54 protein-coding genes and 1 riboswitch are annotated in these 56,356 nt (G+C 72.9%); of the genes, 30 read left to right on the forward strand and 24 right to left on the reverse strand.

From position 1 onward, the window contains the following. The 5 genes from ABZY44_RS16470 to ABZY44_RS16490 all read right to left on the reverse strand — a co-directional run. Positions 1–494, reverse strand: a 494-nt coding sequence (locus ABZY44_RS16470) for a response regulator (RefSeq protein WP_356654238.1), incomplete at its 3' end; no start/stop codon positions are given. Positions 495–705: 211 nt separating this feature from the next. After that, positions 706–1,680, reverse strand: a complete 975-nt coding sequence (locus ABZY44_RS16475; protein ID WP_356654240.1) for an SCO0930 family lipoprotein — start codon at positions 1,678–1,680, stop codon at positions 706–708. Positions 1,681–1,810: 130 nt separating this feature from the next. Continuing rightward, complete coding sequence (locus ABZY44_RS16480; RefSeq protein ID WP_356654362.1) at positions 1,811–2,776, reverse strand: GDSL-type esterase/lipase family protein; 966 nt, start codon at positions 2,774–2,776, stop codon at positions 1,811–1,813. Positions 2,777–2,955: 179 nt separating this feature from the next. Next, positions 2,956–3,783: an SDR family oxidoreductase gene (locus tag ABZY44_RS16485; protein WP_356654242.1), complete on the reverse strand. Its 828-nt coding sequence runs from the start codon at positions 3,781–3,783 to the stop codon at positions 2,956–2,958. After that, positions 3,776–4,906 (reverse strand): LLM class flavin-dependent oxidoreductase, encoded by a 1,131-nt coding sequence (locus ABZY44_RS16490; RefSeq protein WP_356654244.1) that lies wholly within the window; start codon positions 4,904–4,906, stop codon positions 3,776–3,778. The genes ABZY44_RS16485 and ABZY44_RS16490 overlap by 8 nt, the downstream gene beginning before the upstream one ends. A gap of 307 nt (positions 4,907–5,213) precedes the next feature. Here ABZY44_RS16490 and ABZY44_RS16495 point away from each other — a divergent pair, with 307 nt between their 5' ends. Together ABZY44_RS16495 and ABZY44_RS16500 are read left to right on the forward strand one after the other, a co-directional pair. Next, positions 5,214–6,683 carry an amino acid transporter gene (locus ABZY44_RS16495; protein ID WP_356654246.1) on the forward strand — a complete coding sequence of 490 codons (1,470 nt, stop codon included), beginning with the start codon at positions 5,214–5,216 and terminating at the stop codon, positions 6,681–6,683. Positions 6,684–6,693: 10 nt separating this feature from the next. Continuing rightward, complete coding sequence (locus tag ABZY44_RS16500; protein ID WP_356654248.1) at positions 6,694–7,149, forward strand: Lrp/AsnC family transcriptional regulator; 456 nt, start codon at positions 6,694–6,696, stop codon at positions 7,147–7,149. Here the strand turns inward: ABZY44_RS16500 and ABZY44_RS16505 are convergent. Both ABZY44_RS16505 and ABZY44_RS16510 read right to left on the reverse strand, forming a co-directional pair. Further along, positions 7,127–7,543, reverse strand: a complete 417-nt coding sequence (locus ABZY44_RS16505; RefSeq protein WP_356654250.1) for a WhiB family transcriptional regulator — start codon at positions 7,541–7,543, stop codon at positions 7,127–7,129. The genes ABZY44_RS16500 and ABZY44_RS16505 overlap by 23 nt on opposite strands. Before the next feature lie 265 nt (positions 7,544–7,808). Beyond that, positions 7,809–8,516, reverse strand: a complete 708-nt coding sequence (locus ABZY44_RS16510; protein WP_356654252.1) for a GNAT family N-acetyltransferase — start codon at positions 8,514–8,516, stop codon at positions 7,809–7,811. Between the two features lie 348 nt (positions 8,517–8,864). Here ABZY44_RS16510 and ABZY44_RS16515 point away from each other — a divergent pair, with 348 nt between their 5' ends. The 3 genes from ABZY44_RS16515 (at position 8,865) to ABZY44_RS16525 (ending at position 12,128) form a co-directional block, all read left to right on the forward strand. Next, entirely contained in the window at positions 8,865–9,386 is a 522-nt protein-coding gene (locus ABZY44_RS16515) for a hypothetical protein (RefSeq protein WP_356654254.1), read from the forward strand. 177 nt (positions 9,387–9,563) lie between these two features. Beyond that, positions 9,564–10,364 carry a carbon-nitrogen hydrolase family protein gene (locus ABZY44_RS16520; RefSeq protein ID WP_356654256.1) on the forward strand — a complete coding sequence of 267 codons (801 nt, stop codon included), beginning with the start codon at positions 9,564–9,566 and terminating at the stop codon, positions 10,362–10,364. A 66-nt stretch (positions 10,365–10,430) separates the two neighbouring features. Then, entirely contained in the window at positions 10,431–12,128 is a 1,698-nt protein-coding gene (locus tag ABZY44_RS16525; protein WP_356654258.1) for an NAD(P)/FAD-dependent oxidoreductase, read from the forward strand. Positions 12,129–12,197: 69 nt separating this feature from the next. Here ABZY44_RS16525 and ABZY44_RS16530 read toward each other — a convergent pair whose 3' ends face one another. From ABZY44_RS16530 to ABZY44_RS16545, 4 genes are all read right to left on the reverse strand, one after another. Then, positions 12,198–12,821: a hypothetical protein gene (locus tag ABZY44_RS16530; protein ID WP_356654260.1), complete on the reverse strand. Its 624-nt coding sequence runs from the start codon at positions 12,819–12,821 to the stop codon at positions 12,198–12,200. Positions 12,822–12,864: 43 nt separating this feature from the next. Beyond that, entirely contained in the window at positions 12,865–13,515 is a 651-nt protein-coding gene (locus ABZY44_RS16535) for a DUF5995 family protein (RefSeq protein ID WP_356654262.1), read from the reverse strand. A gap of 76 nt (positions 13,516–13,591) precedes the next feature. After that, entirely contained in the window at positions 13,592–15,043 is a 1,452-nt protein-coding gene (locus tag ABZY44_RS16540; protein ID WP_356654264.1) for a solute carrier family 23 protein, read from the reverse strand. Positions 15,044–15,106: 63 nt separating this feature from the next. Next, entirely contained in the window at positions 15,107–16,321 is a 1,215-nt protein-coding gene (locus ABZY44_RS16545) for an MFS transporter (protein WP_356654266.1), read from the reverse strand. 55 nt (positions 16,322–16,376) lie between these two features. Between ABZY44_RS16545 and ABZY44_RS16550 the strand changes: the two genes are divergently transcribed. Then, on the forward strand, positions 16,377–17,579 hold the full coding sequence (locus ABZY44_RS16550) for an ROK family transcriptional regulator (protein ID WP_356654268.1): 1,203 nt from the start codon (positions 16,377–16,379) through the stop codon (positions 17,577–17,579). Positions 17,580–17,689: 110 nt separating this feature from the next. On the opposite strand, the gene ABZY44_RS16555 is transcribed toward ABZY44_RS16550, so the two are convergent. From ABZY44_RS16555 to ABZY44_RS16570, 4 genes are all read right to left on the reverse strand, one after another. After that, complete coding sequence (locus ABZY44_RS16555; protein WP_356654270.1) at positions 17,690–18,343, reverse strand: CorA family divalent cation transporter; 654 nt, start codon at positions 18,341–18,343, stop codon at positions 17,690–17,692. Positions 18,344–18,815: 472 nt separating this feature from the next. Beyond that, entirely contained in the window at positions 18,816–19,583 is a 768-nt protein-coding gene (locus ABZY44_RS16560; protein WP_356654272.1) for an NAD(P)H-binding protein, read from the reverse strand. Positions 19,584–19,644: 61 nt separating this feature from the next. Further along, positions 19,645–20,562, reverse strand: coding sequence for an RNA polymerase sigma-70 factor (locus ABZY44_RS16565; RefSeq protein WP_356654274.1), 918 nt, complete (start codon positions 20,560–20,562; stop codon positions 19,645–19,647). Positions 20,563–20,658: 96 nt separating this feature from the next. Beyond that, positions 20,659–23,055 carry a chitinase C-terminal domain-containing protein gene (locus ABZY44_RS16570; protein ID WP_356654276.1) on the reverse strand — a complete coding sequence of 799 codons (2,397 nt, stop codon included), beginning with the start codon at positions 23,053–23,055 and terminating at the stop codon, positions 20,659–20,661. A gap of 367 nt (positions 23,056–23,422) precedes the next feature. Then, positions 23,423–23,553, forward strand: a riboswitch (FMN riboswitch). Between the two features lie 262 nt (positions 23,554–23,815). On the opposite strand from ABZY44_RS16570, the gene ribD reads away from it, so the two are divergent. The 10 genes from ribD (at position 23,816) to ABZY44_RS16620 (ending at position 32,633) form a co-directional block, all read left to right on the forward strand. Then, positions 23,816–24,919 carry a bifunctional diaminohydroxyphosphoribosylaminopyrimidine deaminase/5-amino-6-(5-phosphoribosylamino)uracil reductase RibD gene (gene ribD, locus ABZY44_RS16575; RefSeq protein WP_356654364.1) on the forward strand — a complete coding sequence of 368 codons (1,104 nt, stop codon included), beginning with the start codon at positions 23,816–23,818 and terminating at the stop codon, positions 24,917–24,919. Beyond that, positions 24,920–25,558, forward strand: a complete 639-nt coding sequence (locus tag ABZY44_RS16580) for a riboflavin synthase (RefSeq protein ID WP_356654278.1) — start codon at positions 24,920–24,922, stop codon at positions 25,556–25,558. It abuts the gene before it with no gap. Beyond that, a complete protein-coding gene (locus ABZY44_RS16585) occupies positions 25,555–26,208 on the forward strand; it encodes a nicotinamide mononucleotide transporter family protein (RefSeq protein ID WP_356654280.1) in 654 nt (217 codons plus the stop codon). Before ABZY44_RS16580 ends, ABZY44_RS16585 begins: the two co-directional genes overlap by 4 nt. Continuing rightward, positions 26,205–27,506: a bifunctional 3,4-dihydroxy-2-butanone-4-phosphate synthase/GTP cyclohydrolase II gene (locus ABZY44_RS16590; RefSeq protein WP_356654282.1), complete on the forward strand. Its 1,302-nt coding sequence runs from the start codon at positions 26,205–26,207 to the stop codon at positions 27,504–27,506. Before ABZY44_RS16585 ends, ABZY44_RS16590 begins: the two co-directional genes overlap by 4 nt. Positions 27,507–27,587: 81 nt before the next feature. Further along, positions 27,588–28,073 carry a 6,7-dimethyl-8-ribityllumazine synthase gene (ribH, locus tag ABZY44_RS16595; RefSeq protein WP_356654284.1) on the forward strand — a complete coding sequence of 162 codons (486 nt, stop codon included), beginning with the start codon at positions 27,588–27,590 and terminating at the stop codon, positions 28,071–28,073. 35 nt (positions 28,074–28,108) lie between these two features. Then, positions 28,109–28,390 (forward strand): phosphoribosyl-ATP diphosphatase, encoded by a 282-nt coding sequence (locus ABZY44_RS16600; protein ID WP_330295321.1) that lies wholly within the window; start codon positions 28,109–28,111, stop codon positions 28,388–28,390. A gap of 111 nt (positions 28,391–28,501) precedes the next feature. Then, positions 28,502–29,350, forward strand: a complete 849-nt coding sequence (hisG, locus tag ABZY44_RS16605) for an ATP phosphoribosyltransferase (protein WP_356654286.1) — start codon at positions 28,502–28,504, stop codon at positions 29,348–29,350. A 94-nt stretch (positions 29,351–29,444) separates the two neighbouring features. Beyond that, positions 29,445–29,909, forward strand: a complete 465-nt coding sequence (locus ABZY44_RS16610; RefSeq protein ID WP_356654288.1) for a PH domain-containing protein — start codon at positions 29,445–29,447, stop codon at positions 29,907–29,909. 202 nt (positions 29,910–30,111) lie between these two features. Further along, on the forward strand, positions 30,112–31,533 hold the full coding sequence (locus tag ABZY44_RS16615; RefSeq protein WP_356654290.1) for a hemolysin family protein: 1,422 nt from the start codon (positions 30,112–30,114) through the stop codon (positions 31,531–31,533). Then, positions 31,530–32,633, forward strand: a complete 1,104-nt coding sequence (locus ABZY44_RS16620; protein WP_356654292.1) for a hemolysin family protein — start codon at positions 31,530–31,532, stop codon at positions 32,631–32,633. The genes ABZY44_RS16615 and ABZY44_RS16620 overlap by 4 nt, the downstream gene beginning before the upstream one ends. 18 nt (positions 32,634–32,651) lie before the next feature. Here the strand turns inward: ABZY44_RS16620 and ABZY44_RS16625 are convergent, their stop codons facing one another. Together ABZY44_RS16625 and ABZY44_RS16630 are read right to left on the reverse strand one after the other, a co-directional pair. Further along, positions 32,652–34,616 carry an AAA family ATPase gene (locus ABZY44_RS16625; protein WP_356654294.1) on the reverse strand — a complete coding sequence of 655 codons (1,965 nt, stop codon included), beginning with the start codon at positions 34,614–34,616 and terminating at the stop codon, positions 32,652–32,654. Between the two features lie 401 nt (positions 34,617–35,017). Continuing rightward, positions 35,018–35,605: a hypothetical protein gene (locus ABZY44_RS16630; RefSeq protein ID WP_356654366.1), complete on the reverse strand. Its 588-nt coding sequence runs from the start codon at positions 35,603–35,605 to the stop codon at positions 35,018–35,020. 209 nt (positions 35,606–35,814) lie between these two features. Here ABZY44_RS16630 and ABZY44_RS16635 point away from each other — a divergent pair, with 209 nt between their 5' ends. The 6 genes from ABZY44_RS16635 to ABZY44_RS16660 all read left to right on the forward strand — a co-directional run bounded on the left by ABZY44_RS16635 (position 35,815) and on the right by ABZY44_RS16660 (position 40,733). Beyond that, positions 35,815–37,215: a peptidase C39 family protein gene (locus ABZY44_RS16635; protein ID WP_356654296.1), complete on the forward strand. Its 1,401-nt coding sequence runs from the start codon at positions 35,815–35,817 to the stop codon at positions 37,213–37,215. Positions 37,216–37,338: 123 nt separating this feature from the next. Continuing rightward, on the forward strand, positions 37,339–37,860 hold the full coding sequence (locus tag ABZY44_RS16640; RefSeq protein WP_356654298.1) for a hypothetical protein: 522 nt from the start codon (positions 37,339–37,341) through the stop codon (positions 37,858–37,860). Positions 37,861–37,964: 104 nt separating this feature from the next. Next, positions 37,965–38,387, forward strand: a complete 423-nt coding sequence (locus tag ABZY44_RS16645; RefSeq protein ID WP_356654300.1) for an SPW repeat protein — start codon at positions 37,965–37,967, stop codon at positions 38,385–38,387. A gap of 134 nt (positions 38,388–38,521) precedes the next feature. Further along, the gene (locus tag ABZY44_RS16650; RefSeq protein ID WP_356654302.1) at positions 38,522–38,674 is read left to right on the forward strand and encodes an SCO1431 family membrane protein; all 153 of its coding nucleotides are present in this window, start codon (positions 38,522–38,524) and stop codon (positions 38,672–38,674) included. Between the two features lie 55 nt (positions 38,675–38,729). Further along, positions 38,730–39,416: a TetR/AcrR family transcriptional regulator gene (locus ABZY44_RS16655; protein ID WP_356654304.1), complete on the forward strand. Its 687-nt coding sequence runs from the start codon at positions 38,730–38,732 to the stop codon at positions 39,414–39,416. A 144-nt stretch (positions 39,417–39,560) separates the two neighbouring features. Beyond that, a complete protein-coding gene (locus ABZY44_RS16660) occupies positions 39,561–40,733 on the forward strand; it encodes an acyl-CoA dehydrogenase family protein (RefSeq protein WP_356654306.1) in 1,173 nt (390 codons plus the stop codon). A 191-nt stretch (positions 40,734–40,924) separates the two neighbouring features. On the opposite strand, the gene ABZY44_RS16665 is transcribed toward ABZY44_RS16660, so the two are convergent. Then, the gene (locus ABZY44_RS16665; RefSeq protein ID WP_356654308.1) at positions 40,925–41,140 is read right to left on the reverse strand and encodes a hypothetical protein; all 216 of its coding nucleotides are present in this window, start codon (positions 41,138–41,140) and stop codon (positions 40,925–40,927) included. Between the two features lie 286 nt (positions 41,141–41,426). Between ABZY44_RS16665 and ABZY44_RS16670 the strand changes: the two genes are divergently transcribed. Beyond that, positions 41,427–42,563: a hypothetical protein gene (locus ABZY44_RS16670; RefSeq protein WP_356654310.1), complete on the forward strand. Its 1,137-nt coding sequence runs from the start codon at positions 41,427–41,429 to the stop codon at positions 42,561–42,563. A gap of 90 nt (positions 42,564–42,653) precedes the next feature. Next, positions 42,654–43,757, forward strand: a complete 1,104-nt coding sequence (locus ABZY44_RS16675) for a phosphotransferase family protein (RefSeq protein ID WP_356654312.1) — start codon at positions 42,654–42,656, stop codon at positions 43,755–43,757. A gap of 106 nt (positions 43,758–43,863) precedes the next feature. On the opposite strand, the gene ABZY44_RS16680 is transcribed toward ABZY44_RS16675, so the two are convergent. Beyond that, complete coding sequence (locus ABZY44_RS16680) at positions 43,864–44,310, reverse strand: hypothetical protein (protein ID WP_356654314.1); 447 nt, start codon at positions 44,308–44,310, stop codon at positions 43,864–43,866. A 229-nt stretch (positions 44,311–44,539) separates the two neighbouring features. Between ABZY44_RS16680 and ABZY44_RS16685 the strand changes: the two genes are divergently transcribed. The 4 genes from ABZY44_RS16685 (at position 44,540) to fxsA (ending at position 48,646) form a co-directional block, all read left to right on the forward strand. After that, complete coding sequence (locus tag ABZY44_RS16685) at positions 44,540–44,980, forward strand: Lrp/AsnC family transcriptional regulator (protein WP_356654368.1); 441 nt, start codon at positions 44,540–44,542, stop codon at positions 44,978–44,980. Between the two features lie 149 nt (positions 44,981–45,129). Beyond that, positions 45,130–46,782: an amidohydrolase gene (locus tag ABZY44_RS16690; protein WP_356654316.1), complete on the forward strand. Its 1,653-nt coding sequence runs from the start codon at positions 45,130–45,132 to the stop codon at positions 46,780–46,782. A gap of 333 nt (positions 46,783–47,115) precedes the next feature. After that, positions 47,116–47,886, forward strand: coding sequence for a polyprenol monophosphomannose synthase (locus ABZY44_RS16695; RefSeq protein ID WP_356654318.1), 771 nt, complete (start codon positions 47,116–47,118; stop codon positions 47,884–47,886). Positions 47,887–48,043: 157 nt separating this feature from the next. Next, positions 48,044–48,646: an FxsA family membrane protein gene (fxsA, locus tag ABZY44_RS16700; protein WP_356654320.1), complete on the forward strand. Its 603-nt coding sequence runs from the start codon at positions 48,044–48,046 to the stop codon at positions 48,644–48,646. A 97-nt stretch (positions 48,647–48,743) separates the two neighbouring features. Here fxsA and ABZY44_RS16705 read toward each other — a convergent pair whose 3' ends face one another. The 3 genes from ABZY44_RS16705 to ABZY44_RS16715 all read right to left on the reverse strand — a co-directional run bounded on the left by ABZY44_RS16705 (position 48,744) and on the right by ABZY44_RS16715 (position 51,675). Then, positions 48,744–49,118 carry an RNA polymerase-binding protein RbpA gene (locus ABZY44_RS16705; protein WP_007262928.1) on the reverse strand — a complete coding sequence of 125 codons (375 nt, stop codon included), beginning with the start codon at positions 49,116–49,118 and terminating at the stop codon, positions 48,744–48,746. A gap of 342 nt (positions 49,119–49,460) precedes the next feature. Then, positions 49,461–50,837 carry an MFS transporter gene (locus tag ABZY44_RS16710; RefSeq protein ID WP_356654322.1) on the reverse strand — a complete coding sequence of 459 codons (1,377 nt, stop codon included), beginning with the start codon at positions 50,835–50,837 and terminating at the stop codon, positions 49,461–49,463. Positions 50,838–50,904: 67 nt separating this feature from the next. Continuing rightward, positions 50,905–51,675, reverse strand: coding sequence for a glycerophosphodiester phosphodiesterase (locus ABZY44_RS16715; RefSeq protein ID WP_356654324.1), 771 nt, complete (start codon positions 51,673–51,675; stop codon positions 50,905–50,907). Positions 51,676–51,938: 263 nt separating this feature from the next. On the opposite strand from ABZY44_RS16715, the gene ABZY44_RS16720 reads away from it, so the two are divergent. Continuing rightward, positions 51,939–53,441 (forward strand): PLP-dependent aminotransferase family protein, encoded by a 1,503-nt coding sequence (locus tag ABZY44_RS16720; RefSeq protein ID WP_356654326.1) that lies wholly within the window; start codon positions 51,939–51,941, stop codon positions 53,439–53,441. Between the two features lie 34 nt (positions 53,442–53,475). Here ABZY44_RS16720 and ABZY44_RS16725 read toward each other — a convergent pair whose 3' ends face one another. Both ABZY44_RS16725 and ABZY44_RS16730 read right to left on the reverse strand, forming a co-directional pair. Continuing rightward, on the reverse strand, positions 53,476–55,158 hold the full coding sequence (locus tag ABZY44_RS16725) for a hypothetical protein (RefSeq protein WP_356654328.1): 1,683 nt from the start codon (positions 55,156–55,158) through the stop codon (positions 53,476–53,478). 50 nt (positions 55,159–55,208) lie between these two features. Continuing rightward, positions 55,209–55,403: a hypothetical protein gene (locus tag ABZY44_RS16730; RefSeq protein ID WP_008743136.1), complete on the reverse strand. Its 195-nt coding sequence runs from the start codon at positions 55,401–55,403 to the stop codon at positions 55,209–55,211. 279 nt (positions 55,404–55,682) lie between these two features. On the opposite strand from ABZY44_RS16730, the gene ABZY44_RS16735 reads away from it, so the two are divergent. Then, a complete protein-coding gene (locus ABZY44_RS16735) occupies positions 55,683–56,108 on the forward strand; it encodes an ankyrin repeat domain-containing protein (RefSeq protein ID WP_356654330.1) in 426 nt (141 codons plus the stop codon). The last annotated feature ends 248 nt before the right edge of the window (positions 56,109–56,356 follow it).

Genomic DNA, 56,356 nt, shown 5'->3' on the forward strand with positions numbered 1-56,356 from the left:
CGGAAGGGCCTCGCGGACGGCGAACGCGATCGGCTCGGTGGTGAACACCACGGCGCCGGGGGGCGAGACCAGCGCCCGGCGCAGCCCGAGGTGGGACGCAGCCGCGCGACCTGCGCGCAGGCCCGCCGCACGGCCTCGGCCAGCCGCTCCGGGCGCACGGGCTTCAGTACGTAGTCCACGGCCTTGAGGTCGAAGGCCTGTACGGCGAACCCCTCGTGGGCGGTGACGAACACGATCAGCGGCGGCCGCGCGAACCCGGCCAGCAGACGGGCGATGTCCAGCCCGGTCAGCCCGGCCATGTGGATGTCGAGGAAGACCACGTCGATGCCGTCGGGCCCCTCGGGACCGCTCTCCAGCGCCCGGGTGATCCTGCGCAGCGCCTCGGTGGCGTCCGAGGCGCCCTCGGCGCTGCGCACCCGGGGGTCGGAGCGCAACAGGTAGAGGAGCTCCTCGAGGAGGGGCTTCTCGTCGTCGACGGCCAGTACGCGCAGCATGGGGGCGAGTCTAGGTTCCGCTCCGCCGCGGGGAAAAGGTGCGCGGCCCCTGCCCGGGGGGAGGAGAGGCAGAGGCCGCGCGGTCAGGCGGTCAGGGGGTGACGTGCCGTCCGGCGGCGCCGCGCGGGGCGGCCCGGCACCGGACGCGGCGGGGCAGGACGGCCCGTCACAGGACGGGACGCCGCCGCACGGGGGCGCCGCCGCACGGGGTCTACTGGCCGGTGAGGAGCTTGCCGTCGGGGGCGACGGCGTACCAGGTGCCTCCGACGCCCTGGCCGTTGATGTCGCCGGCCTTCTTGTCGCCGGTGAAGGTGTAGACGGGCCAGCAGTTCACCGTCTGCTGCTTCTTGCCGTCAGGCCGGTTCAGCACCAGGTAGTTCTTCTCGATGATGCCCTTGGCGGCGGCCTGGTCCACCGGGGGCACGACCGGCCACTTGGCCACGCAGTCGCCCTCGCACTTGGAGACCATGGGCCAGGCGGTGTCGGGCTTGAACCGGTAGACCGTCATCCCGTTGCCGTCGACGATGTGGTCGCCGAGCTTGGGGTCCTTGGCCACGGTCAACGCCTCCGCGGCCGGGTTCGCGGCGGGGGCCGCGGCGGCCGGCTTCGCGGCCTTCTTCCCGTCGGGCGCGGCCGCGAACCAGGTGCCGCCGACGCCCTGCCCGTTGGTGTCGCCCGCCGCGGTGTCCTTGGCGTACCTGTACACGGGCCAGCCCGCCACGGTCAGCTGCTTGCTGCCGTCGGTACGGACCACCTCGCCCAGCAGTGCCGGGTCGGTGCCCGCGGAGGCGGTCGCGTCGCCGGCCGCGACCACCGGCCAGGTCTTCTCGCAGTCCCCGTCGCAGTTCGACTTGGAGGGTTTCGCGGTGTCCTTGTCGAAGCGGTACAGGGTGAAGCCGGCGCTGTCGGTGAGGACCGGGCCGAGCTGGTCGTTCTGCGCGACGGCCAGCTGCCCGGCGGGCTTGGCGGAAGTGTCCGAGGCGGAGCCGTAGCCCGAGCCCGAGCCCGAGCCGTACGCGTAGCCGTCGCCGCCCGCGGACGGGCTCGCGGGGGCTACCGCCCCGGCGGGCTTGGTGGTGTCGCCCGCGGTGTCGCCCCCGCCGCAGGCGGTCGCGGTGAGGGCGACGGCGACCGCCACGGCCGCCAGGGTGGTTCCGCGCTTGATGCCCATCTTGATCTCTCCCACGTGTGTGTCCCTGCCTCCACCGCCGCGTCCGTCCGTCCGTACGTGCGGTGGCGGGTGCGTCGGCAACTGTGCGCAGGACACGCCTCGTCGGAGCCGCTGAGTTCAACTCCTCCGGTGTGGGCTGTTTCACTCACCCCGCACCGAACCCGGCCCGCCGCACGGCCGTGGCCACAGCGAGGCCGAGCGTGCGGTGTCCGGAGTCGTTGGGGTGCAGACCGTCCGCCAGGTGCTCGGGTCCCAGCAGGTCCCGTCCGGGCAGCAGGGCCAGCCGCTCGTCCCCGGCGGCGATCCGGTCCCGGGTGGCGCGCTCCATCGCGTCGCGCAGGGCGCCCAGGGTGGCGCCCAGCTTGTTCGGGGTGCGCTCGGCGTCGGGCCGCAGCAGCGGGGAGAGGATCAGCAGAGGTGTCCGGGGGTGGCCCTGGCGGACCAGCTCGATGAACGCGCGGGTGGTCTCGTACAGGAGCGGGGCCGAAAACGGCACCCGGGACCAGCAGTTGGTGCCGAAGGCGAGCGTGAGGAAGTCGGCGGGGAGCCCCGCGAGCTGCTCGGCGGTGGCCAGTTCCCCGCGGGCGGCGCCCGCGTAGCCCAGGTTGACCGTGTCCCAGCCGAGCGCCCGCCCGGCGACCGCCGGCCAGCCGTGCGCGGGCCGGGTGGACCACCAGCCCTCGGTGATGGAGTCACCGTGCACCACCCAGCGCGGGGCGGGCGGCGCGGGCGCGATCCGGCCGCCGATCCCGCGCACGCCGAGGATCAGCGGGGACTGCGCCTCGGGCGGATGGACGGTGAACGGGCCGGGGCCGCCCGGCAGCTCGATGCGGACGACGGCTTCCGCCGCCGGCTCGGTGTACAGCTCGCGCACCACGCCGTGCCGGTCCCAGAGGGCGAAGCCGTGCGCGAGGTCGCGCAGGGCGTCGGTGGGTCCCGGCAGGGTCGCCCGGTAGCGGATCTCCACCGCCCGCGCGTCCTGGACGGTGAACTCCAGGCGCACCCCGATGGGCAGGGTGGCCCGCTCGCCGGTGTCCCAGGGCAGCCGCATGGTGTCGGCGGGGTCGGCCCGCACGGGGCGTCCCTCGTCGCGCCAGGCCACGCCGCGCAGGAAGGGGGCCGGGTCCTGCCACGGCTCTGGGTCCTGCCGGGGCTCGGGGTCCGGTCCCGGCTCGGGGTCCGGTCCCGGCTCGGGGTCCGGTCCCGGCGCGGGTGCCCGGCCGGGGCCGGCGGGTCCGGCGGTGTCGGCGGCATCGGGGATGCCGGTGGCGTCCTGGGCTCTGCGCGTGCTCACTGCTCGCCTCCGGTCGTCGGATACGGGAACTTCACGCCTACCCCGCCGTCCACCACCAACGTCTGCCCGGTGACGTACGAGGACTGCGGCGAGGCCAGGAAGTACAGCGCGGCGGCGATGTCCGCGGTCTCGGCGACCCGCCCGAGCGGGGCGTTCGCCGCGTTGCGCCGCCGTCCTTCGCCGCCCAGCAGGGCGGCGACCCGAGGCGTCCACACCACGCCCGGTGCCACCGCGTTGACCCGTACCCCGCGCGGGCCCAGTTCGACCGCCGCGGAGCGCACCAATGACATCAGTCCGGCCTTCGCGGCCCCGTACGCGGCGTGCAGCGGAGCGGCCGTGAGGCCGGAAACGGAGGCGACGAAGACCAGCGGGCCGCCGCCGCCGGCCGCGACGGCCTCGCCGCCGTACTGGACGGCCAGCCAGGCGTGGCGCAGTACCAGGTCGAAGTGCCAGTCCCAGCCGGCGTCGTCCAGCTCGGGCAGGGCCGCGTACCGGGCCATCCCGACGATGTCGACCACCCCGCCGACCGGGCGGCCGCCGAGCAGCAGAGGTGCCTCCGCGAAGAGCTCCCGGACGGGGCCGCGGCGCGTGACGTCGGCGGCGTACGGGATCCCCCCGGTCTCGGCGGCCACCGCCCGGGCCCGGGCCTCGTCGACGTCCACGCACACCACCCGGGCGCCGCCCGCGGCCAGCGCGTGCGCGGTCTGGCGGCCGATGCCGTTGCCCGCGCCGAGCAGGACGAATCCGCGGCCGTCCAGGCGGTGCAGCGCGCCGTAGTCGGGGACCGGGGAGGTGTCGGGGGAGGTGTCGGGGGGCTCAGTCACCGGCCGGCTCCCGCCGCGGGCGGTAGCGGGCCAGCTCGGGGATGACCTCCCGGCCCAGGATCTCCAGCGTCCGCAGGATCTCCCGGTGCTCGAGGTATCCCCACTGGACGTAGCAGATGAGCTGGTCGACGCCGAGGTCCGCGTACCGTTTGGCCTTGGCGACGATCGTCTCCGCGTCCCCGATGAGGATCATGTCCCCGTCGCTGAACTCCCGTACGGGTACGTTCCCTTCGAGGATCGGCGTGAGCAGCGGGAAGGCCCCCTCGCGCTCCTCGGGGCCCAGGTGCGGCAGCTCCCACTCCAGGGTGAACCGCGCGAGGTTCTCGTACCACCAGGCCACCGACTCCCACACGTGGGCGCCGGGCTCGGTGCGCGGCGCGGTCGCGTGGACGAGGGTGTAGGCGGCGACCCGGTCGGTCGTGACGTCGGTGAGCGGGCGCGGGGCGGCGGCGGCCGTCCGGTACGCGGCCACCTGGCGGGCCATCGCCTCCAGCGGCTGCATGATCGAGAAGGAGAGCAGGCCGAGGCCGTGCGCCCCGGCGACCTCGGCCGAGCCGGGGGAGGTCGCCGCCATCCAGACGGGCGGGTGGGGATCCTGCACCGGCTTGGGGGTGACCATGCGGCGCGGGAAGCGGAAGCGGTCCGACGCGTAGGCGAAGTACTCCTCCCGCCACATCGCGGTCACGATCTCGACGGCCTCCCGCCAGTCGTCCCGGGACTTCTCCCGGTCCACCCCGAAAGCCGCCTGCTCCATGGGCGTGGAGCGGCCGGTGCCCCATTCCACCCGGCCGCCGGAGAGCACGTCGACGGTGGCCACCTTCTCCGCGATGCGCTGGGGCGGGGTGAAGGCGAAGGGGGTCAGGGTGACGCCGAAGCCGAGCCTGATCCGCTCGGTGAGCCCGGCCAGGTGTCCGAGGAGGACCTCGGGGGCCGGGCAGTGCGAGCGGCCCTCGCGGAAGTGGTGCTCGACCGCCCAGACGGTGCGAAACCCCATCCGGTCGGCGAGCCGGATCTGCTCGACCGCCTCCCGGTAGGCGCGCTGCTCGGCGGCCCGCTGGCCGTGCGGATGGGCTCCCTGCCAGGGCCGCGGCACGTCGATCTCGTAGAGCACGTCCAGATCCATGGCGGCACGCTGCGACAGATCTGACGAAGTGTCAATGAAGGAGGTCGCGGAGGGCTGCGCAGCGATCGATCATCCCTACGCAACAAAGGGCCATCCAGGACAGATCCGCGCAACGATCGTCCGTCAATGTGCAAGGATGGTGCATTACGGGCGGTATCACTCAGCTCGTAGGCTCACTCGCTGTACGTGGAGTGGCGAGGACCGCCTGCTCGGCGGTCCCCCATGCCCAGGCCTTCGGCCTGCTCCTGCTCCGGATCGCCGCGGTCGACGCCTCACACCTCACCCGCAGTGACAAAGGAGTCCCCTCGTGCTCGATCACGGCCAGGCGCCACCGCTCACCTCCGAGCCCCGCAAGCCTGCCCACCCCCTGCTCCGCCGCAAGCCGGTCGAGCAGCTCGTCGCCGAGGGCGGCCAGGGTGAGGGCGGCTCGCTGCGCCGCTCGCTCACCATGTGGCAGCTGACCATGATCAGCATCGGCGCCACCCTGGGCACCGGGATCTTCGTCGTCCTCGGCACCGCGGCCCCCAAGGCCGGCCCCGCCGTGACGATCTCCTTCGTCATCGCGGGCCTGACCGCCCTGTTCTCGGCGCTCTCCTACGCGGAGCTGGCCGGATCGGTCCCGGTCTCCGGGTCCTCGTACTCGTACTCCTACGCCACCATGGGCGAGCTCATCGCCTGGATCTGCGGCTGGTGCCTGGTCCTGGAGTACGGCGTGTCCGTCGCGGCGGTCGCCGTCGGCTGGGGCGAGTACCTCAACGAACTGCTCGACGGCACCATAGGCATCACGATCCCCGACGCGGTCTCGCACCCGGCGGGCGACGGCGGTTTCATCAACCTGCCCGCCCTGGTCGTCGTCCTGCTCGCCATGGTCTTCCTGATGCGCGGCGCCAAGGAGAGCGCCCGGATCAACTCGATCATGGTCGGCGTCAAGATCGTCACCCTGCTGCTCTTCATCGGCATCGGCTTCATGGGGATCAAGGCCGGCAACTACGCCCCCCTCGCGCCGCTCGGCATCACCGGCATCAGCGCCGGCGCCGCCACCCTCTTCTTCTCGTACATCGGCTTCGACGCCGCCTCCACCGCCGGTGAAGAGGCCAAGAACCCCAAGCGCGACCTGCCCCGCGCGATCATGCTCTCCCTGCTGATCGTCACCGTGCTGTACGTCCTCGTCGCGTTCGTCGCCGTGGGCGCCATGCCGTGGCAGGACTTCGAGGGCACCGAGGCCGCGCTCGCGCAGATCATGACCGACGTCTCCGGCCACACCTTCTGGGGCGTCGTCCTCGCCGCCGGCGCCGTCGTCGCCATCGCGTCCGTCGTCTTCGCCGTGCTCTACGGCCAGACCCGCATCCTCTTCGCCATGTCCCGCGACGGCCTCGTCCCCAAGGTGTTCGCCAAGGTCGACGCGAAGAGCGGCGCCCCCCGCGCCAACGTGGTGATCGTCTCCCTCTTCTGCGGAGTCCTCGCCGCCTTCATCCCGCTGGGCAAGCTCGCCGACGCCACCAGCATCGGCACCCTCTTCGCCTTCGGTCTCGTCAACGTCGCCGTCGTCATCCTGCGCCGCACCCGGCCGGACATGCCGCGCACCTTCAAGGTGGCACTGTTCCCCGTCACGCCGATCCTCGGCCTGATCGCGTGCGCCTACATGATGTTCAGCCTGGACACCGCCACGTGGATCGTCTTCGGTGGCTGGATGGCCGTTGGCCTCGTGTTCTACTTCCTGTACGGCATCCGCCGCTCCCGACTGGCCACAGAAGAACCGGCCGCAGCAGAGAAGTGATCCACGCGCAGTGCGACTGAACGATCTCGACGAACGCATCGTGCACGCCCTCGCCGAGGACGCCCGCCGCTCCTACGCGGACATCGGCTCCGAGGTCGGGCTCTCCGCCCCCGCCGTGAAACGGCGCGTCGACCGGCTGCGCGCCGAGGGAGCCATCACCGGCTTCACCGTCCGCGTCGACCCGGCCTCCATGGGCTGGGAGACCGAGGGCTTCATCGAGATCTACTGCCGCCACAACACCTCGCCCGACGACATCCGGCGAGGGCTGGAGCGCTACCCCGAGGTGGTGTCCGCGTCGACCGTCACCGGCGACGCGGACGCCCTCGTCCAGATCTTCGCCTCCGACATGCGCCACTTCGAGCGGGTTCTGGAACGGATCGCGGGGGAGCCCTTCGTGGAACGCACCAAGTCGGTGCTCGTCCTCTCCCCGCTGCTCCGCCGCTTCACCTCGGGCGCCCCGGCGTAGCGGACCTGTCCGGCCCGGTCGGCCCGCCCGGACCCTTGGGGCCGGCCGCGGCGCTCCTCCTGGCGCGGGAGGGCCGGGGCAGCGCCCGGCGCTCCTCCTCGGTCTTGCCGCCCCACACCCCGAACGGCTCGCGCGTGCGCAGGGCGTGCTCCAGGCACGCCTCGCGCACCGGGCACGCGGCGCAGACGCGCTTCGCGGCCGCGTCGCGCTCCTCCCGGTCCTCGCCCCGCTCACCGGCGGGATGGAAGAACCGCGTCGAGCCCAGTCCGCGGCAGGCCGCCTGCGACTGCCACTCCCAGTGGTGGACGGCGGAGCCGGGCAGCCGGGTCACGTCGGTCATGGGTATCCGGGAGGACGCGGCCGTCGTGGCGGTACTGGAGGCGCTGCGGGACATGGCGGTTCCTTTCGCGAATGCGGTCGCCGGATGCTTTCCCCGCGTCTGACCGCACCGCGCCGGGCCAAACCCCCGTCGGCGAAACCCCTTCCTCCGCACGCCGTTGCCCCCGGCCACCCCGGCCACCCCGGCCACCCCGGCCACCCCGGCCACCCCGGCCACCCCGGCCACCCCGGCCACCCCGGCCACCCCGGCTCCTCCCGCCGGGTCGCCCCTCACCCGGCCGCGGCGACGGGCGCCACGACGGCCGCACCGCCGGTCCGCGTCAGTCCCTCGTGCCAGGAGTGCGGAGCCCGATGAAGAGCGGCTCGCGGCGCAGGGTGAACCCCATGGCCTCGTAGAGCCCGATCGCCGAGGTGTTCTGCGCGGCCGCGTGCAGGAAGGGACTGTCCCCCCGCTCCTCCACGGCATTCACCACCGCGCGGATCAGCCGCCCGGCCAGCCCCTTGCCGCGGTGGTCGGGGTGCGTGCACACCGCGCTGATCTCCGACCAGCCCGGCGGGCGCATCCGCTCGCCCGCCATCGCGACGAGCCTCCCGCCGCTGCGGATGCCGAGGTACGTGCCCAGCTCGACGGTGCGCTCCGAGAAGGGGCCGGGCTTGGCCAGTGCCACCAGCTCCAGCATCTCCGGCACGTCGTCGGCGCCCAGCCGGACCGCCTCCGGCTCCTCCTCGCCCCGCACCGGCCGGCCGTCCAGCTGCACGCCCGGCAGCGACAGCAGGGTCTGCCAGCCGGCGGGCGGGGTCAGCAGCCCCGTCACCCAGACCTCCCGGCCGGGCCCGGTGAGCGCGGCCAGATCGGCCCAGGCCTGCGGGTCCTCGGGGTCGCAGAGCGCGGCGAACGGGGACACGGACCCCGGATAGCGGGCGGCGAGCCCGGCGGGCCCGGTCTCGGCGAAGCCCCGGTGCGGGCCGTCGAGCGCCGCCCAGACGGGATTGTCGAGGACGGAACCGGGCCGGGACTGGGCGGACATGGGCGGATCTTCCTTCTTCCGGCGCGGGCACTCTTGACGGCCCCGATCGGTGGTACGAGACTGCGCTCGTCAGCCTAACGGGAGCCGCGGACACGAGGGGGACCCGGTGGATCAGCTCACGACGCCACCCGCTCCCCTCCGCCGCTCCTGGCTCACCCGCCGCCTGCACATCGATCTCCTGCGCGTCTGCAGCGCCTCCGCCCCGGCCGCCTGAGGCCCGCCGGGCACGCGCCCTCGGCTCCGTACGCCGACGGCCCCGTACGCCCTCGGCCCCCTTGGGCACTGGGCCCGGCCCGTACGAACGCGGCAGACGCACGTCCACGCACACAGACAGCAGGAGAGGCCACCATGTCCCACACCCCTGTCCAGATCCCGGCGCAGCTCCCGGCCAAGACCCTGTCGCAGCCCCGGCCGACGTGCGGGCCCCGGCCCCGGACCCGTCCCGACGCGCCGTCCGCCGCCGACCTCGCCGACCTCGCCGAGTCCCCGCACCACGACGGGCCCCACGCCCGGCCCGCGGGGTCCCTGCGCGGGCGGATCGGGTCCGGGTTCTCACCCGTCCCGCACCGGTACCGCCTCTATCTCGCCGCCGACGACTGTCCGAGCTGCCTCGGGGTCGCCGCAGCGCTCGCCCGCCTCGGCCTCCGGGGCGCCGTCGCCGTGACCGTCCTGCGCCCGGGCCGCGACACGGCGGGACACGACGCGCTCCGCCGCGCCTACGAGGCCGCCGGACACCGCGACGGAGGTACGCTCACCGTTCCCGCCCTCTGCGACGGCTGGAGCGGGCGGGTGGTCTCCAACCACACCCCCGACATCCTCGAGGACCTGCGCCGCCTCAGCGCGCACCCGGCCTTCCACGAGGCCTCGTGAACCCCTGGGAACGGCCCGTCGGACCACCCGGCAGGTCCCCGCGCAACGAATCGCCGCCGCCGCCCCGCAACGCGCAACGAATCGATGCGCGGAGCGCAACGCTCACGGCTTGTCCCGGTCGAACGCGCGAACGTACCGTTTGAGGACCCCCACCCCTTCTGCCCCAGAGGTACGCCCATGCCCCCGCTGCGCACCGCCCTCCTCCAGAGCTCCGGACGGCTCGGCGACACCGCCGACAACCTGAAGGCGCTCGACGAGGCCGCGGCGCGTGCCGCGGGGGCGCAGGCCGGGCTCCTCGTGACCTCGGAGATGTTCCTGACCGGCTACGCGCTGGAGATCGAGGACGTCGCCCGGCTCGCCGAGCCGGCGGACGGCTCGTCCGCCCGCGCCATCGGCGAGATCGCCCGCCGCCACGGGGTGGCCGTGCTCTACGGCTACCCCGAGCGCGAGGGGGAGACCGTGTACAACGCGGCGCAGCTCATCGGCCCCGACGGCGCCCGGCTCGCGAACTACCGCAAGACCCACCTCTTCGGCTGCTTCGAACAGGACGCCTTCACCCCCGGCGACGCCCCCGTCGTCCAGGCGGACCTGAACGGCCTCCGCATCGGCATCATGATCTGCTACGACGTGGAGTTCCCCGAGAACGTCCGGGCGCACGCGCTCGCCGGCACCGACCTCCTCCTGGTGCCGACCGCGCAGATGCACCCGTTCCAGTTCGTCGCCGAACAGGTCGTCCCCGTACGGGCCTTCGAGAACCAGATGTACATCGCGTACGTCAACCGCACCGGCCCGGAAGGCGAGTTCGAGTTCGTCGGCCTCAGCTGCCTGGCGAGCCCCGACGGGGTCACCCGGACCCGCGCCGGACGCGGCGAGGAGCTCGTGTTCGGCGAGGCCGACCCCGAGCTGCTGCGCGCCTCGCGCGAGACGAACCCGTACCTGCGCGACCGGCGGCCCGGTCTGTACGCCTCCCTCGTCTGACCGCGGTCCCGCCCGCCGCCCGCCTGCCCCTCCCCCCTGCCCCACCCCGCTAGGAGTCCGTACCCCATGACGTCCACGGTGCCCACCACCGCCGTCCCGCACAGCGACGGCCAGCCCCCGATCACCATGTTCGGGCCGGACTTCCCGTACGCGTACGACGACTTCCTCTCCCACCCGGCGGGCCTGGGCCAGATTCCGGCGACCGAGCACGGCACCGAGGTCGCCGTCATCGGCGGCGGCCTGTCCGGCATCATCTCCGCCTACGAGCTGATGAAGATGGGCCTCAAGCCCGTCGTCTACGAGGCCGACCAGATCGGCGGCCGGCTGCGCACGGTGGGCTTCGAGGGCACCGGCACGGACGAACTGACGGCCGAGATGGGCGCGATGCGCTTCCCGCCGTCCTCCACGGCGCTCCAGCACTACATCGACCTCGTGGGCCTGGTCACCGAGCCCTTCCCGAACCCGCTCTCCCCGGCCACCCCCTCCACGGTGGTGGACCTCAAGGGCGAGTCGCACTACGCCGAGACCATCGCGGACCTCCCGCAGATCTACCGCGACGTCGCCGCCGCGTGGAACGACTGCCTCGACGAGGGCGCCGACTTCTCCGACATGAACACCGCGATGCGCGAGCGGGACGTCCCGCGCATCCGCGAGATCTGGGCGAAGCTGGTCGAGAAGCTCGACAACCAGACCTTCTACGGGTTCCTCTGCGAGTCCGAGGCCTTCAAGTCCTTCCGCAAGCGCGAGATCTTCGGCCAGGTCGGCTTCGGCACGGGCGGCTGGGACACCGACTTCCCGAACTCGATCCTGGAGATCCTGCGCGTCGTCTACACCGAGGCGGACGACCACCACCAGGGCATCGTGGGCGGCTCGCAACAGCTCCCGCTGCGCATGTGGGACCGTGAGCCGGAGAAGATCGTCCACTGGGCGCAGGGCACCTCGCTCTCCTCCCTGCACGGCGGCACCCCCCGCCCGGCGGTGACGCGCCTGCACCGCACCGCGGGCAACCGCATCACGGTCACGGACGCCTCGGGCGACATCCGCACGTACCGCGCGGCGATCTTCACCGCCCAGTCGTGGCTGCTCCTGTCCAAGATCGCGTGCGACGACTCGCTCTTCCCGATCGACCACTGGACGGCGATGGAGCGCACCCACTACATGGAGTCGTCCAAGCTGTTCATCCCCGTCGACCGCCCGTTCTGGCTGGACAAGGACGAGGAGACGGGCCGCGACGTCATGTCGATGACCCTGACCGACCGCATGACCCGCGGCACGTACCTCCTGGACAACGGCCCGGACAAGCCCGCCGTCATCTGCCTCTCGTACACGTGGTGCGACGACAGCCTGAAGTGGCTGCCGCTGTCCGCGAACGAGCGGATGGAGGTCATGCTGAAGTCCCTCGGCGAGATCTACCCGAAGGTCGACATCCGCCGCCACGTCATCGGCAACCCGGTGACCGTGTCGTGGGAGAACGAGCCGTACTTCATGGGCGCGTTCAAGGCCAACCTGCCGGGTCACTACCGCTACCAGCGGCGCCTGTTCACGCACTTCATGCAGGACCGCCTCCCCGAGGACAAGCGCGGCATCTTCCTCGCGGGCGACGACATCTCCTGGACGGCCGGCTGGGCGGAGGGCGCCGTCCAGACGGCGCTGAACGCCGTCTGGGGCGTCATGCACCACTTCGGCGGCTCCACGGACGCCACCAACCCGGGCCCGGGCGACGTCTACGACGACATCGCCCCGGTCGAACTCCCGGAGGACTGACCTCCCCGGCCCCGCCGGCCCCCCGATCCGGGCCGTCTTCGCGTGCGCGAGCGCGGAGGCGGCCCGTTCTCATGCCTCCAGGCGGCGCGTCCAGATCAGGTGCTCGCGCCGGCGGAAGGCGGCGCGCACCTCGGTGCGCTCCCGTACGTCCGGCAGCCGCGGCGGCCTCCGGTCCAGCCCGAGGCCGCACCGCGCGCACAGGGTGTGGACCCCGTACCCGTCGCGGTCCCATTCCACCGTCCCCCGGTCGGCCGCGCACAGGGGACACGCGCCGTCCCGCCCCTGGCGGCCGTCGGCGCCCGGCCGGAGCCGCATCACCGCGGGCATCACCTCGACGAGCCGGCCCTCGGGGTGGAGCTCGGGGTTCGGCCACCGCAGCCCCCGCGACGGCTCGCGCGGCTCGGGCCTGCGCACCCCGGCCCGCTTCTGCGCCCGCCTCCCGACCTGCCACACGGCGAACGCCTCCCGCCACAGCAGCCGTGCCTCGTGCAGTTCCTCCACCGCCCGCACCAACGACCCGGGATCCTCGTCCAGGTCGCGCGGAATCCCGGCGCTGCGGCACAGATGGTGGTACGTGGCGTAGAAGCCGTACGGGCTGAACTCCGTCAGGCAGGTGCGCAGCGCGGACAGCCGGCGGTAGGGCGCCCGCGTGGTGTCGTGCACCCTGAGCCGGTGCGTGGCGAAGCTGGTCACCGCCCCAGGCTAGGCAGTCGGACGCCCGGGCCGCACCGGCGTTTCACCCCGTCGGCGTCAGCAGGCAGCGGCCCACCAGGCCGACGCCCGCGTCGAGGGAGTCGGTGAACTCCTCCGCCAGGTCGGGGGAGCGGCGCAGGGACCACAGGAGGCGGGACGCCGCCCACGCGCCCGACCGGGCCCGGTCCAGGCTCCACGCGCCGAGCAGGTGCGTCAGCGGATCCGCGACCTCCAGCAGGTCCGGCCCCGGCATCAGGTCCTCCCGGATCTGTTCCTCCAGGGAGACCAGCGTGTCCCCGACCCGGTCGAAGTCCGCTTCGAGCGCGTCAGGCTCGCAGTCCAGGGACCGGCACGTGGCGACCACCGCCAGCGCCAGGTCGTGGCCGATGTGCGCGTTGATCCCGGCGAGCGCGTGCTGCAGCGGCCGGATCCCCGGATGGCGGCGGTACTGGAGCAGCGGCCGCCAGCACGCCGGTGCCCGCTCCGCCTCCACCGCCGTCAGGTAGCGCTCGGCGAAGCGGACGCTGAGCGTCTCCGCCCGGCGCGGCGACGGGAACGCCCCGCGGGAGATCCGTTCGTGCAGCGTCTGCGTGACCGTGAGGTACACCCGGTTGAAGACGGCGACGCCGTCCCGCTCGGGGAGCCGCTCGTCCAGGGCGCGCATCCGCGCCAGCACCGCTTCCATGGGGGCCATGGGAGGCAGCGTCGCAGCCGCGGGCCGGGATCAGGGGAACTTGGCCGTGCGCTTCGCCGGTTCGGGCGAAACTACGTCAACCGCGCTTGTCCCCGGGGTTCCCGGCGCCGTCCGCCGCGCTCCCGCCGCCCGCCGCGTCCGGCGCCTCGTCGCCCGCCGCTCCGTCGTACGCGGAGGTCCCCGAGTCCAGCAGGGGTCCCTGCTCCTTCATGTGCGCCGGCGCGAAGTACCGCAGCGTGTGGTAGCCGGTGATGACGACGATGGTGCCGAGCGCGATCCCGCCCAGCTCGAAGCTGTCGGTGATGGCCAGCTTGACGCCGCCCACGCCGATGATGATGCCCGCAGCGGCCGGCACCAGGTTCAGCGGATTGCGCAGGTCCACCCCGCCGCTGATCCAGATCTGCGCGCCGAGCAGGCCGATCATGCCGTACAGGATGACGGTGATCCCGCCCAGCACCCCGCCGGGGATCGCGGCGACGACCGCGCCGAACTTCGGGCACAGGCCGAAGAGGAGCGCGAAGCCGGCGGCCGCCCAGTAGGCCGCGGTGGAGTACACCCTGGTCGCCGCCATGACACCGATGTTCTCGGAGTACGTGGTGTTCGGCGGGCCGCCCAGCCCCGTGGACAGCATCGACGCGGCGCCGTCGGCGGCGATGGCCGTGCCGAGCTTGTCGTCGAGCGGGTCGCCGGTCATCTCCCCGACGGCCTTGATGTGTCCCGCGTTCTCCGCGATCAGCGCGATGACGACGGGCAGCGCGATCAGGATCGCGGACCACTCGAACTGCGGCGCGTGGAAGCCCGGCAGGCCGACCCAGTCGGCCTGGGCGACCCCGGACAGGTCGAGCCGCCAGTGGTCGACGGCCTCCGGCCCGCCCGTCGTGGAGTGGATCTTTCCGAAGACCAGGTCGAAGACCCAGGAGACGGCGTACCCGAAGACCAGGCCGAGGAAGATCGCGATGCGCGACCAGAAGCCCCGCAGGCCCACCACGGCGAGGCCGGTGACCAGCATGGTCAGCAGCGCCGTCCACTGGTCCTGCGGCCAGTACGTGGACGCCGTCACCGGCGCGAGGTTGAAGCCGATCAGCATCACGACCGCGCCCGTCACCACCGGCGGCATCGCCGCGTGGATGATCCGCGCCCCGAACCGCTGCACGGCCACACCGGCCAGGAACAGCGCCCCGCCGACCACGAAGACCGCGCCCGTGACGACCGCGCTGTCCCCGCCGCCCGCCCGGATCGCCGCCGCGACGCCCACGAACGACAGCGAGCAGCCCAGGTAGGAAGGGATCCGGCCGCGCGTCGCGAGCAGGAAGATCACGGTGGCGACACCGGACATCATGATGGCGAGGTTCGGGTCCAGTCCCATCAGGACCGGCGCGACGAAACTCGCCCCGAACATCGCCACGACGTGCTGGGCGCCCAGTCCGGCGGTCCGCGGCCACGTCAGCCGCTCGTCCGGCCGCACCACCGCGCCGGGAGCGGGCGTCCGCCCGTCTCCGTGCAGGGTCCAGCGCACGCCGAAGCCCATGTTCCACCACTTCCGTCGGTCGGTCCGGTCACGCTACGAGGCCGGGGGCGGCCAGGCGACACTTTACGGCCGCACGGCGGCGGGTTCGTCCCGGTCCGCGTCCGAGGCCCCCGCCGCCACCGGCCGCTGCCGCAGCACGGTCGCCCCCAGGATCAGGGCGAACGCCAGCAGCGTGACCAGCCCGAACGACACCACCAGCGAGGTCGCGTCGGCCACGGCGCCGATCGCCGACGGGGCGATGAGTCCCGACGTGTACGTGATCGTCGCGACGCCGGCGATGGCCTGCGCCGGGGCGGGCCCGCTGCGCGCGGCCGCCGCGAAGGCCAGCGGGACCACCACCGCGATGCCCAGCCCGATCAGCCCGAAACCGGCCAGGGCCCCGGCCGGATGCCGGACCGTCACCACGAGCAGCCCGCCCGCGGTGGCCAGTACGCCGCCCGCACGGACCGTCCGTACCGCCCCGAACCGGTCCACGACCCGGTCCCCGGCCAGCCGGGCCAGGGCCATGGTGAGGGCGAAGGCGGTGGTGGAGGCGGCGGCGAGGCCCGCGTCCGTGTCGAGCACGTCCCGCAGGTACACCGCGGACCAGTCCATGCTCGCACCCTCCGCGAAGACCGCGCAGAAGCCGATCCCCCCGATGAACAGCGCGGACCTGGGGGGCAGCGCGAAGTGCGGCGGAGCCTCCCCGCCGGTGTCGGTGCGCAGGTCCAGGACGCCCCGTACGGCGACCAGCCCGGCCGCGGTCAGCGCGAGCGCGGCGATCAGGTGGTGGAGACGGGCATCGGCGCCGGTGTGCGCGGCGAGGGTGCCCACGGCCGAGCCCAGCAGGGCGCCCACGCTCCACATGCCGTGCAGCGAGGACATGATGGAGCGTTTCAGCCGGTTCTCGGTCTCCACGCCCAGGGCGTTCATCGCGACGTCCGCCATGCCGGCGGTGGCCCCGTAGACGAAGAGCGCGAAGCAGAGCGTGACGAGGTTGGGGGCCAGGCTCGGGAGGGCGAGGGAGAGCGTCCACAGGGCCAGCAGCACCCGCAGGGCGGTGCGGGCGCCCAGCCGGTGGTTGATCCGCCCGGCGAGCGGCATCGCCAGCGCGGCGCCGAGGGCGGGGAAGGCGAGGGCCAGTCCCAGGGTGCCCGCGCTGAGGTGGGCGTGGTCCTGGATCCACGGGATGCGGGTGGCGAAGGAGCCGGTGACCGCGCCGTGGGCGCAGAAGACGGCGGCGATGGCGAAGCGGGCGTGGCGCAGCCGCGCCGGACTGTGGTCGGTTTCCCCGGTCATGACCCGTAAACTATCAGGGACCCTGCCTGATAGTTAATCCCCGGGAGCTCATAGGATGGGCGCCGTGACCCCTGCCAAGGCCCTGACCGCCGCCGCCCCCGCACCGGGTACCGCCGCCGCGGCCGCCCTCGTCATCGGCCCGTCCCCGGCCTCCCCGAGCACCGCGCGCGCCATCAACGACCGGCTCGCCCTGCGCCTGCTCCAGGACGAGGGCCCGCTGACGGCCACCCAGCTCAAGAAGCTGACGGGCCTGTCCCGCCCCTCCGTCGCGGACCTGGTGGAACGGCTCACCGAGGCCGGCCTGATCGAGGTCGTCGGCGAATCCGGCGAGCAGCGGCGCGGGCCCAACGCCCGGCTGTACGGGATCGTCGCGCGGCGGGCCTACCTCGCGGCGCTCGACGTACGGACGGACAGCGCGACCGCGGTGGTCACCGACCTGCTCGGCAAGCCGGTGGCCGAGGCGGCGCTGCCCGTCGACGCGGTGGAGGAGGCCGTCGACCGCCTCGAGGAACTCGCCCGTGAGGCCGGCGCGGACCGGCTCCACACCGTGGTGATCGGCGCACCCGGCCTGGTCTCGCCGGGCAGCGGACAACTCGGCGACACCACGCGACTGCCCGGCTGGCACCGGGACCTGGTGGCCGCGCTGCGGCGGCGGCTGCCCGCGACCGTCGTGGTGGAGAACGAGACCAACCTGGCGGCGCTCGCCGAACAGCGGGTCGGCGCGGCCCGGGACGTGGACTCCTTCGTGCTGCTGTGGCTCGGCGCGGGGGTCGGCGCGGCCGTGGTCCTGGACGGACGGCTCCGCCGTGGCGCCTCCGGCGGAGCCGGCGAGATCGGCTTCCTGCCCGTGCCCGGCACCGGCGCACTGCCGTCGGCCACCGACTGCTCGGGCGGCTTCCACGCCCTCGCGGGCCGCACCGCCGTCATCGCGCTGGCGGCCGGACACGGCTACCACGGTCCGGTGGAGGAAGCCGTCGCGGGCGCCGCCGGGGAGCCCTTCCTCGAGGCCCTCGCCGAGCGGCTCTCCCTCGGAGCCGCGGCCGTGACGGCCGTTCTGGATCCGGGCTGCGTGGTCCTCGGCGGCGAACTCGGCCGGGCGGGCGGACCGGGCCTCGCCGCCCGGGTCGCCGCCCGGCTGGCCACCCTGACCCCCGTCCCCACCGAAGTCCGCGCCACCGCCCTCGGCGGCCCGGCCATCCTCGCCGGCGCGCGCCTCGCCGCCCGCGAAGCCGCCCAGGCGGACCTGTTCGCCCCCTGAGTCCCACGGCCCCCCGGACCTGTTCGCCCCCCGGTCCCCACCGGGCCGGACGGCGCCGTCCGTCGGCCGTCCGTCGGCCGACCGACGGCGCCGTCACGCTCGTACTCGCCCTATCGGTCGTCGAGTTCTTCTTCGTCGTGCAGCATCCGCCAGATGCGGGTGCGGTGCAGTACGTACAGCGCGATGACCAGGAACACCACCTGGAGGCCCACGGCGAGCAGCCAGAAGACGGCGCCGCTTTCCAACTCGTCCGTCAGGTAGGCGAAGTTCATGCCGAAGAACCCCGTCAGGAAGGTGAGCGGCAGAAAAATGGTCGACACGATCGCCAACCGGTTGATCACGCCGTTCTGGTCGCCGGACACCAAGGAGGAGTAGGTGGTCAAGGCCCGCCGGGCGGCCTCCTGGAGCGACTCGATGTCGGTCAGCACCAGCCGCAGAGTCCGCTGGTACTCGCGGGCGAGCCGCTCGCGCTCCACCGGGAAATTGCGGCTCATCACCCTGCGCGTCACCGCCTCGTCCGCCGCCTGCTGGTAGGGGAGGAGCGTGTGGTGCAGGAGGGCCGCCGTCCGGCGCAGCCGCGCCAGGCGGTAGAGCTGTTCCGGCTGCCGCTGCCGGAACATCTCGTCCTCCAGGTCCTCCACCTCCAGGAGGGACCGGCCGGCGGACCGGCGATAGGTCTCCAAGGCCTCGTCCAGCAGCAGGAACGACGTGGACACGGCGTCGGGGGGTCTCTCGTGCGGGAACCGGGCGATGAGACTCTCCACGAGTGCCGCCGCCCCCCGGCCCCCGGTGCACCGTGACCAGGTACCGCTCGGTGACCAGGGCGTGGACGTGGACGACCCGGCCCGCTTCGATCGCGGGAACGATGAACGCGGCGCTGCCCCCGAGGAACTCGGCCCGAGGGGCTTCCCCCTCCCGGCCGAGCCACGCCAGGTCATCGGCCTCGAGGCCGAGCAGGTGGGCGACCTGCTGGTCGCCGGGCGAGGCCTCCTCGGGCAGTTCCATGTCCACGAACAGGAAACGGGACTCCGCGAGACGCTCACGTGCCTCCGACGCGGGGGTGCGCGTCACGATGCCCTCGGGCATCGACACCACCGATACGATCATCGCCCCTCACCGTGGATCATGCCGTGACCCACGGGTATGACTGCGGGTCAGATGTGACGATATCTCACAAACTGTCCCTTATCGGGTACGGGGGAGCGTGCGGACTGCCTCCGGCCGGTCCGGGCGGCCTCAGCCCGCGTCCTCCCTGTCCCGTGCGGCCCGGGCTGCCAGGAAATCGGCGAAAGTGCCCTGGCCGACCGCGTCGGACGGGGCCAGATGGCCGCCGCGGCGAAAGGCCGCGTACGCCTTTCCCGCCAGGGGCATCGCGAACACCGTCCGTCGCCGCCCCGTCGCCGCGAGGTACGCCCGGCCCAGGTCCACCAAGGGGTGGATTTCCGGGCCGCCCATGTCCGGGACCCGGCCCGCCGGGGTCGGGACGGCGAGCTCCGCCATCCGGTCGGCGACCTCCTCCACGGCGATCGGCTGTACCCGGACCCCCTTCGGCAGCGGCAGCGGCACCACCGGCACCTTCGCCAGCGCGTCCACCGCCATCGCCACCAGGTCGTGGAACTGCGTCGTCCGCAGGATCGTCACGCCCAGCCCCGACGCCTCCAGCATCCGCTCGACCTGGTGCTTCACCTTGTAGTAGCCGAACGGGACCACATCCACCCCTACGATCGAGATGTAGACGATGTTCGTGACCGTCCCGGCCCGCCGGGCCGCTTCGATCAGGTGCCCGGCCGCCACGTCGTCACCGCCGCGCGGGGTGCTCGCGCAGTGCACGACCACCTCGGCGCCCGCCATGGCGGCGTCCAGTCCGCTGCCCGTCAGCAGATCGACCGGGTACTCCGCGGCCCGCCGGCTCAGGACGCGTACGTCGTGGCCGCCCGCCCGCAGCCGGCCGACGACCAGGGCGCCGAGATGTCCGGTGCCCCCGGTGACGAGGATGGTGCTCATGGTGTCCGTTCCTTCCCTCGGGCGGTGCGTGCGGCGCGAGAAGCGCGTGCACGCGATGCGATCACCAGCTGGGACCGGACAGCCCTCCGGAATGTGACAGCTGACGCCGGACGAATTCCAGCTTCTCCGGGTTCATCACCACCCGCGCCTCGCCGACCAGCCCGTCCTCGAAGTCCAGCTGGAGGACTCCCATCCCTCCGATGACCACGGCCGGCTCCCCGTTGACCTCCGCGAAGGAGACCGCGAGGTCGACGGGGTGCTTCCGCAGCACGCCCAGCAGGAACCGCGCCACGTTGTTGCGGCCCTGGACCGGTCGCCGCGCCGCGCTGACCAGGCCGCCGCCGTCGGACACGTACCGGGCGTCGGCGGCCAGCAGTTCCTCCAGCCGGGCCAGGTCCCCGCTGCGCGCGGCTTCGAGGAAGCCCGCCACCAGGCCCTGCCACTGCGCCGGGTCCGGCCGGAAGCGGCGCTCGGGGGCCTTGCCCGCGCTCACCCGTCCCGCCGCCCGCCGGTAGAGCTGGCGGCAGTTGGCCTCGGTGAGGTCGAGGAGCCCGGCGATCTCCCGGTGGCCGTACGCGAAGGCCTCGCGCAGGACGTACACCGCGCGTTCCGTGGGAGTGAGCCGCTCCAGCAGCACCAGCAGGGCCATCGACACGCTGTCGCGCTGCTCCGCCGACTCCAGCGGGCCGAGCGCGCCCTGCCCGGTGAGGACCGGCTCGGGCAGCCAGGGGCCCGCGTACGCCTCGCGCCGGGCGCGGGCCGAGTCGAGCTGGTTGAGGCACAGGCGGGTGACGACCTTGGCGAGCCAGGCTCCGAGGTGCTCGATGGAACCGCGGTCGGCGGAGCTCCAGCGCAGGTAGGCCTCCTGCACGGTGTCCTCGGCCTCCGAGGCCGAACCGAGCATGCGGTAGGCGATGGCGAACATCCGCGGCCGGTGTTCCTCGAAGTCCGCCACGGAGGCGGTGCCCTGTGCGATCACGGCACAAGGCTACGAAGTCGCCGTACGCGAAAGCGCGAGGACCCGGTGGCCGCCGGGCCACCGGGTCCTCGTCTCCTTCACCAGCCGCCTACCGGGTCAGCAGGCGCCCTGGTCCTTCCAGACACCCCAGTCGCCGGTGGTGCCGGGCTCTTCGTTCTGCGTCCACCACTGGGCCTTCCAGTGGTGGCCCTTGTGGGAGACGAGCGACCCGCCCGGGTACACGTTGCCCGCGACGTAGGCCGGGTTGGCGCAGGTGCCGCCCGGGGGAGTCGTGGGAGGCGTGGTCGGCGGGGTGGTCGGGGGGGTGGTCGGCGGCGTCGTGGGAGGCGTCGTGGGCGGGGTGGTCGGGGGAGTGGTCGGCGGCTGCGTCGCACCGCCCGGCTCCACCACCGTCGTACCGCGGGCCAGGTCGCCGGCGATGCCGTACGTCCTGCCGCCGAAGGTCACCGTCCAGTTGGACGGGGTCGAGGTCGGCAGGTAGTAGACGAAGTCCAGCTGGACCGAGGCGCCGGGGGCCAGTGACTGCCAGGCCGGCAGCTTCAGGGAGACCCGGTTGTAGTCGCCCTTCAGGCCGCCCACGTTGCTGCCCGTGTGGTCGCTGCGGATGACCGTGGTGTTCCAGCCGGACTGGTCCTTGGCGTTGCCCGGCGCGGAGGAGGAGTAGTCGAACTGGAACTCCGTACCGCCGGGCAGGGTCGCCGTGGTGTTGTTGGTGATCGTCAGCTTGGGGCTGATCGGGTAGTTGGAGTCGCCGAGGGGGAAGGCGCCGAAGCCGGCGTCGACCTTGATGGCTTCGGTCGGCATCGTGACGCCCGCACGCTTGGCGCCGTACGGGGCGGCCGCCTTGAACTTGTCGTACATCGCGGTCGTCAGGGTGTCGCCCATCTCGTACTGGCCCTTGGCCGCGTTGTACGCGTAGTCGCCGGCGAGCTCCCAGACCATCGTGCCGCCGATGCCCTTGTCGACCACCCAGTCGGCCTTTGCGTTGACGGACTGCTCGTCCTCGGTGGAGAGGAAGACCTTCTTCTGGGCGTTCCACAGCCACGGCGCCACCAGGGTGGAGTCGTACTTGCGGACGTAGGTGCCGGTCAGCGTGGTGTTCGCCGGGAAGCCGTACTGGGTGACGTAGTCGCCGACGACCCCCTTCTCCAGGTTCTTCGCGTGCCACATCGGGTTGGACCCGGCCGGGGACTCGACGCCGTTGGTGTCGAGGTCGTGCCACAGGTTGTCGATACCGACCGCGCCGTCACCGCACTTGGTCAGACCCGCGCCGGCCGGGCAGTTGGTGGCCGGGGCCTTGCCCCACAGGCCGTCCGTGCCGCCCTGCACGTTCTTGAAGCCGCGGGTGTAGTAGGGCAGGCCCATGTTGATGCGGCCGGCCGGCATGGAGCCGCGGAAGTAGTGGTAGGCCCAGTCCGTGTTCAGGTAGCCGATGCCGCCGTACTGGGACGTGGAGTAGACCCCGGCCGCGGCGAGTTCGCCGTCCTTGCCGTCGTCGAAGAGCTGGGCGTTCGGACCGACGAACTCGTTCCAGGCGCCGTGCAGGTCGTAGGACATGACGTTGACGTAGTCCAGGTACTTCTGCATCTGGAACGTCTCCATGCCCCGCAGCAGGTAGCCGGAGGAGGGGGCGGCGACCGAGAGCAGGTAGTGCTTGCCGTCGGTGGCGCCCGCACGGTCGAGCTTCTCGCGCAGCGACTTCATCAGGGCCGCGTAGCCCTTGACGAGTCCGGCCCGGCGGGCGTTGGACAGCTGCCAGTCCAGCGGGTTGCCCGCGTCCTTCATCGTGGTCGGGTACTCGTAGTCGATGTCGACGCCGTTGAACCCGTAGGTGCGGATGAACTCGACCGAGGAGTCCGCGAAGGTGTCGATGCCGGCTTGGTTGACCGAGCCGTCGGCGTTGGTGGCCATCGAGTAGAAGCCGCCGGAGGCGACGCGGTTGCCGTCGTCGCCGAAGTAGCCGCCGGTCTCCGCCCAGCCGCCGACCGAGATCAGCGTCTTGACGTTCGGGTACTGCTTCTTGAATTTGTTCAGCAGGTTGAAATTGCCCTTGTACGGGAGGGCGGGGTCCATCTCGGCGCCCGCGACGCCCGGCCAGGTCATCCCGGTGGCGGAGTTCTTCGCGCCGTCGGCGCCGACCGAGATCTTGTTGTTGCCGTCGACGTGGGCGAAGGCGTAGTTCAGGTGGGTGACCTTGGACCACGGGATGTTGTGGGGCAGGTAGGCCGGCGTGCCGTCCTTGCCCGTGCGCCAGCCGGTGAAGTAGCCGATGACGCGCCGCTGGTGGTCGGTGCCCATCTTCTCGCGACCCTCGGTGTCGTAGACCGAGCAGTACGGGACGTTCACGCCCGGCGTCTTGTACAGACCGTCGGGGCGACAGGACTCGTTGTCGGCGGCGTGCGAGACGCCTGCCGAGAGGCCCGCGACCAACAGTCCGGCGATTGCGGCGCCGGACGTCAGGAGCATCGCTCTCGTGCGTGCGGGGGACAGCATGGTGCCTCCTGGGGAGGGGAGGATGGCAGGACACAACAGGCCGATAAGTGGTGCGTGTTGGCCCGCGACGTGCGCACATCTGACGGGCTGTCTCCCGGGGAAGATGAAGGGAACGTTAAGAGGACTAGACCAACCCGTCAATAGGTCTGGACCAAAGTGGAGCCCGCTGCGAGGCGGCTCGGTCGCGGGCCGGCCCGGAATCGGGCAGGGCCGGGGCAGCCCCCGAGGCGCCTGCGCGGGGCGCGGAGGGAGGGGCCGGACGGAGCAACGGCGACGCCGGAGAGTGACCGCACGTGTGACCTAGGCCACATTGACTCACCCGCATGGCTGCCGATCACCCGTGGCACACTGGCTCTAGTACCAGTAGCAGCGCACTCCGGGGTCGGTGTAATTCCGAACCGGCGGTTATAGTCCGCGACCCGTCCGCAGCCAGCGGCCGGTTGACCAGGTGAAATTCCTGGACCGACGGTTAAAGTCCGGATGGGAGGCAGTGCGCGGCGGGCCAGTCACCGGTACGCCGCCGTCGGCGGTCCATCGACGCATCCCTCGGGACGCGCGTCCGAGTGGACCGTGTTCCCGGCCTCGGCGTCCCCGCGTGTGCTACCCGCTTCATCTGTCGTATCCCGACAGGCCCCGGAGTCCGTGCCCGATGAGGCAGGAGGACCCGGTGGCGACACACGCCGACGCGCACGACAGCGGCAAGCCCGTGCACGGCACGGACGGACCGGCGGCCGACACGTCCGCCCGTGACGCTTCCGCCATGGCCAGGGCCGTCGAGCTCGCAGCCCGCGGAACCGGCTCCACCAGCCCCAACCCCGTCGTCGGCTGCGTGATCACCGACGCGTCCGGCACCGTCGTGGGCGAGGGCTGGCACGAGCGGGCCGGCGGCCCGCACGCCGAGGTCCACGCCCTGCGCGCCGCGGGCCCCGCCGCCCGCGGCGGCACCGCCTACGTCACCCTCGAACCCTGCAACCACACCGGCCGTACGGGGCCCTGCGCGCAGGCGCTCGTCGAGGCCGGCGTCACCCGCGTCCTCTACGCCGTCTCCGACCCGAACCCGCAGGCCAGCGGCGGGGCCGCGACCCTGCGCGCCGCCGGGGTCACCCCCGCGGCCGGACTGCTGGCCTCCGAGGCCGAGGAGGGCAACGCCGCCTGGCTGACCTCGGTGCGGCTCGGCCGCCCGTACGTCCTGTGGAAGTACGCCGCGACCCTCGACGGCCGCGTCGCCGCCGCGGACGGCACCAGCCGCTGGATCAGCTGCCCCGAATCCCGCGACGACGTCCACCGGCTGCGCGCCGAGGCCGACGCCGTCGTCGTCGGCTCGGGCACCCTGCGCGCCGACGACCCGCACCTCGCGGTGCGCGGAGCCGCCGGCCTCCGCGCCGACCAGCCGCTGCGGGTGGTCCTCGACACCCACGCCACCGTCCGGTCCACCGCCCGGGTGCTGGACGACGCCGCGCCCACCTTGATCGCCGTCGCCGAGGACGCCGACACCCGCCACCTGGCCGGAGTGGAGCTGACCCGGCTCCCGTACGACAAGTACGGGCTCTCCGTGGACGCCCTGCTCCTGGAACTCCACCGGCGCGGGGTCCGCTCCGTGCTCCTCGAAGGCGGCCCGACCCTGGCCGGGGCCTTCGTCGCCGCGGGCGTGGTCGACAAGGTCGTCGGCTACCTCGCCCCCGTCCTCCTCGGCGCCGGCCCGAACGCCCTCGCCGACGCAGGCATCGGCACCCTCACCGAGGCGCTGCGGCTCCGGATCACCGAGACCGTCCGCATCGGCACCGACATCCGGGTCACCGCCGTCCCCGCCGTCCGGTCCGCCCCCACCGTCCTCACCTCCCACACTGCCCTCAAGGAGCACTGAGTGTTCACCGGAATCGTCGAAGAACTGGGCGAAGTCACCGCAGTCGAGGAACTTCCCGAGGCCTCCCGCTTCCGCCTGCGCGGCCCCCTCGTCACCGAGGGCGCCAAGCACGGCGACTCCATCGCGGTCAACGGCGTCTGCCTGACCGTCGTGGAGTGCGCCGGGGGCGAGTTCACCGCCGACGTCATGCAGGAGACCCTCAACCGCTCCAGCCTCGGCGCCCTGGGCAACGGTTCCCGCGTCAACCTCGAGCGCCCGATGGCGCTGGGCGGACGCCTCGGCGGACACCTGGTCCAGGGCCACGTGGACGGCACCGGCGCGATCCTCTCCCGCACCCCCTCGGAGCACTGGGAGCTCGTCAAGGTCGCGCTCCCGGCGAACCTCTCCCGCTACGTCGTGGAGAAGGGCTCCATCACCGTCGACGGCGTCAGCCTGACCGTGGTCGAGGCCGCGGCCGACTGGTTCACCATCAGCCTCATCCCCACCACCCTCGCGCTGACCACGCTCGGCATCAAGCAGCCCGGCGACCCGGTCAACCTCGAGGTCGACGTCCTCGCCAAGTACGTGGAGCGCCTGCTCGCCGCCGGCACGACCCCCCAGGCCGGGAACGTGCCGCACACCGAAGGGACAGCCCAGTGAGCGCTCTGACCTGGCTCAACACCGAGGCCTTCGCCGTCTTCGGCCAGAAGGTCATCTGGTCCGACATGATCGGCAACCTGATGGGCCTGGGCGCCCTCGCGCTCGGCTGGCGCCGCTCCCTGTGGACCTGGCCCGCCCAGCTCCTCTCCGGCCTGATCCTCGTCGGCGCCTACGCCTCCGCCCACCTCGCCGGCGGCGTCGGCAAGCAGCTCCTGGTCATCGGCGTCGCCGTATGGGGCTGGCGGGCCTGGCAGCTCGGCAGCCGCAAGGCCCAGGACGGAACCATCGCCGTCCGCACCGCCACCTGGAAGGAGCGCGGCCTCCTGCTGGCCGGCGCGGCCGCCGGAACCCTGGCCGTGGGCGGGCTGTTCACCCTCGTCCCGAGCCTGTCGTGGAGCCCGTGGGCCGACGCCTACATCTTCGTCGGGACCATCGTCGCGATGGTCGCCCAGGCCCGCGGCCTGGTCGAGTTCTGGTTCGCCTGGCTCCTCGTCGACCTGGTCGGCGTCCCCCTCGCCTTCAACAGCGGCCTGGCCTTCTCCGGCCTCGTCTACGTCGTGTACTTCGCCCTCGTCCTCTGGGGCGCCTACGACTGGTACCAGCGCGCGCGCACCACCCCCGCCCCGGCCCTGGAAGGAGCAACGGCATGACCCCGAACCCCGTCCTGAAGCCCGTGCCCGACGAGACCGACCACGAGCCCTTCCGGCTCGACCCCGTCGAGCAGGCCATCCGCGACATCGCGGCCGGGCGCCCGGTCGTCGTCGTGGACGACGAGGACCGCGAGAACGAGGGCGACCTCGTCATCGCGGCCGAGAAGGCCACCCCCGAGATCATCGCGTTCATGATGAGCGAGTGCCGCGGCCTGATCTGCGCGCCGATGGAGGGCCCCGAGCTGGAACGGCTCGAACTCCCGCAGATGGTCCAGCACAACACCGAGTCGATGCAGACCGCCTTCACCGTCTCGGTCGACGCGAGCGCCGCCCACGGCGTCACCACCGGCATCTCGGCCGCCGACCGCGCCACCACCCTGCGGCTCCTCGCCGACGGAGTCAGCGGCCCCGCCGACTTCGTCCGCCCCGGCCACGTCTTCCCGCTGCGCGCCAAGCCCGGCGGCGTGCTGGTCCGCAACGGCCACACCGAGGCCGCCGTCGACCTCGCCCGCCTCGCGGGCCTGCGCCCGGCCGGCGCCATCGTGGAGATCGCCGGCGAGGACGGCGTCATGCTGCGGCTGCCCGAGCTGATCCCCTTCGCCCGCAAGCACGGCCTGACGATCATCTCCATCGAGGACCTGATCGCCTACCGCCGCTCCGCCGAACCCACCGTGCGCCGCGAGGCCCAGGTCAACCTGCCGACCGCCTTCGGACAGTTCACGGCCTACGGATACCGCTCCACCGTCGACGGCGTCGAGCACGTCGCCCTCGTCCACGGCGAGATCGGCGACGGCGAGGACGTCCTGGTCCGGATGCACTCCGAGTGCCTGACCGGCGACATCTTCCAGTCCCAGCGCTGCGACTGCGGCCCCCAGCTGCACACCGCCATGCAGCGCGTCCAGGCCGCGGGCCGCGGCGTGATCGTCTACCTGCGCGGCCACGAGGGCCGAGGCATCGGACTGCTGTCCAAGATGCGCGCCTACGAGCTCCAGGAACGCGGCCGCGACACCCTCGACGCCAACCTGGAGCTGGGCCTGCCCGCCGACGCCCGCGACTACGCGGCCGGCGCCCAGATGCTCGCCGACCTCGGCGTCCACAGCGTCAGGCTGCTGACCAACAACCCCGACAAGGCGGAAGCCCTCGTCCTGCACGGCATCAAGGTTTCCGACCGGGAGCCGATGCCCATGGAGGCGGGCGAGCACAACCTGCGCTACCTGCGCACCAAGCGGGACCGGATGGGCCACGACCTGCCCTGGCTGGACGCGGCCCAGACCACGTCCGCCTGCGGCAACCAGTAGCCACCGGCCTTACCCCACCGGACACACTTCCCCACCAGACACACTTTCCCGCCAGACAACGGAACACCGAGGAGCAGAGCTGTGAGCGGCAAGGGCGCACCCGAACTGAGCGTGAAGAACTGCGGAGACCTGCGAGTCGCCGTGATCGCGGCCCAGTGGCACGAGAAGGTCATGGACGGCCTGGTGGACGGCGCCCTGCGGGCCCTGCACGAGCTGGGGATCGACGAGCCCACCGTGCTGCGCGTCCCGGGCAGCTTCGAGCTGCCGGTCGTGGCGAAGGTACTGGCCGGTCGCGGCTACGATGCCGTCGTCGCCCTCGGCGTGGTCATCCGCGGCGGCACCCCGCACTTCGACTACGTCTGCCAGGGCGTCACCCAGGGCCTGGTGCAGGTATCGATCGACACCGGAGTCCCCATCGGCTTCGGCGTACTGACCTGCGACAACGACGAGCAGGCGCTGGACCGCGCCGGACTCGAGGGGTCGAACGAGGACAAGGGGCACGAAGCGGTCACCGCCGCCGTCTCCACCGCCATGACGCTGCGGACCGTCAGCGAACCCTGGCGCTAGCCGGCACCCGCACACCCCGTATTCTGAGGACCATCATGGCCAACGAACCCTCCAAGAGCTTCGAAGAGCTCTTCACCGAGCTCCAGCTCAAGGCCGCCAACGGCGACCCCAGCACCTCCCGCACCGCCGAACTCGTCGGCAAGGGCGTCCATGCCATCGGCAAGAAGGTCGTCGAGGAGGCCGCCGAGGTCTGGATGGCCGCCGAGTACGAGAGCAAGGAAGCCGCCGCCGAGGAGATCTCCCAGCTGCTCTACCACGTCCAGGTGATGATGGTGGCGCGCGGGATCTCCCTCGACGACGTCTACGCGCACCTCTAGGCCGCAGCAGATCCGCGCGGGCCCCGGCGCACCGCGCCGGGGCGTCCTCGCACCGGTCACCGCACCGAGTACCAGCACCCCCGTTCGCACCTACGCACCAAAGGAAGCCCCATGCTGCGCATCGCCGTCCCCAACAAGGGTTCTCTCTCCGGACCGGCGTCGGCGATGCTCCATGAGGCCGGCTACCGGATGCGCAAGGAGTCCAAGGAGCTCGTGGTCGTCGACCCCGGCAACGAGGTGGAGTTCTTCTACCTCCGCCCCAAGGACATCGCGATCTACGTGTCCTCCGGCAAGCTGGACATCGGCATCACCGGCCGCGACCTGCTGCTCGACTCCGGCGCCAGCGCCGAGGAGATCCTGCCGCTCAACTTCGGCCGCTCCACCTTCCGCTACGCCACGATCCCGGGCACCGCGAAGGGTCCCGAGGACTTCCACGGGATGACCATCGCGACCTCTTACGAGGGAATCGTCGCCAAGCACCTCGCCGACAAGGGCATCGAGGCCTCCGTCGTCCACCTCGACGGCGCGGTCGAGACCGCGATCCAGCTCGGCGTCGCCCAGATCATCGCCGACGTCGTCGAGACCGGCACCAGCCTGCGCAACGCCGGCCTGGAGGTCATCGGCGAGCCGATCATGACCTCCGAGGCCGTCGTCATCCGCGGCAGCGGAACCGACCCCGAGGACCCGCGGGCCCAGCAGTTCCTGCGCCGCCTCCAGGGCGTCCTGGTCGCGCGCAGCTACGTGATGATGGACTACGACTGCCGTGCCGAGCACCTGGAGCGCGCCGTCGCCCTCACCCCGGGCCTGGAGTCGCCGACCGTCTCCCCGCTGCACAACGAGGGCTGGGTCGCCGTCCGCGCGATGGTCCCCGCCAAGGAGGCCCAGCGGATCATGGACGACCTCTACGAGCTCGGCGCCCGCGCGATCCTCACCACCTCGATCCACGCCTGCCGCCTCTGACGCGTGCGCCGGCCCCCGATCCGACGCCGGCGCACCCCGTGACTCGCACCACAGGCACCGTCCGGCACTATCCGAAGTCCGAAGGCATACGAACATGGCCGACGCCACCGCCCAGCCCGTACCGCCCGCCCTCCCGGTCACCTTCCGGCCGACCCGTACCCGGGCCGTCCTGCTGGGCGTCGGCGCGGCCATGTTCGCCACGATCACGACGATCGCGCTGATCCTCGAAACCCTGCACCCCGGTGAGCGGATCGCCTTCGTCTTCACCGCGGTCCTGCTCTCCTCCGTCCTCGTCCTGCTCAGCCGCCCCAAGGTGGTCGCCGACGAGGCCGGGGTGACGGTCGTCAACCTCACCACCACCCGCCGCCTGGAGTGGGCGCAGATCCTGCGCGTCAACCTCCGCCCGGGCGACGCCTGGGTGTTCCTCGACCTCAGCGACGGCACCAGCCTGCCCGCCCTCGGCATCCAGCCGGGGGTCGCCAAGGACCAGGCGATCGCCGACGCCCGCGCCCTGCGGGCCCTCGCCGAGACCCGCGGAACCGGCTCGAAGAACCACTGAGCCCGGCCGACCTCGTCGCTGCGTCCCATTGCGGCGGCGATCTCAGTGACTACCCTGGTGTGGGGGCGCGACGACGCGCCCTCCCACCGGCCCCGGACCTCGTGGCCCGTGGGCACCTGCGACTCGAGGAGTGACTCCCTCCAGCAATGGACGGATCGTCCGGTAGTACCCGCGCCGCCCTCCCCACGTGGGCGGCGGCATCATGACCATCCCGCTACTCCTGCTCATGGCGGCCTTCGCCCTGATCCTCGCCAACGGCTTCTTCGTGGCGGCCGAATTCGGCCTCGTCACGGTGGAGAGACCCGAGGCCGAACGCGCCGCCGCCGAAGGTGACCGCCGTGCCCGCACGGTCGTCGAAGCCCTGCGGGAGCTGTCCTTCCAGCTCTCGGGCACCCAGCTCGGCATCACCATCACCTCCCTGGTGGTGGGCATGCTCGCCGAGCCCGCCCTCGCCGCCCTGCTGGCCGGTCCGCTGTCCGCGACCGGTCTTCCCGAGGGCGTCGTCCCCGGCGCCTCCGTCGTCATCGGCATGCTGCTCGCCTCCGCCGTCCAGATGATCGTCGGCGAGCTCGTACCGAAGAACTGGGCGGTCTCCCGGCCGCTCCAGGTGGCCCGCTTCGTCGCCGGCCCGCAGCACGCCTTCTCCCGGGCCTTCCGGCCGGTCATCGCGGCCCTCAACGCCATCGCCAACCGCCTCGTGCGCGCGCTCGGCGTGGAGCCCACCGAGGAGATGGCCACCGCCCGCACCCCCGGCGAACTGGTCTCCCTGGTCCGCCATTCGGCCCAGGCCGGCGCCCTCGAACAGGACACCGCCGACCTCTTCGTACGGACCCTCTCGCTGGGCGAGCTCACGGCCCAGCTGGTCATGACGCCCCGCGTCAGGGTCAGCGCCCTCCAGCACACGGCCACCGCCGCCGACGTGCTCAACCTGACCCGCGCCACCGGGCTCTCACGCTTCCCGGTCTACCGCGAGCGCATCGACGAGATCACCGGGGTCGTCCACCTCAAGGACGCCCTCGCCGTGGCCGAGTCCGAGCGCGCCCGCACCAGCGTCAGCCGCATCTGCGTCGCCCCGCTGCGGGTGCCCGGCTCCCTGCCGGTGCAGCCGCTGCTGGAACGGCTGCGCAGCGAGCAGCCCATGGCCGTGGTCGTCGACGAGTACGGCGGCACCGCCGGCGTCGTCACCCTGGAGGACATCGTGGAGGAGCTCGTCGGCGAGGTCCGCGACGAGCACGACCTCGCGGAGGACGACCATCCGGAACTGGCCGCCGTACCCGCCGAGGACGGCCGCCCCTCCTGGGAGGCCGACGGCAGCTGCCGCGTGCAGACCTTGCGCCGGATAGGCCTCGAGGTCCCCGAAGGCCCGTACGAGACCGTCGCCGGCCTCGTCGCCGATCTGCTCGGCCGGATCCCCGCCCCCGGGGACCGCGCCGAACTGCCCGGCTGGAAGCTCTCCGTCCGCCAGGTCGGCCGCTACCGCGCCGAGCGGGTCCGGCTGGTGCGCACCGCGCCGCTGGGCTCCGGCCAGCCGGACCCGGGCGTGCCGCACGCCGGCGTACCGGCCCCGGGCGGGTTCGACGCACTGCCCGCCCCCGCACAGCTCCAGTCGGTGGGTGGCCGGTGAACGCGCTCCAACTCCTCTTCGCCCTGCTCCTCGTCCTGGCCAACGGCTTCTTCGTCGGCGCCGAGTTCGCACTCGTCTCCGTCCGGCGCAGCCAGATCGAGCCCCTCGCGGCCCGCTCCAAGCGGGCCCGCCAGGTGCTCCACGGACTGGAGAACCTGCCGCGCATGATGGCCGCCGCACAGTTCGGCATCACCATGTGCTCCCTCACCCTCGGCGCGGTCGCCGAGCCGACGGTGGCCCGGCTGCTGGAGCCCGTCTTCCACGCCGCCCACGTGCCCGAAGGCCTGATCCACCCCCTCGGCTACGCGCTCGCGCTCGCCGCCGTGGTCTTCCTGCACCTGGTCATCGGCGAGATGGTCCCCAAGAACCTCGCCATGGCGGCCCCCGAGAGGACCGCGCTGTGGTTCAGCCCCGGCCTGGTCGCCTTCGCCCGTGTCTGCGGGCCGGTCACCACCGCCCTCGGAGCCTGCGCCAAGCTGGTCCTGAGGCTCTTCAAGGTCGAGCCCAAGGACGAGGTCGAGGCCGTCTACACCTCCGCCCAGCTCGGCCGGCTCGTCGAGGACTCCCGGCAGGCCGGACTCCTGGAGCCCGGCGAACAGGAGCGCCTGGAAGACGCGCTGGAGCTGGGCAGCCGCCCGGTCACCGACGTCCTCCTCGCCCCCGACGGGCTGGTCACGGTCGGGCCGTCCGTCACCCCGCGCCAGATCGAGCAGCTGACGGTCCGCACCGGGTACTCCCGCTTCCCCGTCCGCGCCGACAGCGGCGCCTTCATGGGCTACCTGCACGTGAAGGACGTACTGGACCTGGAGGACCGGGAGCGGGCCGTGCCCCAGCGCGTCTGGCGCCGGATGACCACCGTGTGCTCCACCCTCCCGCTCGACGACGCCCTCAGCGTCATGCGCCGGGACGCCACCCACCTCGCCCAGGTCGCCGACCCGGCCGGACGGGTGCTCGGCCTGGTCGCCATGGAAGACGTACTGGAGACCCTGGTCGGAGAGGTGCGCGACCCCGCGCACCGCACGGCTCCGGCCGCCCGGCGAGCCGCCCCGGCGCCGTCGGCCGCACCGGCCTCCGTCGCACAGGACGCCCTGGCCCGCTGACCGGCCGGAGCCCCGCCCCTACAACGGCGGGGGCTCCGGCCGTTCCTGGGGACCCCGGCCCGACAGGACCTCGCCGTAGGCCTGCATCAGGTCCGCCAGCCGCAGCGTCGACAGGTCCTCCCGGGACGGATCGCCGGCGAAGCCCGACAGCCGCAGGTCCCGGTACGCGCAGCTCTTCTCGTACAGGGTGCGCAGGAAGCGGCCGTTGCCGAGCTCGTCGATCCAGCCCTGCTCCACCACGTGCCCGCTGATGCTGCGCAGCTCCTCCAGCGCCTCCGCGTCCCACAGGTCGCCGTTGGCGTCCGCCAGCACCCCGCCGATCGCCGTCAGCTCCAGCGGCCGGTAACTCGGGAAGTCGACCCGGGTGGTGAACCGCGAGGACAGCCCCGGATTGGTGGCCAGCAGGCGGTCCATGCCCGCCGGATAGCCCGCCAGGATCACCACCAGGTGGTCGCGGTTGTCCTCCGCCCGCTTCAGCAGAACCTGCAGGGCCTCGTCGCCGTACGCGTCACCCTTGCTGTAACCGGAGTTGGAGAGGCTGTACGCCTCGTCCACGAACAGCACCCCGCCGATAGCCGAGTCGATCAGCTCGTTCGCCTTCACGGCGGTCTGCCCGAGGAACTCGCCGACCAGGTCCGCGCGCCCCGCCTCCACCAGGTGGTCGCCGCCGAGCAGCCCCAGCGCGTAGAACACCCGGCCCAGGATCCGCGCGACCGTGGTCTTGCCCGTACCCGAGGGCCCCGAGAAGACGAAGTGCCGTTTCGGCGGCTGTACCGGCAGCCCCTGAACCGCCCGCAGCCTGGCCATGTGCAGTTGCGCGGAGAGGGCCTTCACCTGCCGTTTGACCGGCTCCAGGCCCACCATCCGCTCCAGCTCCTCGAGCGCCTCGGCCAGCGCCGCCGGATCCGCGGGACCGGGCGGCAGCCCCGCCGGGCCGGGCTGGGCCGGCAGCGCCACCTTGCGCCGCGCCCCGCCGGGTCCGCCGGGTCCCCCCGGGCCGGGCCCCGAGGGCGGGCCCCCGGCGCCGTGCCGGGGCTCGGAGGGCTCCGGCGAGGACAGCTGGTCCGGCTCCGCCTGCCCGTCCGCCGCGAGGTCCTGGACCGGGCCCGCGCCCCCCAGCGCCACCGCCGCCAGGTCCCCGCCGGAGGGGGACGGGCCGTGCCCGCCGAGCCCCTCGTAGCCCGTGTTCCCCGCGTACCCGGCGAGTCCGTCGGCGTCCTCGCCGTCCTCGATCGCCGTCAGCCGGGCCGCCGTGTCCATGAACGCCGGGTCCGCCCGGTGCACCGCCCGGTACAGCGGCAGGGCCGCCGCGCTGCGTCCGGTCCCCTCGTGCGCCCGCGCGAGCCAGTACCGCAGTTCCTTGCGCTGTGGCTGCTCGCTGCGGCAGCGCATCAGCGAGGCCGACAGCAGCGGCTCCGCCTGCCCGTACATCTCGAGGCGCACCCGGGCCATCCCGCCGAACAGACCCGCCTCGATGCCCAGCAGCGGATCGTCCACCAGGGAGTCCGTGTGCCGCACCAACTGCTCCCAGTCCTTGACCAGGTACGCGCGGCAGGCGTGCAGGAAGCGGACCTGCGGATCGGTGTCCACGGGCGGCAGTGCGGCCAGCGCCCGGTCCAGCTCCGGCACGTGCCGACCGTCCAGCCAGTGCGAGGCGTGCGCCAGCAGCAGGTCCCGGCGGCTCTCCAGCACCGGTTGCACCCACCAGCCCAGCCAGTACCAGGAGTTCAGCGTCCGCCGGTGGCGGTCCCGTTGCTCCCCGAAGCGGTCCCGGTGGGCGTACATGCGCAGTAACGCGTCGGTGGTGTCGACCCGTAACGCGTGCAGGCCGAGCCAGGCGTCGGCCATCGTGGGATCCAGGCGTACGGCCGTCCGGAACTCCTCCTCGGCCTGGGGGTAGGCGCCCATCGTGCAGGCGTCCACCCCTCGCAGCCAGGCGAGTTCGGCCGGGGCGTGTGCGCTGCCCACCGCGGCGAAATCCATCAGGTCCCCCACAAGCCTGTCCCCGTGGTGCGCGGCAACCCCCGTGACGCACACGTGAGTTGTTCCTGCGCCGATGAAATCAGGGGTGCATCGTACCTGCGGTTACGCCCCTTACGTAGGGTGCGGCGGAGATGGTTGGGGTGCGAGCCCCTGGGGCGCATCGTGACACAGGGTGAAGAGGTGGTGGCTCTCCGGTGCGTGCCGCGGGGGCGCGAAGGCCCGCCGAGGAGCGGATCGCGGAGGGATCCGGGGCGGAACGAAGCCCCCGGTCACGGGGGAACGATCGGGGGCTTCGCGTCCGAGGCGGCCGGTGAGGGCCGCTCGTTCAGAACGTAAGGCCGGCCCGGTCCTCGGGTCAAGGAGGTGGGGAAGGCCTCCGGACCACGGCTTTCCGAGCCTCCTCAGGCCTGGGGGAGCCCGTCACCCTCGGTGAGGGAAGGGGCGGGTGCGGGGGTCTCGGCAGTCCCGGAAGACCACTCGTATCCCGTACCGCTCTGCCGTACCAGCGTGTCCGCGAAGGGGCGCGAAGGGTCATCCGAGAAGTGCGCGAGCTCCGCGCGCTCCCATCCGTCCCAGAAGTCGGAGAGTTCACGCCCGTCCCGGTCGCGTCCGCGCCCCCAGGACTTCGCGTGCGGCATTTCCATCCACAGCAGCCGCGCCAGCCACGGGCGCAGTGCCCGGCGCCCGGCGCCGACCCCCTCGACGAGCAGCACGGACGCCGGCTCCAGCTGCCGCTCCGGCCCGAAGTCCCGTGCGACCCAGTCGTACGGTGCCCAGTGCGCGGGCCGTCCCGCGGCCAGCGGCTCCAGCACCTGGACGCGCAGCCGCCGGTCCCAGCCGAAGAGTTCCTCGTGGGTGGCCACGTCGTCCAGGTGCAGCACGGGCGCACCGCCCAGCGCCTCGGCGAGCCGCCCCGCGAAGGTGGTCTTGCCGGAACCGGCGTGCCCGTCGATGCCGATCAGGCGCACCGGCCCGAGGGAGGGCGGCAGGGCGGCGAGCTCGCGCGCGAGCGACCGAAGGGGATGAAGGGGCGGAAGTGACGGCTGAAGCTCCACTCGCCCAGCGTAGGGGCTCCGGCGGCGGGCCCGGCCCGGCGCCCGCGTCACCCCGACACGGCCCCGTGGCTTCGGCGTCCGGCACGCGGGAACTGGAAGGGTGGAGCCGTCGACCACCGCAGCTACCCCTGGGGGCCACGCCGATGTCCGCACCCACACCACGCCGTGCCCTGCTGGCCGTCGTCCTCGCGGCCGCCACCGCGGCCACCGTCCCCGGCGGCCGGGCCGGGGCCGGCCCGGAGCCCGCGCCCGGCGCCGGCCCGGCAACGGATCCGCCGGCGGTGGCCGCACCCGCCGGCGCGGCCACCGCCAGGACGGTGGACAACCGGTTCTGGTACTCGTACGCGCACTGGCGGGCCGGGACGCACCAGGGCACCACGCCCGTCGGCGGCGCCCGCCCCGGCCTGGAGATCAGGACCCCGGCCGGCCGCAGCGAGTACGCCGACCCGCACACCGGGAAGAGGAGCACCTGGGAGTACGCCGTCTGGACCTCCCCGGTGCACGCCTCCACCGTGCCCGCCACCGAGGCCGTCGCCTCCTGGAACGCCCGCACCCCGGCCGGAACCTGGATCCAGATCGAACTGCGCGGCACCTACACGGACGGCACGGCCAGCCCCTGGTACGTGATGGGCCGCTGGGCCTCCGGCGACGGCGACATCCGGCGCACCTCCATCGACGGCCAGACCGACGGCAAGACCACCGTCTGGACCGACACCGTGGCCGTGGACGCCCGCGCGAGCGGGCTGCGGATCAAGGACTGGCGGCTGCGCCTGACCCTGTACCGCAAGCCGGGCGCCGAGCGCGGCCCGACGGTGTGGCTGGCGGGCGCCATGGCCTCCGGACTCCCGGACCGCTTCACCGTCCCGGCCTCCGTCCCCTCCGGCGTGGCCCACGAGCTGGAGGTGCCGCGGTACTCGCAGGAGGTCCACGTGGGCCGGTACCCCGAGTACGACAACGGCGGCGAGGCCTGGTGCAGCCCCACCTCCTCCCAGATGATCATCGAGTTCTGGGGCCGCAGGGCCAGCGCCAAGTCCCTGGCCTGGGTCAAGAAGGGCTATGCCGACCCCCAGGTCTGCCACGCCGCCCGCTCCACCTACGACGCCGCGTACAAGGGCTGCGGAAACTGGCCCTTCAACGCCGCCTACGCCGCCACCTACCGGCAGATGGCCGGCGTCGTCACCCGGCTCGGCTCCCTCACCGACCTGGAGACCCTGGTCCGGGCCGGCATCCCGGTCATCACCTCGCAGTCCTTCACCCCCGAGGAACTCACGGGCGCGGGCTACGGCACGGCCGGCCACCTGATGACCGTCATCGGCTTCACCGCGGCCGGCGACGTGATCGCCAACGACCCCAACTCGGCCGACAACGCGTCCGTGCGCCGCGTCTACCGGCGCCGCGAATGGGAGAACGCCTGGCTGCGCACCAAGCGCAAGGGCGCGGCGGGCAAGGTCGTCTCCGGCACGGGCGGTGTCTGCTACCTCTACGGCCCCGCCCGCCCGAACGCGGGCCAGCTCGCCGCGTTGCGGGCGGTGGGTGTCCTGTAGGAACCCGGTGAAGCCCCGTCCGCGACGGGCGAGGAGCCCTCGCCGCCAGGAGGCGACCCGTCCCGGTCGGCCCCGGGCGGCGCAGGCCGCGCGGGCTCCGGCGCCGGGGCGCATGGTGGAGGGGTGACCCCCGACGCCCCCAGGGGTGCCGTCCGCGCGGCGGGACGCTCGAAGCTCTTCTGGACCGGCATCGTCCTCATGGTCCTGGGTTTCTCCGCGCTCTGCGCGCTCACCCTCGTCACCGTGTCGGCGCAGGCGCCACCCGGAGAGGTGACGGTGGTGTCCACCGTCACCGCGCCCCCTCCTGACGCGCCCGCCGCCTCCGAGGAGGCCTCGCCGAGCCTTTCGGCGCATCCCACCCGGTCCGGTGGGGCCGACGCGGCCCCGACGGCGCGACCGCCGCGACCGACCGGCGTGCCGCCGGCCGGCGTCGTGACCGAGACGCGGACCGTGACGGTGGGGCCGACGGTGACGGTGACCGAGAAGATGATCGAGAGGGTGACGACGACAGCCCAGGAAGGCGGGGGAGGCAAGGTCGAGTGGGCGCTCGCCGGCGCCGCGTTGCTGACGGCCCTGTCCGGCGCGACCAGCACCGCCGCCGGGGTGCGCAAGGACCGTCGACGGGCGCAGCCCCGCAGGCGGTAGCCGGGCGCAACCCGCGAAAATCCCGTTGACCCGAATGCGTGAAAAGGGAAGATAAGGGAATAAAGGTCACATAAAGGCTTCGCGCTTCACAAGGAGGCGGCCCCATGACCACCCACAGCATCGAACACCACCCCGACCTCGCCGAGATGCGCACCCGGTTCGAGCGCGTCACCAGCACCCCGGGCGCCCAGGCCGTCGAGGCGCTGGCGCTGATCACGGGTCTCTACCTGGCGGCCTCGCCGTGGATCGTGGGATTCAGCGGACTGAGCGCGCTGGCGGTCAACAACCTGATCGCCGGTCTGGCGTACTGCCTGTGCATGAGCGGGCTCGGCTCCGCCTACGAGCGCACCCACGCCATGGCCTGGACGGCGGTCGCCCTCGGAGCCTGGACGATCGTCGCGCCGTGGGTCATCGCCGGAAACGTCGACACGACCCGCACCGTGGTGAGCAACGTCATCGCCGGCGGCGTCGCCCTCTGCCTCGCCCTGGCCATGGCGGCCATGGCCGGCCGCAGCCGCGCCACCTGACCGTGCCCGCACGGCCGCCTGCCGTGCCCGCGCCCCTCACGCCCCCGGCCCGCCCCGCGGCCGGGGGCGTGAGCCATGCCACCCGTGACCATCGTCCTATCGCGAGGGGTGCCACCGCTGTCACATTGGACGGCATGACCGCACACAGCGCAGCCCCGACCTCCCGTGCCCGCCACCTGGTCCGCACCGGCGGCCCCGAGGACGGCTCCTCCTGGCTGGAGCACGTGCTCGGCTGGACCCTGGTCGTCGTCGTGGCCATGTTCGTCACCCAGGTCGGCTGGCTCTGATCAGCCGTCTGCGATACTGCGGGCATCCTGAGGCGGTTCGAGGCTAGGGCTGAATTTGAACAATAGTCAACAGCGCGGAGCGACCGGGCGCTCGCAGGTTCGGCGGGCCGAACTCATCGCGATCGGCCGCAAGTTGTTCGCCGACACCTCGTACGACGCACTCTCCATGGACGACATAGCCAAGCACGCCGGCGTCGCCAAGGGCCTCATCTACTACTACTTCAAGAGCAAACGCGGCTACTACCTGGCCATCGTCGAGGACTCCGTCGCCGGGCTCGTCGCCCGCGCCGGCGCCGCCGACGACGTCCCCGACGCCGAGCGGGTGCGCCGCACGATCGACGGCTACCTCCACTACGCCGAGCACCACCAGGCCGCCTACCGCACCATCGTCACGGGCGGGGTCGGCTCCGACGCCGAGGTCCTCGCCCTCCGCGACGCCGTCCGCGAGGAACTCGTCGCGGCCATCGCCGAAGGCGCGTACGGCCGCCGCACGATCCCGCCGGTCGCCCGGCTGGCGCTGGTCGGCTGGCTGTCGGGGGTGGAGGGCGGCACGCTCGACTGGATCGGCTCGGCCGAGGTGCCCGGACGTCCCGACCGCGCCGAGGTCGGCGCCCTGCTGGTCCGTATGCTGCGCGCGACGCTCGCGGTCATCGAGGAACTCGTTCCCGGGTGCCCGGCCCCGCCCGCGGCCCGGAGCGGTCTCACGGGCGGTGATCCCCTACCCGTGACGGGAAGCCCCTGATCGGGCATACTCAACCGCCGCAGCCACTTGAACAGGACCTTCTCGCGATCCGGGAGGGCACTATCGGCTGTGAGCCCCGAGACCCGGCGACGCGTACCACCCTCACGCGCCGCCCCGTGCTTGACGAATGAGGAGAGCGCCGCCATGATCGACCGCGCGCCGCACCAGGTGGACCGGCAGCTGCCCACCGAGGAGTCCCGCGACCTGCTCGCGCTCGTCCGCGAGATCGCCCAGCGGGAGATCCGGCCCCAGGCCGCAGACGAAGAGGACGCGGGCCGCTTTCCGCGCGAGGTCTTCCGACTGCTCTCCGAGGCCGGGCTGCTCGGTCTTCCGTACGCCGGCGAGTCCGGCGGCGGCGACCAGCCCTACGAGGTCTACCTCCAGGTCCTGGAGGAGCTGGCCGCGGCCCGCCTGACCGTCGGGCTCGGCGTCAGCGTCCATTCGCTCGCCTGCCACGGCCTGGCCGGCTACGGAACCAAGGAGCAGCAGGGCGCCCACCTGCCCGCGATGCTCGGCGGCGGCCTCCTCGGCGCGTACTGCCTCTCCGAGCCGGGAGCCGGCTCCGACGCGGCCTCGCTCACCACCAAGGCGGTCCGGGACGGCGACGACTGGATCATCGACGGCACCAAGGCCTGGATCACCCACGGCGGGGTCGCCGACTTCTACACCGTCCTGGCCCGCACGGGCGCGGACGGCCCGAAGGGCATCACGGCCTTCCTGGTCCCGGGTGACGCGGCGGGCCTCACCGCGGCGGTCCCGGAGAAGAAGATGGGCATGAAGGGCTCGCCCACCGCCCAGCTCCACTTCGACGGCGTGCGGGTCCCCGACAGCCGCCGCATCGGCGAGGAGGGCCAGGGCTTCACCATCGCCCTCGCCGCCCTGGACGCGGGCCGCCTCGGCATCGCCGCCTGCGCGATCGGCGTGGCGCAGGCCGCCCTGGACGAGGCCCTGGGCTACGCCCTGGACCGCAAGCAGTTCGGACACCCGATCGCCGACTTCCAGGGCCTGCGGTTCATGCTGGCCGACATGGCGACGAAGATCGAGGCGGGCCGCGCGCTGTACCTGGCTGCGGCGCGGCTGCGGGACGCGGGCAAGCCGTTCTCCCGCCAGGCGGCGATGGCCAAGCTCTTCTGCACCGACGCGGCGATGGCCGTCACGACGGACGCGGTGCAGGTGCTCGGCGGCTACGGCTACACGGCGGACTTCCCCGTCGAGCGCCTGATGCGCGAGGCCAAGGTCCTCCAGATCGTGGAGGGCACGAACCAGATCCAGCGCATGGTGATCGCCCGCCACCTGGCGGGCCCGGAATCCCGCTGAACCGCTCCGGTCGGAGCGCCGCGCCGGTCCTTCGTCCGCGCGACCGGGCGGCGGTCCGGGTGCGTGACGGCCGCGCGTGCCCACGCGCCGCGTCCGACGGCTCGTCCGCCCGCTGAGGTGTTCGGCCGCTGATCGGTCCGCCCGCTGACGGGTCCGGCCCACGGCGGCGGCCCGCGCGCGCCGCGGGGCGGTCAGGCGCCGAAGAGGGGGCCGCTCGGCCAGATGGGCGAGGACGTGATCGTGGACCACTCCGGATCGCGCCGCCCGGGCACGGTCCGGCCGTCCTCGGCCCAACGGGTGAGCAGTGCGCTGTAGATGGGCGGGTCGGCCGTGAGCTGAACCGATTCTTCGTTTCCTGCTGCCGGTGCCCGTCGGCGGCGCCCCACCTTCGGCGTGGAAGTCTCCATCGTGGTCATGCCGGGCCAACGCGGCACCGGACCCACGGGTAACCCCGCCCATCCGTTCGACAGGCCCCCCGCTTGCCCCTCACCGCCGGCTACGGCGGCCTCCGCCGGGGGCACCCGGTCCGTGGGCCGCCCCGCCGGTACCCGCCGCACACCGTGCCTTGCCGGTACCTGCCGCACACCGTGCCTTCCTGACAGTTCATGCCACGACTCTGGCCCGCGCCACTAAATCTGACGTACCGTCATTTCCGCCCAGGTGCCACCCGTACACCGCCCCGGAGGTTTCGTCATGCCCGCCGACCGCCCCATATCGCTCGACGAGTACCCCATCCACCAGGCCCCGTTGTCGATGAAGCACCTCGTCACCGGCGACCGCAACGCCTACGACCGCTGCATCTTCCACGTCTTCGACCACGCCGGCCGCGCCGTACTCATCGTCGGCCTCGGGGTCTATCCCAACACCGGGGTCATCGACGCCTACGCCACCCTGCGCGTCGGTGACGAACTCCTCGCCGTCCGCGCCTCCGACGCCCTGAGCGACGACCGGATGAACCTCTCCGTCGGCCCGCTCCGGATCACCGTCGACGCACCCCTCAAGCGCATCGGGCTCACCTGCGCCGCCGACCCGGACGACCCCGACGGACTCTCGTACGACATCAGCTGGACCGCCGAGTTCCCCGCCGTCTGGGAGCCCCACCACACGCAGCGCCGCGGCGACCGCCTCATCCTCGAAGGCCGCCGCTTCGTCCAGGCGGGTCACGTCACCGGCACCATCCGAGCCAAGGGCGAGGAGCACGTCCTCGACGCCGCCGGGTGGACCGCCACCCGCGACCGCAGCTGGGGCGTGCGCCCGATCCCCGGGGAGGACGGCGCCCGCGCCGCCGAGGAGCACCGGCCCGAGGGCTTCCACTGGCTCTGGATCCCCGTCCGGTTCGAGGACCGCTTCCTGATGGTCATCGCCCAGGAGGACGCCGACGGCCTGCGCAACCTCAGCGAAGCCGTCGAGGTCTTCCCCGAGGACAGCGGCCGTCACGACGTACAACTCGGCTGGCCGCACACCGACATCCGCTACCGGCCCGGAACCCGCCACCCGGTGAGCGCCGTCGTGCACCTCACCGACCCGGCCGGCCGCAAGCCCCTCGAACTCGGCGTGGAGATCCTGAACTCCTCCCCGCTCGCGGTCGGCGCCGGCTACCCGCCCGCGTCCGACTGGCAGCACGGCACCTGGATGGGCCGCGGCTGGACCGATCGCCGCGCGTACGACCTCTCGGACCCCTCCGCCCACCCGATGGCCGCCTTCGGAGTCACCGACCACTCGGCCCGCTTCACCCTCGACGGCCGGACCGGCTTCGGCATCTTCGAACACGGCAGCTTCGGCCGCCACGACCCGAGCGGCTTCACCGACTACGGCTCCGTGGCCCCGTAGCGGCGCAGCAGCAGACGAGGGCCGGACAGCAGCAGGACGAAGGCCGGACAGCAACAGGCAGGTCAGGCAGGAACAGGAAGGGGTACCCCCATGGCAGGACCGGCACCACGCCCCCGCACCTCCACCCGCGAACCCGAGGAACTCGGCCGGCGTCTCGCCGCCTGGCTCGACACCGAGCTCCCCGGCGCGAAGGTCACCAACGTCTCCGTCCCCGGCTCGAACGGCATGTCCAGCGAGACCCTGCTCTTCGACATCGAGCACCCGGACACCCCCGTCCACGCCTGCGCCCTGCGCCTCGCCGCGGACCCGGCCGCCTACACCGTCTTCCCCACCTACGACATGCCCCGCCAGCACCGCGTGATGAGCCTGGTCGCCGCGCACACCGACCTGCCCGTTCCGCGCGTCCAGTGGCTGGAAGAGGACCCGGCCGCGCTCGGAGCGCCCTTCTTCGTGATGGCCCGCGCCGAGGGCCGCGTACCGCCCGACGTGATGCCGTACACCTACGAGGGCAACTGGCTCCACGCCGCGACCGACGCCGAGCGCGCCGGACTCCAGGAGGCGAGCATCTCCCTCCTGGCCCGGCTCCACGACCAGTTCCCGCCCGAGGAGGCGCAGTTCCTCCTTCCCGAGGGCGACGGCAGCCCGCTGCGCCGCCACGTCGGCGCCCAACGCGCCTACTACGACTGGGTGGTGGCCGGAAAATCCAGGTCCCCGCTGCTGGAACGGGCCTTCGCGCGCCTCGAAGAGCTCTGGCCGGCCGACGAGGGCGGCCCGGCCGTCCTCAACTGGGGCGACGCGCGCATCGGCAACGTGATCTACGAGGCCGACGGCTTCGCGCCCGTCGCCGTCCTCGACTGGGAGATGGCGGCCTTCGCCCCGCGCGAGGTCGACCTCGGCTGGACGGTCTACCTCCACCGCTTCTTCCAGGACCTGACCGTCGGTTTCGGCCAGCCCGGACTGCCCGAGTTCCTGCGGCGCGACGACATCGAGCGCCGGTACGCCGAACTCACCGGGCACACGCCCCGGGACATGGAGTTCCACACCCTCTACGCCGCCCTGCGGCACGGGATCGTGATGCTGCGCATCGCCTACCGGCAGGCGCACTTCGGCGAGGTGCAGGTCCCGGCGGACCCGGACGGCCTGATCCTGCACCATGCCAGCCTGGCCGCCATGGTGCAGGGAACGTACTGGTAGCCCGGACACCGGAGTTCGGGGTCGCGGGAGTGGATGCGCCGACGTGGGCGCGGACGCGGGAGGCGGTTGCGCGGACGTACGGCGCGCGGGCGGCGGCCCGGGCGGCTCAGGCGGCCTGGGCGTGCTGCCGCATCTGCGGCAGGACCGCGGGCGCCGGCATCCGGACCGGGCGCGAGCCGGGGCCGCCGACGTGCGAGAAGGGCTGCGTACGCCAGTCCAGGCCCTGCGGCAGCGCGAGGTGCACGACGGGCTCCAGCTCCACGGTCCCCTCCACGGCGGGTCCCAGGGTGGGCAGCGCGTCGGAGGCGGGCCGCCCGGTACCCGCGCACACCGTGAGCCCGAAGGGGTTCCACGGGGTCAGGCAGAGGGCGTGCTGCGGCAGGAACTCCTCGTCCGCGACGAGGGCGATGGCCTGACCGCAGTCCGGGCAGACGGCGTGGTGGATCTCGAATCCCTCGCCGTATCCGAGGTAGTCGTCGTCGTCGGCGTAGTCGCCCTCGACGATTTCCAGGGGCTCCGGTTCGGTGCGACCGGCGCGCTTGGTGTTCAGCATGGATGTACTCCCCCTTGGGTGGGCCGGGCGGGCAGCTTCTTCGCCCACGGCCATCCCAAGCACTTCCCGTCGCGCGGCACGAGTAACCACATCCGGCCGTCGTACGCCCGCGTACCCCTGTGGCCTTGGTCACATGCCCGGCGCAGGTGCCGTGCGGTGCCGCGTCAAAACGTGGACACGGCTGGGCCTGAGGCGGCCCAGGGACGTAGGTTGTGCGGCTATGAGCGCAATGGAGGAGCTGGACCGCCAGATCGTGGATCTGCTCGTGCGGGACGGGCGGATGAGCTACACGGACCTGGGCAAGGCCACCGGCCTGTCCACGTCGGCGGTCCACCAGCGAGTACGCCGCCTGGAACAGCGCGGAGTCATCCGCGGCTACGCGGCCGTCGTCGACCCCGAAGCCGTCGGGCTGCCGCTGACCGCCTTCATCTCGGTCAAGCCCTTCGACCCGAGCGCGCCGGACGACATCGCGGACCGGCTGTCCGGGGTTCCGGAGATCGAGGCATGCCACAGCGTCGCGGGCGACGAGAACTACATCCTCAAGGTCCGCGTCGCGACCCCTCTGGAACTCGAGGACCTCCTCGGGCGCCTGCGCGCCCTGGCCCACGTCGCCACCCGTACGACGGTGGTCCTCTCCACCCCGTACGAATCCCGCCCCCCGCGCGTCTGACGGCCGCCCGGCCGGGACCGCGCCGCGACCCACGCCGGGACCGGTACGGGACCTCGTGCCCGTCCGGCCCGGGAGCGGCCCCGGCCCGGGAACCCCGCGGTCCGACCCCGACCGTCAGGACGGCGCGCCCCAGAGGGGAGACTGTCGGCATGACAGACCGCACTGCCGACTCCGCCACCGCCGCCGGAACGCCGGGCACACCCGCAGCCTCCGGACCCCAACGGACCGTCCTCCTGCGCGGCGGAGAGGTCCACAGCCCCGCCGACCCCTTCGCCACCGCGATGGTGGTCGAGCGCGGCCACGTCGCCTGGGTCGGTTCCGAGGGCGCCGCGGACGCCTTCGCGCAGGGCGTGGACGAGGTCGTCGACCTCGACGGCGCGCTCGTCACACCCGCCTTCACCGACGCCCACGTCCACACCACCTCGGCGGGCCTCGCCCTGACCGGACTGGACCTCTCCGGGGCGGCCTCCCTCGCCGAGGCCCTCGCGCGGGTCCGGGCGTACGCCGAGCGCCGCCCCGCCGACCGGGTCCTCCTCGGGCACGGCTGGGACGCGGCCCGCTGGCCCGAGCGCCGTGCCCCCGGCCGCCGGGAACTCGACGAGGCCACCGGCGGCCGGCCGCTCTACCTCAGCCGCATCGACGTCCACTCCGCCGTGGTGACCACGGCCCTGCTGGACCTCGTTCCCGGGGTCCGCGGCACCGGCGACGAGCCGCTGACCCGCGACGACCACCACCAGGTCCGCCGCGTGGCGCTCGAGGCCCTCCTCCCGGCCCAGCGCGCCGAGGCCCAGCGGGCCGCCCTGGACCGGGCCGCTTCCCTCGGCATCGGGTCCGTCCACGAGTGCGGGGGTCCGGACATCTCCTCCGCCGAGGACTTCACCGCCCTCATGGAGCTCGCGCGCACGCGCCCCGGCCCCCGGGTCTTCGGCTACTGGGCCGACCGCGACCTCGACCAGGCCAGGGCGCTCGGCGCCGTCGGGGCCGCCGGCGACCTCTTCGTCGACGGCGCCCTCGGCTCGCACACCGCCTGCCTGCACGCCCCGTACGCCGACGCGGGCCACACCGGCACCGGCTACCTCGACGCGCACGACGTCGCCGCACACGTGGCGGCCTGTACCGAGGCGGGGCTCCAGGCCGGTTTCCACGCCATCGGCGACGCGGCGATCAGCGCCGTGATCAGCGGCGTCACGGCCGCCGCCGACAAGGTCGGCCTTGACCGTGTGCGGGCAGCCCGCCACCGCGTCGAGCACGCGGAGATGATGACCCCGGCGGCCATCTCCGCCTTCGCGGCGCTCGGCCTCACCGCGTCCGTCCAGCCCGCCTTCGACGCGCTGTGGGGCGGCGAGGAGGGCATGTACGCCGACCGGCTCGGTGCGGAGCGCGCCCGCACGCTCAACCCGTACGCGGCCATGCTCAAGGCCGGCGTCCCGCTCGCGTTCGGCTCGGACGCCCCCGTCACCCCGCTCGATCCCTGGGGCACGGTCCGCGCGGCCGCGTTCCACCGCACGCCGGCCCACCGGATCTCCGTCCGGGCCGCGTTCGCCGCCCACACCCGCGGCGGCTGGCGGGCCCTGGGCCGCGACGACGCCGGCATCCTCGTTCCCGGCGCCCCGGCCGACTACGCGGTCTGGCAGGCCGCCGAACTGGTGGTGCAGGCCCCGGACGACCGGGTCGCCCGCTGGTCCACCGACCCGCGCTCCGGCACCCCCGGACTGCCGGACCTGACCCCCGGCGCGGAGCTGCCGGTCTGCCTGGCCACCGTCGTCGGCGGCCGGGAGGTATTCGTACGGCCACAGGAGTGATCCGCCGCTCCCTGGTTCGGTAAGGGCGGCCGGACCCGGATAGGTTCGGCCGGGTCCACCACCGGACGGAGCCGTTCGCTCAGCCGCGCCCGCGCCTCGGGGGCGAGGGAAGGTTTCGCTAGAAGGGGTCCCCCTGCTCCGAGGGAGCACGGGGGAGGGTGGCCTCCGGTCGGGGCCCGTCGGTCCAGTAGACAACGGTCAGGCGGCCCGCAGCCAGCGGGCGCCGGTCCGGCCCGAAGGACCGCGGGCTCCGATCGCTGTTCTAAAATCATCCTCTGCGACACGACGTACACGAAGACGTACGGGATGTACGAGAACGCAAAAGGGGAATCAGTGAGCGACGGCGGACAGCGAAGCTACGGACCGCTCGGCACGGCCTTGGTGATCATTCCGACCTACGACGAGGCGGAGAACATCGGGCTGATCGTCGGCCGCGTCCGCGCGGCTGTGCCCGAGGCCCACATCTTGGTCGCGGACGACAACAGCCCCGACGGGACGGGAAAACTCGCGGACGAGCTGGCGGCCCAGGACGAGCACGTCCACGTCCTGCACCGCAAGGGCAAGGAAGGGCTCGGGGCGGCCTACCTGGCCGGCTTCCAGTGGGGCCTGGACCACGGCTACGGCGTCATCGTGGAGATGGACGCCGACGGCTCCCACCAGCCCGAGGAACTGCCCCGGCTGCTCACCGCGCTCGAGGGCGCCGACCTGGTGCTGGGCTCCCGCTGGGTCCCGGGCGGCCGGGTCGTCAACTGGCCGAAGAGCCGCGAGTTCCTCTCCCGCGGCGGTTCCACGTACTCCCGGATGATGCTGGGCGTCCCGATCCGGGACGTCACCGGCGGCTACCGTGCCTTCCGGCGCGAGACCCTCGAGGGCCTCGGCCTGGAGGACGTGGCCTCCGCCGGGTACTGCTTCCAGGTGGACCTGGCCCGCAGGGCCGTGCGCAAGGGCTTCCGCGTGGTCGAGGTGCCCATCACCTTCGTGGAGCGCGAGTTCGGCGACAGCAAGATGAGCAAGGACATCGTGGTGGAGGCCCTCTGGCGGGTCACCCAGTGGGGCGTGAAGGAACACGTGAACAAGGTGACCGGCAGACTCCGCGGCAAGTAGCCCGCGGCAGGCCGTCCGCGGCGGCAGCCGGAACGGCAGCCGGTGGTCGCCGGCGCTGCCGTGCCCGTCCCGGCCAGCAACGGCACCTGCACCCCTAGGGGATGTCCGGTACCTCCGGCTGAGGACGCTTTTATGTCGCCCCAGGCACACTGGTGGTATGACGACCGGAGTTCCGACCAACGCGGCCCCCCGGCGGCGTTCGTCCGCCCGCACCTTCCTCCCCCTTGCCATCGCGGCCTGGCTGATCCTGGAGATCTGGCTGCTCAGCCTGGTCGCGGGAGCGCTCGGCGGCGGTGCCGTCGCCCTGCTGCTCGCGGGCGGTCTGGTACTCGGCGCGGTGGTCATCAAGAGGGCCGGGCGGCGCGCCTTCAAGAACCTGACGGACACCTTCCAGCAGGCCCAGGCGGGCCGGCAGCCCGCCCCGGCGCAGCCCGGCAAGGGCAACGGCCTGACCATGCTGGCCGGCCTCCTCCTGATGATGCCGGGCCTGATATCCGACGCGGTGGGCCTGCTCTGCCTGCTCCCGCCGGTCCGCGCCTGGATCGGCCGCCGCGCGACCAGGACGCTGGAGCGCACGATGTCGTCGGCGCCCACCGGTTCCCTCGGCGACGCCTTCCAGCAGGCCCGCATCCACTACCCCGACGGCAAGGTCATCCCGGGTGAGGTCATCACCGGCGAGGTCGTCCGCGAGGACCGGCCGCGGCAGTCGGGCGCCGAGGCCGCCTCCGACCCCGGCTACCGGCCGCCGCTCACCCCCTGATCCACGGGAAAGCCGAGGGCCCCCGCCACAGTGTGGCGGGGGCCCTCGGCTTCTTGCTGTCGTGCTGTGCTGCTGTTGCTGTGCTGGCGTCCGGCTGTCAGGCGGACTTGCGGCTGTCCCGCGGATGCACGGCAATGTTCATGGCGCCGGAACGAAGGACCGCCAGCCTCTCGGCCAGCACTTCCTCCAGCTCCTCGCGGGTGCGTCGCTCCATGAGCATGTCCCAGTGCGTTCGCGCAGGCTTGCCCTTCTTCTCTTCGGGCCCGTCCCCGTCCACCAGGAGTGCCATGGCGCCGCACGCCTTGCACTCCCACTCCGGCGGGATTTCTGCCTCAACCGAGAACGGCATCTCAAATCGATGTCCGTTCTGGCATGCGTACTCCACCGCCTGGCGCGGGGCCAGATCGATGCCGCGGTCCGTCTCGTAGCTGGTAACCACGAGCCGCGTACCGCGGAGAGCTCGCTCACTCATGAATCGTGCCTCCCGGGCTTGTCGCCCACAGGACAGGTGTCGCTGTCGTCGTCATCCGGTCAACGTCCGGTCGGCGGTATAGATTCCCGCTCCGGGTCGTGCGTCGCCCGTCGTGCCGCCCCTTGTTGTACCCACCAATGCCCGTTTTGTCACATCTGGCAGCAGATGTCACCCAACGTCTTCACTTCGCGGGCACGCAGTAACGGTCCGCCTGGCAGGCCAAAGGCGTACACTACCGGCCCTTCGCTTGAACGTCGAAATCTGTTCCGAATTCGCGTCCTGGATCCCTTCCGGGTCCGCTCGGGGCCCACCCGATATCCACCCGAGTCCACTCGGACCCGGTCAGATCCGCTCGGGTACAGGATTCCCCGCCGCCTCCACCGCGCGCCGCACCGGCACTCTGGCGAGCAGCACGAAACCCAGTGCGAAGAAGACCACCAACGAGATGATCGCGTCCCGGTAGCTCCCCGTGACCTGGTAGGTGATGCCGAAGACGAGCGGTCCCACCCAGCTCAGCCCGCGGTCGCTCATCTCGTACGCCGAGAAGTACTCCGCCTCCTTGCCGGCCGGCACCAGGTGCGAGAACAGCGAGCGGGACAGCGCCTGGCTGCCGCCCAGCACCAGCCCGATCATCGCGGCGAGCGCGAAGAACCACACCGGGGTCCGGGCCGGCAGGAAGTAGCCGACGGCCAGGGTCAGCCCCCACGCCGCCAGCGAACCGAGAATCGTCCGCTGGGACCCGTACCGCGCCGCCAGCCGGCCCATCCCCAGCGCACCCGCCACCGCCAGGACCTGCACGAGCAGCACGGCCACGATCAGGGTGGACTGCTCGAGCCCGAGCTCTTCCGAGCCGTAGACGGAGGCCTGGGAGATCACGGTCTGCACGCCGTCGTTGTAGATCAGGTACGCCAGCAGGAACGACAGGGTCAGCGGGTAGCGCCGCATGTCCTTCAGGGTGGCGACCAGCTGCTTCCAGCCGCTGAGGGCCGGCCCCGCCTCCCGGACCACGGCCCGGTCCCGCAGCCGCCGCAGCGGGATGACCGCGAAGGCACCCCACCACAGTCCCGCCGAGGCCAGACAGATCCGGACGGCCGCGCCCTCCGAGAGCCCGAACGCATCGTGGCCCTGGTAGACCACGAGGTTCAGTACGAGGACGAAGGCGCCCGAGGTGTAGCCGAAGGCCCAGCCGCGCGAGGAGACGGTGTCCCGCTCGTCCGGCGTGGAGATCTGCGGCAGATAGGCGTTGTAGAGCACCATCGAGACCGACAGCGCCGCGTTCGCGACGATCAGCAGCAGCCCTCCGAGCAGGTAGCGCTCGCCGCCCAGGAAGAACATCCCGGTGGTCGCCGCCGCACCCGTGTACGCGGCCGCCGCCAGCAGCGGCTTCTTGCGCCCGCTGCGGTCCGCGAGCGCACCCGCGAGCGGCATGATCAGGACGGCGACGATCACCGAGGCCGACACGGAGTAGGCGAAGTACGAGCCGGCCCGCACCGGGATGCCCAGCGGGTGCACGTAGCCGTCGGCGTCGGCGGCCGCCTTGGCCACCGCCGTCAGGTACGGCCCGAGGAACACGGTGAGCACGCTCGTCGAATAGACCGAGCAGGCGAAGTCGTAGAAGTACCAGCCGTGCTGTTCGCGTTTGCGTGCCGCGGCGGCCGCGGCGGCGGTTCTGCCGTCCTCCGCACCCGGTTCCGCTTGATCTGTGGTCTGCGCACTCATGAGTGCCCCCTCGCTGGTCCCCGTACCGCTGCGGCCGCCGACCGTCCGCGCGCGGGCCCTCGGCCTGTCAGGCCCAGGCCCCGCGCCGGTCCAGCACCGTGCGCAAGATGTCGATCCGGTCGGTCATGATGCCATCGACACCGAGGTCGAGCAGCGCCTCCATGCGTTCCGGTTCGTTCACGGTCCACACGTGCACCTGCAGTCCCCGTTCGTGCGCGGTGCGTACGAACCGGCGGTCCACCACGCGGATGCCCGCCTGGGTCTCCGGGACCTGCGCCGCCACCGCGCCCGCGCGCAGCGCCGCCGGGATCGCGTACGAGCGCAACCGCAGCCCGACCACCCCGCGCACCCCGTACGACGTGGCCAGCCGGGGGCCGGCGATCTTCTGGGCCCGTGCGACCCGGCTCTCCGAGAAGGAGCCCACGCACACCCGGTCCCAGACTCCCGCGCGCGCGATCAGATTGACCAGCGGGTGCAGGGCGGACTCGTCCTTGACGTCCACGTTCCAGCGGGCCTGCGGGAACTCCTCCAAGAGGTCCTCGAAGAGGGCCAGCGGCTCGGTCCCGCCGGCCCGCGCTTCCCGTATCCGGCTCCACGGCTGCTCCCGGATGCGGCCGCGGCCGTCCGTGACCCGGTCCAGGGTCGCGTCGTGGAAGGCGACCAGTTTGCCGTCGGCGCTGGCGTGCACATCGGTCTCGAAGTACCGGTACCCCGCCCCGGCGGCCCGCCGGAAGGCGGCGGCGGTGTTCTCCAGCCCGTCCAGGGCCCCGCCGCGGTGGGCGAAGGGGATCGGAGCCGGGTGGTCGAGATAGGGATGGCGAAGGCGTTCGTGCGTCACGGCGGCAGTATGCCCCCTGTTCCCGCCGGGGCGGGAGCGCCCCGGTGTCCGGCAGGCCAACGGCCCGCGGCAGGGCTCCGGCGGCCGCTGGGGCGCCCGCGCGCGGGGCGAGGTCCGTCCGCCGGGTACCGCGGCCCGCCCCGCGCCCGGGGGCCCCTGGCCCGAGGGAACCACCGCGTGACACTCTGGACCGGCAGGACCAATCCAATACCGGGCCCCAGTGGCCGGTAGGGGGCCAATTCGACGAAGGTGGACCGGAACCCATGGCGCAGTGGACCTCGGCCGTTGGCGCCGCACAGCTCGGCCGGCTCATCACCTCCCAGCAGGGACGGGCCGCGGTGCCCGGCGCGCGCAAGCTGCCCGCGTACCGCTCTCTCGCCGACGGCATCCGCCTCCTCGTCCTCGAGGGCCGCGTTCCCGTCGCCGCGCGCCTGCCCGCGGAGCGGGAGCTCGCCGTGGTGCTCTCCGTCAGCCGCACCACCGTCGCCGCCGCCTACGAGGCCCTGCGCGGCGAGGGGTTCCTGGAGTCGCGCCGGGGCGCCGGCAGCTGGACCTCGGTGCCGGCCGGCAACCCGACGCCCGCACGCGGCCTCGAACCCCTGCCCCCCGAATCCCTCGGCTCCATGATCGACCTCGGCTGCGCCGCCCTCCCGGCCCCCGAGCCGTGGCTCACCAGGGCCGTCCAGGGCGCCCTCGAGGAACTCCCCCCGTACGCCCACACCCACGGCGACTACCCGGCCGGGCTGCCCGCCCTGCGGCGCATGCTCGCCGACCGCTACACCGAGCGCGGCATCCCGACCATGCCCGAGCAGATCATGGTCACCACGGGCGCGATGGGCGCCATCGACGCCATCTGCAGCCTCTTCGCGGGGCGCGGCGAGCGGATCGCCGTCGAATCCCCCTCCTACGCCAACATCCTCCAGCTCATGCGCGCCGCCGGCGTCCGCCTCGTGCCCGTGGCCATGGCGGAGGGGCTGGCCGGCTGGGACATGGACGTCTGGCGCCAGGTCCTGCGCGACTCGGCCCCCCGCCTCGCGTACGTCGTCGCCGACTTCCACAACCCGACCGGCGCGCTCGCCTCCGACGAGCAGCGCCGCGCCATGGTGCAGGCCGCCCGCTCGGCCGGCACCGTGCTCGTCGCCGACGAGACCATGATCGAGCTCCAGCTCGACCAGGACGTGGAGATGCCGCGCCCGGTCTGCTCCTTCGACCCGGCCGGCTCCACCGTCGTCACCGTCGGCTCCGCCAGCAAGGCCTTCTGGGCCGGCATGCGCATCGGCTGGGTCCGCGCGGCTCCCGACGTCATCCGCAGCCTCGTGGCGGCCCGGGCCTACGCCGACCTCGGCACCCCCGTGCTGGAACAGCTCGCGGTGAACTGGCTGATGCGGACCGGGGGCTGGGCGCAGGCCGTCGAGATCCGCCGCGACCAGGCCCGCGAGAACCGCGACGCGCTGGTGGCGGCGGTGCGCCGGGAGCTGCCGGACTGGGAGTTCCAGGTCCCGCGCGGCGGCCTGACGCTGTGGGCCCGCGCGGGCGGGCTCTCCGGCTCCCGGCTGGCCGAGGTGGGGGAGCGGGTCGGCGTACGGGTTCCCTCGGGCCCCCGGTTCGGGGTCGACGGGGCCTTCGAGGGGTACGTACGGCTCCCGTTCACCGTCGGCGGCCCGGTGGCGGAGGAGGCGGCCGCCCGGCTGGCCGCCGCGGCCCGGCTGGTCGGCACGGGAGCGGGCGGCGGCGGCGCGGAACCGCCGCGCACGTTCGTCGCGTAGGAGCGCCGCCGGCCGCCCGCCCCCGCCGCGTGATCTACGGGGCGTCCACCGGGACCTCGGGGACCCCAGGGGCGTCGATCGACGGCCCCTGCGCCTGGGCCGGCGGGTGAACCGGCTGAACCGCCTGCGACGGCTGCAGGGGCTGCACCGGCTGGAGGATGCGCAGGGGCTTCGTCGGTGTGACGTGGTCCGCCACGGTCTTGGGCCGGGCCTGCCGCTCGGGCAGGAGCTCCAGTACCGCCTGCCGGTGTGCCGGATGGGCGGCCTCGTCGTACGGGTCCGGCGTGGCGGGCACCTGGAGCCGGTGCACGGGACCGGTGCCGAGGCGGGCGTATCCGCGCCCGGGCGGTGCGACGGCCGTCGGCGTGGTGTGCGGGGGCAGTCCCAGCACGTCGGCGATCTGCTGGATCGAGGCGGACCCCAGGACGACCCGGGCCCGGGTGTGCTGCCAGACGGCGTCGTGCAGCAGCTCCAGGTGGTCGAACTGTTCGGCCACCACCACGGTCACGTGCGCGGCGCGCCCGTGCCGCAGCGGCACCTGGAGCTGCGCGAGCGGGTCGGGAGCTCCCTCGGCGGCGGCGAGGTGGCCCAGCACGCTGGGCCGGTCGAGCAGGATCCACAGCGGGCGGCGGGTGTCCTCGGGCGCGGGCCGTCCCGCTTCCCGGGCACGATGGGTGGCGATCAGGCGCCGCTCGGTCTCGCGCGCGGCCCATTCCAGGGTGGCCAGCGCCCCGGCCGGCCCGCACTCCACGGCCAGCACGCCGGCCCGGCCGGACAGGCAGGAGTACTCGCCGCTTCCGCCGCCCTCCACGATCAGTACGTCGCCACCGTGCCGCAGGGCCTGCAGGGCGACCGAGCGCAGCAGCGTGGAGGTACCGCTGCCGGGCTGGCCGACGGCCAGCAGGTGGGGCTCGGCGGAGCGGGAGCCGGTGCGCCAGATGACCGGCGGCATGTCGCGGGGCTGGTCGGCCTCCAGGACGGGCAGGGTGCGCTGCACCCCGCCGGCGTCGGTGAAGCCGAGCACGGTCTCACCGGGGGAGGTCACGAAGGGCTGGGCGGCGATACCTGTCGGCAGCGCCGCCAGCACACTCAGGTCGAGCTGGTTGCCCTCCTCGTCCCAGTCGAAGAGATACTCCCGTCCGCGCCCGGACTTGGCGTGCAGCAGTGCCTCGATCCGGGCCCGCGAGGCGGCCTCGCCGTCGGTGAAGTAGGCCGGGTAGCGGATGTGGAGCCGGGTGACGCGGCCCGCCTCGTCGAACTCGTAGCCGCTGAAGGCCTTGTCCCAGTCCCCGCCGTGGGCGAAGAGCGGACTCGGGTCCTCCGGGACGGAGAAGTACGGCACGAGTGCTTCGTAGAGGGAGCCGAGGCGTTCGGTCTCGGCATCGCTGGGTCCTGTCTTCACCGGGGTGCGGTCGCGTCCCTGCCAGGCCGCCGCCGCCATGAGGGTGATCAGGGCGGCGAGGGGGCCGTAGGGGACGAGCGCGACCACGAGGACGCAGGCGACGCCCAGGAACAGCGCGGGACCACGCTTGTCCTTGGGGGTGTCGCACCACTTGCGCCGCCCGGCCGAGGCCAGGATGCGCAGCCCCCGCCCGATGACGAGGAGCGGATGGAGGACGTCCGTGGCGCTGTCGGCGGCCGTGCGAGCGAAGTCGCGGCCCCGGGTCAGCGACACGGTGCCGCTGCTGAGGATGCGGGGAAGTGGGCGCCGGACCACGGGCGTCTCCTGGAGTTGTGGATGCTTCGGGTGGTTGCCTGGGCGGGGCGCTAGAGCTTGATCCCGCCGAGAAGACTCGCGAGGCTCGCCGTACTCGCCGTGATGCTGGGGGCGATGGCGGAGCCCGCGAGGAAGAAGCCGAAGAGCGCGCACACGAACGCGTGCGACAGCTTCATTCCGTCCTTCTTGAAGAAGAGGAAGCAGATGATGCCGAGCAGGACGACACCTGAGATGGACAGGACCATGAGGAGTTCTCCTGGTGGGTGGGGACAGTCACCATCAGTTCTTCCAGGCTCACAGCAAGTATCAATGCGACAAAAGGTGCGTATGGGTGAATATGAGGAATTTTCACTTGACCGGCCCAGCCCGGCTGGCGTGCCGGGCGGCCAGGCCGCAAGGGGGCCGCAGGGTGATCATTGCCTCGGCCCGCTCCGCTCATGTGCAGGTCCGGGCGCTACTCTGGCGATTCACCCGTACGGACGCGCTGCCGTACGCACCCCTGCCCGTGAAAGGCGGTACGACCGATGAGTGAGCACGTCGAGGGCAGCTCCCCGGCCTCCCCGGACGTTCCCGACGAGGACGTCATCGAGCTGGCAACCAAGATCTTCGACCTCGCCCGTCAGGGTGAGACCGAGACCCTCGCCGCCTACCTCGACGCGGGCGTCCCGGCGAACCTCACCAACGACCGCGGCGACACCCTCGTCATGCTCGCCGCGTACCACGGGCACGCCGACGCCGTCACGGCCCTGCTCACCCGCGGCGCCGAGGCCGACCGCGCCAACGACCGCGGCCAGACCCCGCTCGCCGGGGCCGTCTTCAAGGGCGAGGAAGCCGTCATCCGCGCGCTGCTCGCCGGCGGGGCCGACCCGAACGCCGGAACCCCCTCCGCCGTGGACACGGCCCGCATGTTCGCAAAGGCTGACCTGCTGGAACTTTTCGGAGCCAAGTAGTCCGCTTTTGGCCGGTCGCTGACCGGCCCAGACCTCACGGATTGGTCACGGCGGCCTTAAATGTGGTCGCGGCGCACAAACCGACTGGGTCATCATGACGACGGATTCGATTCGCGGACAGGGCGGACGGGCAGGAGCGGGCAGGACACAACGGGTGTCCGAACCTCTTCCTGCCGGGGGACCGCCGCCCTGGCCGTGAAGCACCGACGAGAGTGAGAAGGCAATGGTCTACATCGAGCGGAACATGA

The organism is Streptomyces sp. NPDC006544 (genome assembly GCF_040611715.1).
Taxonomy (GTDB): Bacteria; Actinomycetota; Actinomycetes; order Streptomycetales; family Streptomycetaceae; genus Streptomyces.

Bases quoted from the DNA above. Each gene is read 5' to 3' on its own strand.
- ABZY44_RS16490 (WP_356654244.1), bottom strand. From the start codon at position 4,906: ATGGATCTGGACGTGCTCTACGAGATCGACGTGCCGCGGCCCTGGCAG.
- ABZY44_RS16505 (WP_356654250.1), bottom strand. From the start codon at position 7,543: ATGTCCCGCAGCGCCTCCAGTACCGCCACGACGGCCGCGTCCTCCCGG.
- ABZY44_RS16510 (WP_356654252.1), bottom strand. From the start codon at position 8,516: ATGTCCGCCCAGTCCCGGCCCGGTTCCGTCCTCGACAATCCCGTCTGG.
- ABZY44_RS16515 (WP_356654254.1), top strand. From the start codon at position 8,865: ATGTCCCACACCCCTGTCCAGATCCCGGCGCAGCTCCCGGCCAAGACC.
- ABZY44_RS16520 (WP_356654256.1), top strand. From the start codon at position 9,564: ATGCCCCCGCTGCGCACCGCCCTCCTCCAGAGCTCCGGACGGCTCGGC.
- ABZY44_RS16525 (WP_356654258.1), top strand. From the start codon at position 10,431: ATGACGTCCACGGTGCCCACCACCGCCGTCCCGCACAGCGACGGCCAG.
- ABZY44_RS16535 (WP_356654262.1), bottom strand. From the start codon at position 13,515: ATGGCCCCCATGGAAGCGGTGCTGGCGCGGATGCGCGCCCTGGACGAG.
- ABZY44_RS16540 (WP_356654264.1), bottom strand. From the start codon at position 15,043: ATGGGCTTCGGCGTGCGCTGGACCCTGCACGGAGACGGGCGGACGCCC.
- ABZY44_RS16545 (WP_356654266.1), bottom strand. From the start codon at position 16,321: ATGACCGGGGAAACCGACCACAGTCCGGCGCGGCTGCGCCACGCCCGC.
- ABZY44_RS16550 (WP_356654268.1), top strand. From the start codon at position 16,377: ATGGGCGCCGTGACCCCTGCCAAGGCCCTGACCGCCGCCGCCCCCGCA.
- ABZY44_RS16560 (WP_356654272.1), bottom strand. From the start codon at position 19,583: ATGAGCACCATCCTCGTCACCGGGGGCACCGGACATCTCGGCGCCCTG.
- ABZY44_RS16570 (WP_356654276.1), bottom strand. From the start codon at position 23,055: ATGCTGTCCCCCGCACGCACGAGAGCGATGCTCCTGACGTCCGGCGCC.
- ribD (WP_356654364.1), top strand. From the start codon at position 23,816: ATGGCCAGGGCCGTCGAGCTCGCAGCCCGCGGAACCGGCTCCACCAGC.
- ABZY44_RS16590 (WP_356654282.1), top strand. From the start codon at position 26,205: ATGACCCCGAACCCCGTCCTGAAGCCCGTGCCCGACGAGACCGACCAC.
- ABZY44_RS16600 (WP_330295321.1), top strand. From the start codon at position 28,109: ATGGCCAACGAACCCTCCAAGAGCTTCGAAGAGCTCTTCACCGAGCTC.
- hisG (WP_356654286.1), top strand. From the start codon at position 28,502: ATGCTGCGCATCGCCGTCCCCAACAAGGGTTCTCTCTCCGGACCGGCG.
- ABZY44_RS16610 (WP_356654288.1), top strand. From the start codon at position 29,445: ATGGCCGACGCCACCGCCCAGCCCGTACCGCCCGCCCTCCCGGTCACC.
- ABZY44_RS16615 (WP_356654290.1), top strand. From the start codon at position 30,112: ATGACCATCCCGCTACTCCTGCTCATGGCGGCCTTCGCCCTGATCCTC.
- ABZY44_RS16625 (WP_356654294.1), bottom strand. From the start codon at position 34,616: ATGGATTTCGCCGCGGTGGGCAGCGCACACGCCCCGGCCGAACTCGCC.
- ABZY44_RS16635 (WP_356654296.1), top strand. From the start codon at position 35,815: ATGTCCGCACCCACACCACGCCGTGCCCTGCTGGCCGTCGTCCTCGCG.
- ABZY44_RS16645 (WP_356654300.1), top strand. From the start codon at position 37,965: ATGACCACCCACAGCATCGAACACCACCCCGACCTCGCCGAGATGCGC.
- ABZY44_RS16650 (WP_356654302.1), top strand. From the start codon at position 38,522: ATGACCGCACACAGCGCAGCCCCGACCTCCCGTGCCCGCCACCTGGTC.
- ABZY44_RS16660 (WP_356654306.1), top strand. From the start codon at position 39,561: ATGATCGACCGCGCGCCGCACCAGGTGGACCGGCAGCTGCCCACCGAG.
- ABZY44_RS16665 (WP_356654308.1), bottom strand. From the start codon at position 41,140: ATGGAGACTTCCACGCCGAAGGTGGGGCGCCGCCGACGGGCACCGGCA.
- ABZY44_RS16670 (WP_356654310.1), top strand. From the start codon at position 41,427: ATGCCCGCCGACCGCCCCATATCGCTCGACGAGTACCCCATCCACCAG.
- ABZY44_RS16675 (WP_356654312.1), top strand. From the start codon at position 42,654: ATGGCAGGACCGGCACCACGCCCCCGCACCTCCACCCGCGAACCCGAG.
- ABZY44_RS16680 (WP_356654314.1), bottom strand. From the start codon at position 44,310: ATGCTGAACACCAAGCGCGCCGGTCGCACCGAACCGGAGCCCCTGGAA.
- ABZY44_RS16685 (WP_356654368.1), top strand. From the start codon at position 44,540: ATGGAGGAGCTGGACCGCCAGATCGTGGATCTGCTCGTGCGGGACGGG.
- ABZY44_RS16690 (WP_356654316.1), top strand. From the start codon at position 45,130: ATGACAGACCGCACTGCCGACTCCGCCACCGCCGCCGGAACGCCGGGC.
- fxsA (WP_356654320.1), top strand. From the start codon at position 48,044: ATGACGACCGGAGTTCCGACCAACGCGGCCCCCCGGCGGCGTTCGTCC.
- ABZY44_RS16705 (WP_007262928.1), bottom strand. From the start codon at position 49,118: ATGAGTGAGCGAGCTCTCCGCGGTACGCGGCTCGTGGTTACCAGCTAC.
- ABZY44_RS16710 (WP_356654322.1), bottom strand. From the start codon at position 50,837: ATGAGTGCGCAGACCACAGATCAAGCGGAACCGGGTGCGGAGGACGGC.
- ABZY44_RS16720 (WP_356654326.1), top strand. From the start codon at position 51,939: ATGGCGCAGTGGACCTCGGCCGTTGGCGCCGCACAGCTCGGCCGGCTC.
- ABZY44_RS16730 (WP_008743136.1), bottom strand. From the start codon at position 55,403: ATGGTCCTGTCCATCTCAGGTGTCGTCCTGCTCGGCATCATCTGCTTC.
- ABZY44_RS16735 (WP_356654330.1), top strand. From the start codon at position 55,683: ATGAGTGAGCACGTCGAGGGCAGCTCCCCGGCCTCCCCGGACGTTCCC.